53 protein-coding genes, 6 pseudogenes and 1 riboswitch (2 of these 60 cut by a window edge) are annotated in these 55364 nt (G+C 70.6%); of the genes and pseudogenes, 23 read left to right on the top strand and 36 right to left on the bottom strand.

The window, feature by feature from the left end:
- A protein-coding gene (locus ACIP2X_RS19235; protein WP_401674270.1) for a major capsid protein crosses the window boundary here: on the bottom strand, positions 1-956 show its 5' portion. The gene continues 727 nt to the left of window position 1, outside the view; 956 of the gene's 1683 nt are visible here — the first part of the coding sequence; the start codon lies at positions 954-956; the stop codon falls past the left edge of the window.
- Between the two features lie 173 nt (positions 957-1129).
- Here ACIP2X_RS19235 and ACIP2X_RS19230 point away from each other — a divergent pair.
- Positions 1130-2059 (top strand): annotated as a pseudogene (locus ACIP2X_RS19230) (IS5 family transposase).
- A 67-nt stretch (positions 2060-2126) separates the two neighbouring features.
- The gene (locus ACIP2X_RS19225) at positions 2127-2585 is read left to right on the top strand and encodes a hypothetical protein (RefSeq protein ID WP_401674268.1); all 459 of its coding nucleotides are present in this window, start codon (positions 2127-2129) and stop codon (positions 2583-2585) included.
- Between the two features lie 43 nt (positions 2586-2628).
- Here the strand turns inward: ACIP2X_RS19225 and ACIP2X_RS19220 are convergent, their stop codons facing one another.
- Entirely contained in the window at positions 2629-2832 is a 204-nt protein-coding gene (locus ACIP2X_RS19220; RefSeq protein WP_401674266.1) for a hypothetical protein, read from the bottom strand.
- A gap of 233 nt (positions 2833-3065) precedes the next feature.
- On the opposite strand from ACIP2X_RS19220, the gene ACIP2X_RS19215 reads away from it, so the two are divergent.
- Positions 3066-4076, top strand: a complete 1011-nt coding sequence (locus tag ACIP2X_RS19215; protein ID WP_401674263.1) for a Ppx/GppA family phosphatase — start codon at positions 3066-3068, stop codon at positions 4074-4076.
- Positions 4077-4883: 807 nt separating this feature from the next.
- On the opposite strand, the gene ACIP2X_RS19210 is transcribed toward ACIP2X_RS19215, so the two are convergent.
- Complete coding sequence (locus tag ACIP2X_RS19210) at positions 4884-5987, bottom strand: PP2C family protein-serine/threonine phosphatase (RefSeq protein ID WP_401674260.1); 1104 nt, start codon at positions 5985-5987, stop codon at positions 4884-4886.
- A gap of 320 nt (positions 5988-6307) precedes the next feature.
- Entirely contained in the window at positions 6308-7690 is a 1383-nt protein-coding gene (locus ACIP2X_RS19205) for an acetate/propionate family kinase (protein WP_401674258.1), read from the bottom strand.
- Positions 7691-7975: 285 nt separating this feature from the next.
- On the opposite strand from ACIP2X_RS19205, the gene ACIP2X_RS19200 reads away from it, so the two are divergent.
- On the top strand, positions 7976-8509 hold the full coding sequence (locus tag ACIP2X_RS19200; RefSeq protein ID WP_401674256.1) for a phosphate-starvation-inducible PsiE family protein: 534 nt from the start codon (positions 7976-7978) through the stop codon (positions 8507-8509).
- On the opposite strand, the gene ACIP2X_RS19195 is transcribed toward ACIP2X_RS19200, so the two are convergent.
- The 3 genes from ACIP2X_RS19195 to ACIP2X_RS19185 all read right to left on the bottom strand — a co-directional run bounded on the left by ACIP2X_RS19195 (position 8486) and on the right by ACIP2X_RS19185 (position 13566).
- Positions 8486-10660 (bottom strand): FUSC family protein, encoded by a 2175-nt coding sequence (locus ACIP2X_RS19195; RefSeq protein WP_401674254.1) that lies wholly within the window; start codon positions 10658-10660, stop codon positions 8486-8488. The genes ACIP2X_RS19200 and ACIP2X_RS19195 overlap by 24 nt on opposite strands.
- Before the next feature lie 310 nt (positions 10661-10970).
- Complete coding sequence (locus ACIP2X_RS19190; RefSeq protein WP_401674251.1) at positions 10971-12146, bottom strand: glutathione-independent formaldehyde dehydrogenase; 1176 nt, start codon at positions 12144-12146, stop codon at positions 10971-10973.
- Between the two features lie 298 nt (positions 12147-12444).
- Positions 12445-13566 carry a hypothetical protein gene (locus ACIP2X_RS19185; protein WP_401674249.1) on the bottom strand — a complete coding sequence of 374 codons (1122 nt, stop codon included), beginning with the start codon at positions 13564-13566 and terminating at the stop codon, positions 12445-12447.
- A gap of 276 nt (positions 13567-13842) precedes the next feature.
- On the opposite strand from ACIP2X_RS19185, the gene uvrA reads away from it, so the two are divergent.
- From uvrA to ACIP2X_RS19165, 4 genes and pseudogenes are all read left to right on the top strand, one after another.
- The gene (uvrA, locus tag ACIP2X_RS19180) at positions 13843-16311 is read left to right on the top strand and encodes an excinuclease ABC subunit UvrA (RefSeq protein WP_401674246.1); all 2469 of its coding nucleotides are present in this window, start codon (positions 13843-13845) and stop codon (positions 16309-16311) included.
- 173 nt (positions 16312-16484) lie between these two features.
- Positions 16485-17148, top strand: a pseudogene (locus ACIP2X_RS19175) (SDR family oxidoreductase).
- Between the two features lie 123 nt (positions 17149-17271).
- Complete coding sequence (locus tag ACIP2X_RS19170; RefSeq protein WP_401674243.1) at positions 17272-17436, top strand: hypothetical protein; 165 nt, start codon at positions 17272-17274, stop codon at positions 17434-17436.
- A gap of 214 nt (positions 17437-17650) precedes the next feature.
- Complete coding sequence (locus ACIP2X_RS19165; RefSeq protein ID WP_401674241.1) at positions 17651-19435, top strand: PucR family transcriptional regulator; 1785 nt, start codon at positions 17651-17653, stop codon at positions 19433-19435.
- A gap of 261 nt (positions 19436-19696) precedes the next feature.
- Here the strand turns inward: ACIP2X_RS19165 and ACIP2X_RS19160 are convergent.
- Positions 19697-19867, bottom strand: a pseudogene (locus ACIP2X_RS19160) (aldehyde dehydrogenase family protein); the annotation flags it as partial.
- Between the two features lie 104 nt (positions 19868-19971).
- Positions 19972-20307 (bottom strand): annotated as a pseudogene (locus tag ACIP2X_RS19155) (aldehyde dehydrogenase family protein); the annotation flags it as partial.
- A 312-nt stretch (positions 20308-20619) separates the two neighbouring features.
- On the opposite strand from ACIP2X_RS19155, the gene ACIP2X_RS19150 reads away from it, so the two are divergent.
- The 11 genes from ACIP2X_RS19150 to ACIP2X_RS19100 all read left to right on the top strand — a co-directional run bounded on the left by ACIP2X_RS19150 (position 20620) and on the right by ACIP2X_RS19100 (position 31780).
- Complete coding sequence (locus ACIP2X_RS19150; protein ID WP_401674239.1) at positions 20620-21069, top strand: DUF1931 family protein; 450 nt, start codon at positions 20620-20622, stop codon at positions 21067-21069.
- Between the two features lie 303 nt (positions 21070-21372).
- On the top strand, positions 21373-21939 hold the full coding sequence (locus tag ACIP2X_RS19145; RefSeq protein WP_401674236.1) for a type 1 glutamine amidotransferase domain-containing protein: 567 nt from the start codon (positions 21373-21375) through the stop codon (positions 21937-21939).
- A gap of 221 nt (positions 21940-22160) precedes the next feature.
- Complete coding sequence (locus tag ACIP2X_RS19140; protein WP_401674234.1) at positions 22161-22688, top strand: general stress protein; 528 nt, start codon at positions 22161-22163, stop codon at positions 22686-22688.
- Between the two features lie 81 nt (positions 22689-22769).
- Complete coding sequence (dnaK, locus tag ACIP2X_RS19135; RefSeq protein ID WP_401674231.1) at positions 22770-24668, top strand: molecular chaperone DnaK; 1899 nt, start codon at positions 22770-22772, stop codon at positions 24666-24668.
- Between the two features lie 10 nt (positions 24669-24678).
- A complete protein-coding gene (locus tag ACIP2X_RS19130; RefSeq protein WP_401674228.1) occupies positions 24679-25287 on the top strand; it encodes a nucleotide exchange factor GrpE in 609 nt (202 codons plus the stop codon).
- A 6-nt stretch (positions 25288-25293) separates the two neighbouring features.
- A complete protein-coding gene (locus ACIP2X_RS19125) occupies positions 25294-26247 on the top strand; it encodes a DnaJ C-terminal domain-containing protein (RefSeq protein WP_401674226.1) in 954 nt (317 codons plus the stop codon).
- Positions 26244-26651: a chaperone modulator CbpM gene (locus ACIP2X_RS19120; protein ID WP_401674223.1), complete on the top strand. Its 408-nt coding sequence runs from the start codon at positions 26244-26246 to the stop codon at positions 26649-26651. Before ACIP2X_RS19125 ends, ACIP2X_RS19120 begins: the two co-directional genes overlap by 4 nt.
- The gene (gene clpB, locus ACIP2X_RS19115) at positions 26642-29281 is read left to right on the top strand and encodes an ATP-dependent chaperone ClpB (protein WP_401674220.1); all 2640 of its coding nucleotides are present in this window, start codon (positions 26642-26644) and stop codon (positions 29279-29281) included. Before ACIP2X_RS19120 ends, clpB begins: the two co-directional genes overlap by 10 nt.
- Complete coding sequence (trxA, locus tag ACIP2X_RS19110; protein ID WP_401674217.1) at positions 29278-29724, top strand: thioredoxin; 447 nt, start codon at positions 29278-29280, stop codon at positions 29722-29724. The genes clpB and trxA overlap by 4 nt, the downstream gene beginning before the upstream one ends.
- A 5-nt stretch (positions 29725-29729) precedes the next feature.
- On the top strand, positions 29730-29993 hold the full coding sequence (locus ACIP2X_RS19105) for a UBP-type zinc finger domain-containing protein (RefSeq protein ID WP_401674215.1): 264 nt from the start codon (positions 29730-29732) through the stop codon (positions 29991-29993).
- A complete protein-coding gene (locus tag ACIP2X_RS19100; RefSeq protein WP_401674213.1) occupies positions 29993-31780 on the top strand; it encodes an FAD-dependent oxidoreductase in 1788 nt (595 codons plus the stop codon). Before ACIP2X_RS19105 ends, ACIP2X_RS19100 begins: the two co-directional genes overlap by 1 nt.
- On the opposite strand, the pseudogene ACIP2X_RS19095 reads toward ACIP2X_RS19100, so the two are convergent.
- From ACIP2X_RS19095 to ACIP2X_RS19035, 13 genes and pseudogenes are all read right to left on the bottom strand, one after another.
- Positions 31739-32148 (bottom strand): annotated as a pseudogene (locus ACIP2X_RS19095) ((2Fe-2S) ferredoxin domain-containing protein). The gene ACIP2X_RS19100 and the pseudogene ACIP2X_RS19095 sit on opposite strands and share 42 nt — an antisense overlap.
- Before the next feature lie 59 nt (positions 32149-32207).
- A riboswitch (cobalamin riboswitch) is annotated at positions 32208-32331 on the bottom strand.
- 411 nt (positions 32332-32742) lie between these two features.
- Positions 32743-33942 (bottom strand): IS701 family transposase, encoded by a 1200-nt coding sequence (locus ACIP2X_RS19090; RefSeq protein WP_401674507.1) that lies wholly within the window; start codon positions 33940-33942, stop codon positions 32743-32745.
- A 152-nt stretch (positions 33943-34094) separates the two neighbouring features.
- Positions 34095-35025, bottom strand: a pseudogene (locus ACIP2X_RS19085) (IS5 family transposase).
- Between the two features lie 54 nt (positions 35026-35079).
- On the bottom strand, positions 35080-35640 hold the full coding sequence (locus ACIP2X_RS19080; protein ID WP_401674211.1) for a hypothetical protein: 561 nt from the start codon (positions 35638-35640) through the stop codon (positions 35080-35082).
- A gap of 160 nt (positions 35641-35800) precedes the next feature.
- A complete protein-coding gene (locus ACIP2X_RS19075; RefSeq protein WP_401674209.1) occupies positions 35801-36172 on the bottom strand; it encodes a hypothetical protein in 372 nt (123 codons plus the stop codon).
- A 2-nt stretch (positions 36173-36174) separates the two neighbouring features.
- Positions 36175-39603 carry a phage minor head protein gene (locus ACIP2X_RS19070; RefSeq protein WP_401674206.1) on the bottom strand — a complete coding sequence of 1143 codons (3429 nt, stop codon included), beginning with the start codon at positions 39601-39603 and terminating at the stop codon, positions 36175-36177.
- Positions 39596-39850: a hypothetical protein gene (locus ACIP2X_RS19065; protein ID WP_401674204.1), complete on the bottom strand. Its 255-nt coding sequence runs from the start codon at positions 39848-39850 to the stop codon at positions 39596-39598. The genes ACIP2X_RS19070 and ACIP2X_RS19065 overlap by 8 nt, the downstream gene beginning before the upstream one ends.
- The gene (locus tag ACIP2X_RS19060) at positions 39843-40100 is read right to left on the bottom strand and encodes a hypothetical protein (protein WP_401674202.1); all 258 of its coding nucleotides are present in this window, start codon (positions 40098-40100) and stop codon (positions 39843-39845) included. Before ACIP2X_RS19060 ends, ACIP2X_RS19065 begins: the two co-directional genes overlap by 8 nt.
- Entirely contained in the window at positions 40093-40476 is a 384-nt protein-coding gene (locus ACIP2X_RS19055; protein WP_401674199.1) for a hypothetical protein, read from the bottom strand. Before ACIP2X_RS19055 ends, ACIP2X_RS19060 begins: the two co-directional genes overlap by 8 nt.
- The gene (locus ACIP2X_RS19050) at positions 40469-40624 is read right to left on the bottom strand and encodes a hypothetical protein (RefSeq protein WP_401674197.1); all 156 of its coding nucleotides are present in this window, start codon (positions 40622-40624) and stop codon (positions 40469-40471) included. The genes ACIP2X_RS19055 and ACIP2X_RS19050 overlap by 8 nt, the downstream gene beginning before the upstream one ends.
- Positions 40625-40691: 67 nt before the next feature.
- Positions 40692-40904, bottom strand: a complete 213-nt coding sequence (locus ACIP2X_RS19045) for a hypothetical protein (protein ID WP_401674194.1) — start codon at positions 40902-40904, stop codon at positions 40692-40694.
- The gene (locus ACIP2X_RS19040; protein ID WP_401674191.1) at positions 40901-42679 is read right to left on the bottom strand and encodes a hypothetical protein; all 1779 of its coding nucleotides are present in this window, start codon (positions 42677-42679) and stop codon (positions 40901-40903) included. The genes ACIP2X_RS19045 and ACIP2X_RS19040 overlap by 4 nt, the downstream gene beginning before the upstream one ends.
- The gene (locus tag ACIP2X_RS19035; RefSeq protein WP_401674189.1) at positions 42676-43017 is read right to left on the bottom strand and encodes a DUF1360 domain-containing protein; all 342 of its coding nucleotides are present in this window, start codon (positions 43015-43017) and stop codon (positions 42676-42678) included. Before ACIP2X_RS19035 ends, ACIP2X_RS19040 begins: the two co-directional genes overlap by 4 nt.
- A 323-nt stretch (positions 43018-43340) precedes the next feature.
- Between ACIP2X_RS19035 and ACIP2X_RS19030 the strand changes: the two genes are divergently transcribed.
- The 3 genes from ACIP2X_RS19030 (at position 43341) to ACIP2X_RS19020 (ending at position 44754) form a co-directional block, all read left to right on the top strand.
- Complete coding sequence (locus ACIP2X_RS19030) at positions 43341-43985, top strand: hypothetical protein (RefSeq protein WP_401674187.1); 645 nt, start codon at positions 43341-43343, stop codon at positions 43983-43985.
- The gene (locus ACIP2X_RS19025) at positions 43982-44446 is read left to right on the top strand and encodes a hypothetical protein (protein ID WP_401674185.1); all 465 of its coding nucleotides are present in this window, start codon (positions 43982-43984) and stop codon (positions 44444-44446) included. Before ACIP2X_RS19030 ends, ACIP2X_RS19025 begins: the two co-directional genes overlap by 4 nt.
- Positions 44447-44550: 104 nt before the next feature.
- Positions 44551-44754, top strand: coding sequence for a hypothetical protein (locus ACIP2X_RS19020; protein ID WP_401674180.1), 204 nt, complete (start codon positions 44551-44553; stop codon positions 44752-44754).
- A 189-nt stretch (positions 44755-44943) separates the two neighbouring features.
- Here ACIP2X_RS19020 and ACIP2X_RS19015 read toward each other — a convergent pair whose 3' ends face one another.
- From ACIP2X_RS19015 to ACIP2X_RS18960, 12 genes are read right to left on the bottom strand one after another with little or no spacing between them, the layout of a single operon-like run.
- Positions 44944-45201, bottom strand: a complete 258-nt coding sequence (locus ACIP2X_RS19015) for a hypothetical protein (RefSeq protein WP_401674177.1) — start codon at positions 45199-45201, stop codon at positions 44944-44946.
- A gap of 16 nt (positions 45202-45217) precedes the next feature.
- On the bottom strand, positions 45218-46864 hold the full coding sequence (locus ACIP2X_RS19010; protein ID WP_401674175.1) for a hypothetical protein: 1647 nt from the start codon (positions 46862-46864) through the stop codon (positions 45218-45220).
- Complete coding sequence (locus ACIP2X_RS19005) at positions 46851-47300, bottom strand: hypothetical protein (RefSeq protein ID WP_401674172.1); 450 nt, start codon at positions 47298-47300, stop codon at positions 46851-46853. Before ACIP2X_RS19005 ends, ACIP2X_RS19010 begins: the two co-directional genes overlap by 14 nt.
- 47 nt (positions 47301-47347) lie before the next feature.
- Entirely contained in the window at positions 47348-48028 is a 681-nt protein-coding gene (folE, locus tag ACIP2X_RS19000; RefSeq protein WP_401674169.1) for a GTP cyclohydrolase I, read from the bottom strand.
- A gap of 2 nt (positions 48029-48030) precedes the next feature.
- Positions 48031-48249: a hypothetical protein gene (locus ACIP2X_RS18995; protein WP_401674166.1), complete on the bottom strand. Its 219-nt coding sequence runs from the start codon at positions 48247-48249 to the stop codon at positions 48031-48033.
- A 2-nt stretch (positions 48250-48251) separates the two neighbouring features.
- Positions 48252-48983, bottom strand: coding sequence for a 7-carboxy-7-deazaguanine synthase QueE (locus ACIP2X_RS18990; RefSeq protein ID WP_401674164.1), 732 nt, complete (start codon positions 48981-48983; stop codon positions 48252-48254).
- Entirely contained in the window at positions 48980-49429 is a 450-nt protein-coding gene (locus tag ACIP2X_RS18985; RefSeq protein WP_401674161.1) for a 6-pyruvoyl trahydropterin synthase family protein, read from the bottom strand. Before ACIP2X_RS18985 ends, ACIP2X_RS18990 begins: the two co-directional genes overlap by 4 nt.
- Positions 49426-49935: a hypothetical protein gene (locus ACIP2X_RS18980; protein ID WP_401674159.1), complete on the bottom strand. Its 510-nt coding sequence runs from the start codon at positions 49933-49935 to the stop codon at positions 49426-49428. Before ACIP2X_RS18980 ends, ACIP2X_RS18985 begins: the two co-directional genes overlap by 4 nt.
- Positions 49932-50849, bottom strand: a complete 918-nt coding sequence (locus tag ACIP2X_RS18975) for a hypothetical protein (RefSeq protein WP_401674157.1) — start codon at positions 50847-50849, stop codon at positions 49932-49934. Before ACIP2X_RS18975 ends, ACIP2X_RS18980 begins: the two co-directional genes overlap by 4 nt.
- Positions 50846-51751, bottom strand: a complete 906-nt coding sequence (locus tag ACIP2X_RS18970) for a hypothetical protein (protein WP_401674154.1) — start codon at positions 51749-51751, stop codon at positions 50846-50848. Before ACIP2X_RS18970 ends, ACIP2X_RS18975 begins: the two co-directional genes overlap by 4 nt.
- On the bottom strand, positions 51748-52464 hold the full coding sequence (locus tag ACIP2X_RS18965; RefSeq protein WP_401674151.1) for a ParB N-terminal domain-containing protein: 717 nt from the start codon (positions 52462-52464) through the stop codon (positions 51748-51750). The genes ACIP2X_RS18970 and ACIP2X_RS18965 overlap by 4 nt, the downstream gene beginning before the upstream one ends.
- On the bottom strand, positions 52461-53222 hold the full coding sequence (locus ACIP2X_RS18960) for a hypothetical protein (RefSeq protein ID WP_401674149.1): 762 nt from the start codon (positions 53220-53222) through the stop codon (positions 52461-52463). Before ACIP2X_RS18960 ends, ACIP2X_RS18965 begins: the two co-directional genes overlap by 4 nt.
- A 97-nt stretch (positions 53223-53319) precedes the next feature.
- Here ACIP2X_RS18960 and ACIP2X_RS18955 point away from each other — a divergent pair, with 97 nt between their 5' ends.
- A complete protein-coding gene (locus ACIP2X_RS18955; protein WP_401674147.1) occupies positions 53320-53865 on the top strand; it encodes a hypothetical protein in 546 nt (181 codons plus the stop codon).
- Between the two features lie 72 nt (positions 53866-53937).
- Here the strand turns inward: ACIP2X_RS18955 and ACIP2X_RS18950 are convergent, their stop codons facing one another.
- Together ACIP2X_RS18950 and ACIP2X_RS18945 are read right to left on the bottom strand one after the other, a co-directional pair.
- Positions 53938-54738: a hypothetical protein gene (locus ACIP2X_RS18950; RefSeq protein WP_401674144.1), complete on the bottom strand. Its 801-nt coding sequence runs from the start codon at positions 54736-54738 to the stop codon at positions 53938-53940.
- A protein-coding gene (locus tag ACIP2X_RS18945; protein WP_401674141.1) for a hypothetical protein crosses the window boundary here: on the bottom strand, positions 54735-55364 show its 3' portion. It continues 225 nt past the right edge of the window; only the last 630 of its 855 coding nucleotides appear in the window; the start codon falls outside the window, past its right edge; the stop codon is at positions 54735-54737. Before ACIP2X_RS18945 ends, ACIP2X_RS18950 begins: the two co-directional genes overlap by 4 nt.

Genomic DNA, 55364 nt, shown 5'->3' with positions numbered 1-55364 from the left:
GGGATCTTGAAGCAGGGCTTGGTGTTGCCCGCGATATCGTCCGCCTCGGTGTGCACCCAGGTCATGGCGGCGACGTCCAATGACAGCGGCATGTAGTAGCGCAGGCCGCCGCGCGCGAGCTGGATCTCAGGCGCGTCCCACAGCATGTCGGGGCAGCTGGTGTCCGTCAGCTCGTAGAGCGTCTCGGACGGGGCGCACCAGCCGCCGGACGCGATCAGATCGCCCTTGGGGAGGCGAGACTGGCCGGACGCGGTCATGGCCACCGTAGTGCCTTCGGGCGCCGACGAGGAGTCCGTGACGATCGTGTCGTCCGGGTAGGGATGGTGGTAGCTGATGACCTGGCCGACGCCGCCGCCGGCGGTCTTGAGGGCGGTCGCGCGGGTGTTGATGCCCTTGACCACGTCGTCGAAGTTGAGGGTGGCACCCGGGGTGTAGCCGGGGACGTCCACGGCCGCGGTGATGGTGGTGCCCGGCGGCGGGGCCTCGGGCAGGACGCGGGGCTGCGCCCGGCGTACGGCGCTCAGGTTGAGCGCGGGGCGGGGCGGGGCGACAACGCCTCCGGCGGATGCGGTGGCGGCCTCTGCAGGGGCGGGGGCGGCGGGCTGCTCGGGCGCGGCCGGGGCGGCCGGGGCGGCGGGCTCGCTGGCGGAGGCGACCGGCTCGGCCGGCTCCTGGCCCTCGCTGGCGGCAGGCGCGGTGGTGGCCTGCTCGCCGCGGACCTGGGCGGCGAGTGTCTCGATCTCGGCGGCGGCCTGGGTGGCGGCCTCCACGCGGCCGGTCTGCTCGGTGCGGATGTCCTCGACGCAGGCGGCCAGGGCGCGCATGCGGGTCATGGCGTCGCCGTCGATGACGTCCTGACCGGAGAGGGCGGCGAACGCGGCGCGGGCCCCGTCCAGGGCCTGGGCCAGGGCCTCGTCATCCAGGGCAGTGACGTCCTGGGGGATTTCGAAGTCCATGCGGGATCTCCAGCGAAGTGCGCGTGAAGATCCGGCCCTGAACCAGCGATCAAACGGAATAGTAGCTTCCGGACGGCGCTGGTGTCTCTGAGCAGGCGCTGAGGCGCCTCATGGACTAGGCGCTGTTTCTCGGATCTCCTTCCGTGAGTGCTGTGTTGGGGCAGGGTGGCTGCATGGGACGTGGTGATCTGACGAATGCGGAGTGGGAGCGACTGGAGTCGTTCTTACCTCGCGGTGGTGCGCGTGGGGGCCGGTGGAGCGATCATCGACGGGTGATCAACGGAGTGCTCTACCGGGTTCGCACGGGGGTGCAGTGGCGGGATCTTCCGGAGCGGTTCGGGCCGTGGGAGACGGTCTATAAGCGCCATCGTCGCTGGTCGGCGGACGGGACCTGGCAGATGCTGCTGTCGCAGGTGCAGGCCGCCGAGGACGCCGCCGGCCGGATCGACTGGGACGTGTCGGTGGACTCCACGGCGGTGCGTGTCCACCAGCACGCCGCCGGCGCACGGAAGTCACCGCCCGCCGTCGCTTCTCAAAGGGGGGTCCGCCCGCGGACGAACCAGGTCGATCCGGTGCTTCGGAAACTGGCCGTCCGACTGGAGGAGGTGCTCAGATCGGCGAGTGTCTGGGACGCTCCCGCGGCGGCTTCACCACCAAGATCCACCTCGCAGCCGACGGACAATGTCGTCCCCTCGCCCTCCTCCTGACCCCCGGACACTACGGCGACGGCCCCAACTCCGCCCCGTCCTGGAGCAGCTGTCCGTGCCCCGTATTGGAGTCGGCCGGCCCCGCAGCCGACCCGACCATGTCCTGGCCGACAAGGCCTACACGTCCGCGAAAACCGCCGCTACCTGCGACGGCGCGGAATACCGCACACCATCCCCGAACGGCTCGACCAGCGCAGACACCGGCAGAACCGCGGTTCCCGGGGTGGCCGGCCCACCGGGTTCGACCGCGAGCGCTACAAGAAGCGCAACACCGTCGAACGTGCCATCCACCGCCTGAAAGGCTTCCGTGCCGTCGCCACTCGCTATGAGAAACGGGCCTACACCTACCTCGGCACCGTTACCCTCGCCGCACTCATCATCTGGCTCCGCACATGATCCGAGAAACAGCGCCTAGTTCAGGTGCTGGCGGGACAGCCAGGCAGACATACAGGGGAGGACCGCAGTGATCAGGTGGTACGGGTGGGGCATCCTCGCGCTCCCCGTAATGATCCTCTGCTTGCTCGGCTGTGCTTTCGGGGGGACCGTCCTGCTGTGGGACATTGCCGCGCAAGGAGACAATGGCATCGACCACGGGGGAGTACCGCTCGGCAGTATGGCCGTGGGTCTCGTTGTCGGAGGCCTGCTCAACCATGCGCTCGGGCTGGCACTCAACAGTCGCCGTATGCCGGATGGCACCCGGGTACGCACCAACCAGCACGGTCTCGGCCACGACATCGCCCTGGAGCGCTTCGGCCGGGGCCAGGCTGTCCTGGGAATCCTGGCGCTGCCGTTGAGCACCGTCCAGTTCGTTTCCGCGCCGATCGTCTGGACGCTGATCATCGCCTGGGCCGTCATCGTCGTTACCGTGCTGGTGGTCATGGCGCGCCGCAGAAGCAACAGCGGGGCGATGCAACGTCCGTGATCCTCGTTCAACCTCACACTTCAGCGTGAGGTTGAACGAGGAGTCAGACGCGGGCTTCGGCGGCGGTCCGGCGATGATCATCGGCGATCTGTGCTGCCTGGGATTCCGGCACAACGCCGCTGTCGAGGCCGCAGGTGCACCGCACCACGGCACATCCGGTCGGCTCGTACTCGACCCACCCTCCCCGGTGGGTCTTGTTCCGGGTGATGCCGTGCAGGACAGTCGCGTGTTCCACCATGGCGCCCATGCTCATCGCCCAGGTAGGGGCTGCCAACGCCCCGCCCGCCGAATGGCCGGATCACAATCCGTAGCAGAATGCTCACGGACAGCTCGTGAGAGCAGCCTTGCGGCAAGAGGAAGCGGGCGCGGCGGGCGATCCTGCTGGCGCTTGCGGTACACCGCGTACAGCGTGTGTCCCGGCCGGCTGCCTGCGGGGGCGCGGTCTCAGAGGGAGGGGTTGTGGCGGGTACTCGTCAGAGCATGCGGATCAGTGTGGTGGATGTCGGATCGAGAACGGTCCGGCTCGTGGTGGCGGACACGGAGGGCGGCGTCCCGCTGCCGGTCCACACCGCGAAGTGGCGGCTACGGCTGTGCGAGCACGTGGAACCCGGGGCTGCAGTCCCCGCGGAGGCCGTGGACCTGCTGGTCGACGCGGTCGAACAGGCGGCCCGGACGTCGGCGCGCTGGGGCGCGGCTGTTCCGCTGGCTTTCGCGACGGCGGTGGTGCGCAACGCCCCGAACCGGCTGGAGGTACTGAGTGCCGTCCGGGCCCGGACCGGAGTGGAGCTGTGCACGCTGCCTGGTGAGACGGAAGCGGAGCTGACCTTCCTCGGCGCGCGGCGCTGGATGGGGTGGCGGTCGGGGCCCATGGCGCTGCTGGACATCGGCGCCGGCACGCTGGAAGTGGCCTTCGGCCGTGGACTGATGCCCGACTTCGTGGCATCGCTGCCGCTTGGAACGGGACGGCTGACCCACGACTTCCTGCTGGACGAGGAGCCGCCCTCGGCAGAGCAGATGCGGGCGCTGCGCCGTAGGATCCGCCACCAGCTGCGGGATGCCGGCTCTCGGATCCGCTGGGAGGGGCCGCGGACCGCGGTCGTCACCTCGCGTACCTTCCAGCAGCTGGGCCGGCTGTGTGGTGCCGCGCCGGGACGGCAGGGGCCGTTCACCGAACGGCAGGTGCGGCGAGCCGACGTCAAGACGGCCGTGGAACGGCTGGCCGCGCTGCCCGCAGCGGAGCGGGCCCTGCTGCCCGGCATTTCCGCGCCGCGGGCCGCGCAGAGCCTGGCCGGCGCGGTGATCGCACACACCGCGATGAAAATGACCGGGTTGAAGACGGCCACCGTCTGCCCGTGGGCAATCCGCGAGGGCGTCCTGCTGCGCCACATTGAGGACGGCCCCTCCTGGTGGGCCGAAGTCTGCCGCCTCAGCCTGGACGCCACACCGTCGCCTGGCCCGGTGCCCCTACAGCTCGCCGCTGCCACGCCCTGACCACCGCCCGAGCCGGGCAACAAACCACCGGGAGCCGCGCTGCCGAGCAGCACGCCGAGACAACGTGAGGAGGTGCTGCGCGAGATACGGCACGCCAAGCACCGCCCCGAGGACGCCTCTGGAGAGCGCCGCCACCGCGGTGAGGCCACCGACGCGATGACACCCACCACGGACGCGCAGGAGAAGTCCGGCCCTGACGTGCCGTCATCCGCCACCCCCAGCCTCACCTGGTGTAGGTGAACACCGCCTATGGCCAGATCACCAGCACGTCACCGGTGGCGCCGTCGGTCAGGGTGAGGTGGGCGCCGGGCATGTTGCCGTATTTGCCGACCCACGCCGGAACTTGTCATGCGAGGTCACCTCACTCCCCCACCAGCCGACCACAGACAGTGAGCAGCAGGTGGTAGCGGTGGGGACCACGGCATGGACATCGGACGGTTCCTCGCGAAACAGCGCCAACCGGCTGTTTGGGCCCGGTTGATGGACGGGCAGCGCACCCTCCTGGAAGCCCTTGGGATCGCGCCGCTACCGCCGGAGCAGACAGTACCCGCCGAGGCCCCCTCAGGGCGCCGTGAGCGCCTTCAAGCGGGGCGTCGCGGCTCGCACATCGCACAGCACAAGAACCGCACAGACTCCCTGACTGTCTCCAGAGGCCACGTAGAGACGATCGTGGTCGACGGCCAGGAGCACGCGGTGAAGCTCGGGGTTCCTATCGAACAGCCTGACCCGACGGGCCAAACTCACCGCGGACAAGCTCGCCGCACTCGCCGACCTCGGACTCGACTGGGCGACCGCTGGGTTTGCTGATCAGTGAGCCGTCCCCCGCTTGTCGGGGCGGTTGCCAACTGTGAGTCGGTCGATGAGGATCATGGCCACGTCGTCTGTCAGACGGTCGCGGGTGTGGCGGATGAGTTCCTGGTGCAGTTGTTCCAGGAAATCCGGTGGGGTCGTGTTGGCGCGTATCCGTTCCAGGGCCCTCGGCAGGTCGAAAAAGTCGTTGTCGCGGTTGCGGGCTTCGATCACGCCGTCGGTGTAGAGCAGCAGGCGGTCGCCTGGCAGGAACGGGTAGCTCTCGGGCTTGGCGGGAGGCCCGAGGGTGAGGTCTTCCAGGCCGAGGGGCGGCAGCGGGCAGGCGGGCATCAGTGTTCGTGCCCGCCCTTGGTGCAGCAGCAGTGGGGGTGGGTGGCCGCGGTTGACGAGGTGCACGACGGGTTGTTCCGTCGGTACCTGGGCGATGAGAGCGGTAGTGAAGCCCTCCAGCAGTGTTTCCTGGTCGAACGCGTCCGGCACGGCGCACTCTCGGTTCAGCGCGTCCGCGCAGCGGTCCATGACCACGGCCAGCTCGTCTTCGTGGTGTGCGGCCTCGCGGAAGGCGCCCAGGGCCACCGCGACTGCGCGTACGGCTTTGAGCCCTTTTCCTCTGACGTCCCCGACGATCAGGCGGACGCCGTAGGGCGTCTGGACGGCCTCGTACAGATCACCGCCGATCTGTGCTTCTGCCTCGGCGGCGAGGCTCAGGCTGGCCGCCCGCACCGGGCCCAGTTGTGCAGGGACCGGGCGCAGGATGACGTCCTGTGCTGCTACGGCGACGCGGCGTACCTGGTCGAGCTTGCTCTGCCTGCGCGCACGCACCGCATTACTCAACGCGATACTGGCAAGAGAGACCAAGCACAGCCCCAAAAAATTGCCGTAGACCTGCTCAGTGCCCCACTCCTGGTTGTAGGTGGCCGTGATCGTATTGATGGCGAGGGCGGCGGCTGAGGCGGCGAGGGTGCCTTTCGGGCCCATGGTCAGGGCGGCCAGCGCCGGCGTCGCGGTCAGGACAGGTCCGGTGACCATGACGTGGGCGGGCGAGAGCTCGATGGCCAGCACGCTCGCTGCGAGCACGAACGGCGCCCAGTGCGCGAGCATCAAGAGGCCACCGCTACGCCAGGAGGGTCTGCACCACGGAGGCGAACGAAGGGACCACCGCATAGAGTCAGCCTGCCGCGCCGTATCTCCATGTGCATCCGATAATCCAGTGGCTCAATTTGGGAATGCCATCGCAAGCACGGCGCTCAGACCTGCCAACTCAAGCGCTCTGTACCACACCGGGAATGCTTTCCCCTGATTTCAGCATGCCTGCCGTGGCGCGCTCCGAGTCGCTCGGGTCGCTGGCGAGCAGTTTGTCGGCGGCGAAGCGACGTCAACGGCTGGGGTGACCAGGCGTGACAACAAACGACTGGTGATAACTACCGGGTCTCGCCAGCAATGCCGAGCACCCGTCGGGTCTCGGCGGCGATCTGCTGTATCTCGCCGGTTGCGACCACGAGGACCGGGACACTTCTCACCGCCTGATCGATGCGTCGGAGGCCTTCCCGCATCAAATCCTCCAGTTCAGGGACGAGCAGCCCGCCTCGTACACCGAGAACAGTCAGGGCCGAGCAGATCTCCTCGCGTACCTCGGGTTGGTCCTCGCCGATCTCGCCCGTGAAGACCAGCGCGTCCAGCCGGTCCAGCGAGGCGGCCATCGAAGCGATGCCCCTGCGGCAGCTGAGTGTGAATGTCGCCAGCGCCAACGCGGCCGCGGCATCACCCTCCGCGCGGGCGCGCACCAGGTCCCGGGTGTCTCCTGAGGTACCGGAAAGACCGAGCAGACCGGAATGCCGGTGGAGTGTGTCATCCAATTCGGCCGTTCTCAGACCGTGCCGCCGCTGCAGCCACAGCAGCGCGCCGGGGTCGAGGCTGCCGCTGCGCCGGCTCATCACCAGGCCTTCCAGCGGAGTGAGGCCCATGGTGGTGTCCACGCTGTGTCCGTTCCGGACGGCGCAGGCCGAGCAGCCGCCGCCCATGTGCACGAGCACGACCTGGAGGTTGTCGACGGGTCGGCCCAGGGCCTGCGCCGTCCTTTGCAGTGCCCACGAGTAGGACAGCCCGTGGAAGCCGTACCGGCGAAGCCCGTATTCGGCTCGCCATCGCTCCGGCACGGCGTACGTGCGCGCCTCTGCCGGCAGATCCTTGTGAAAGACGGTGTCGAAGCAGGCGACATGAGGCACGTCGGGCAGGAGTTCTCGTGCGGCGTCGACCACGTGCAGGGCAGGGGCCACGTGCAGCGGCGCGAGATCGGCGACGTCCGCCAGCAGAGCCCGTACGCGTGCGTCGATCAGCGTATGTCCAGTCAGGTGCGGACCGCTGTGGACGATGCGGTGACCAACCGCCGCAGGAGCAGGCACCTCGCTGAGGAAGTTCCGCAGTTCCCCCGCCGCAGCAGGGCCCGGGGGCTCCGAGACATCGCGATCCACCACTCGTTCACCGTCCGCCGCGAATAGAGCGATGTGAAGGCTCGAAGAGCCGGCATCGAGGACCAGAACGTGACCAACACAGCTCTCGTGGGAGCGATCAGCACTCACACACACCTCCAGTGCACCTGCGCCCTCCGGCAAGGTGCGCCCGCCAATGGGGCCGAACCTGTGCTCAGGGTCGGCCTCGGTGCGGACCGGGTTGTTCTCCGCCCGGCTCGGCAGGTCGGTGAGGAGGACGCCGGTGTCCCAATCGCCGTCCTCCAGACGGGAGCCGACGTTTCGGACGCGTCGGACACGTCGACCTTCGCCGCCCGGGGCGCCGTCGGTGTCCATCCGCCAGCAGATGTCGCCGGCGGTGGGCGGCGTGGTTCCTCTCGCAGGCCGGAGGCGAGGTTCCGGGCTGAATCGGAGGGCAGACCCGGGGGCGGCGTCAGGACGGGCCGCAGGTTCCCGCCGTTCGTGTCCGCGTCGGGCTGCCTCATAACCCTTGTCCTGTCGCCTGGTAGGCCTCGGTGATGTCGCGCCCCGCCGCTTCCCCCAGGCTGCCACCACAGGGAGGCATCCGCGCGTCCACCCGTTCGGCAGCACGCCGCGCCCGCGAGCCGGGGCACCCCTAGCATGCTGAATGTGCGACCCATTCTCCCGAAGATCGAGGGCGGCCGGATACAGGGCCTCCTACAGTTCATCGAGGACGGCATCCACCTCGTCGTCGCGGCGCTCCTCGTACTGCTCGCGGGGATCCTGACCGTCGGAGTCGTCCATGACGTCATCAGGTCGATCCAGGGGCCGTACCGCGAGGAGACGGTCGTTCTCTCCGCCCTGGACAGCAGCCTGGTGCTGTTCATCGTGGCCGAGCTGCTCCACACCGTTCGCCTCACCATCAGGAACCGGACCCTCGACGCGGAGCCGTTCCTCGTCGTCGGCCTGATTGCCGGCATCCGCAAAGTGCTCATCGTGACGGCCGAGGCGGAGAAGTCCTTCCGGTGGAACGTCGAGGGGATCGAACTGCTCATCCTGGCGGGGCTGATTCTCGTGATGGCGACAGCGGTGTACGTGTGGCGGCGCTCGACACGGCCGGGAGACTACTTCCCGCTCCAGGAGGCGCGGCGCTCACAATCGCCGGAGCCGTCACCCGCCCCGGTGCGCGGGTGATGATCCGTCACCTTCCCCAGCCACGGCCGCCCGCACCCGTTGCTCCTCGCGAGCAGAGCCGACGTCCCGTTCCAGGGGTGAGCGGCTCACTGCTGCCGCGAGGTCCTCCAGGGCCCGCTTCTGCAGCTCTGCCCCGCGCCGTAGCACCGGGCTCCGGTCCCCGGCGGCGCCCTCCCACGCGTGGAGTGCCTCCTCCACGCGCCCCCAGTCCGGATTCCTGTGCTCACGCACATCGACTGCCGCCCGCGCGGTGTCTGCCTCCAGGGCCTCGGCGAACCGCTCGGCTTCGGGGGCGACACGACTGCCGGCCCGCGGGACGTGGCTCTCCATGAGCATCGCCGCCCGGTCGAGTCCCTGGAGCGCCTCCTGCGCCTCTTCCGCCTCGCGCGATGTCAGACCTCTGGGGCCGACCGGTTCCTGCCTTGCCTGGTCGTAGGCCGCCTGCCAGGCGGCACGTGCCTCCCTGCTCTCCAGCAAGGCCCTGCGCATGTCGGCGCGATGCTCCCGGGTCGGTTCGGCGTAGCTGCGGAGCACTGCGGCCGCGTAGCGGCCGTCGGCGGCGAGCCAGTCCGCAAGCCGGCCCGGCAGCCGGGGAGTCTCCCATGCGGGGAACACCACGTAGGCCAGCATTGCCAGGGCCCCGCCGAGCAGGGTGAGCACCACCCGCTCCGGGACCGTCTGCTCCCATGCCTGGCCGCCCATGCCGAGCAGGAAGACGACGTACGCGGCAGTGAAGCACTGGGAGTAGGCGTAGCCGGTACGGAGCAGCGTGTACGACAGGGCCGCCGAGACCACCGCCAATGCGCCGAACACAGGGGCGTCCGGGCCCAGGGCCTGCACCATCCCGGTGGCGAGCGCGACCCCCGCCAGGGTCCCGGCGAGCCGGCCCACGGCACGTGCATACGTCCGGTGGAAGTCCGGCCGCATCACCATCACCGAGGCGATGGGCGCCCAGTAGCCGTGCTCCAGGGGCAGCTGGGAAGCGATCAGATAGCCGAGCGTGGCCACTGCCGCCAGGCGGACGGCGTGCCGGAACACGGGCGAGTCCCGGCGGAGCTCCCGGCGAACCGCCCGGACGACGACCGGGAGCAGCCGGAACATGGTCGGGCGCACCAAGAACTGGGCGCTCCCGGGCCGGGGCGGCGCAGGCGCATCGTCGCGCGCCCCGCCGCTCCCGGCGATCTCCAACGCCTCGGCGAGCAGTTCCACGAGCCGTTCGGCGGCCTGCCGGGCAGGCCCCTCCAGCACCTCGCCCTCCTCGTCGACGCGCAGGACCTCCGCGCTCCCGGGCGGCACCTCGGCGGGAGTGCCGCGGCGGATCGAGCGGGCGGCCGCATCCAGGACGTCGGCGGCCGCATCGAGCAACTCCCGTGCGCGGTCCCGCCCGGATCCCTCCGCCGGGGCGCCCACGTCCGGGTCGGCGAGCGCGGCGACGACCGGCAGAATGCGCTCGGCGAGGCCCCGCGGGCCGTGGAGGACGGGGGGCCGGGTGCGGGCCTGTGACGGCGTCACAGCGGCCGCGTCCCGGGCCGTCATCAGCGGCTCCGGGTCGAACGGTGCGGTCGGGTCGTGCCGCAGCCGGCGGGCGTAGTCGGCCACGGCGGCCAAAGCGTCGGCCAGCGCGTCACGATGCGCCCCCCAGCGGCGAATCGGGAACAGCAGGATCAGCACGGCCTGCGCCACGCCGCCGAGCGCGATGACCCCGGCATGTTCCAGGGCACGCCCGACGCTGGTGGGCAGGGTGATGGTCACCAGCATGCTGCCGACCGTCGTCGCCGCGACGATCCCAGCAGTCGATCCGAGAGCCCACGCCATCCCCGCGACAAAGGCCCATACGGCCAGCAGCGGAAGGAACGTCACGAGTCGCCCCGCCGCCAGGTAGCCCACCAAGGTGCTGAGCGCCAGACCCGCGCCCGCGCCGAGCGCGATCACCTTGCGCGGACGCCAGGTGCGCTGGAAGGTGGCCGCACCCGCGGAGTAGGCACCGAGGGCGGCGGACGCGGCGTACGCAGGGGAGACCAGCCACAGCGCCGGCCCGATGACGATCGCCACCCCAGCAGCCGTACGCAGCGCGAGCAGGGGCTCCAGCCGCGCCTCCTCGATCGTGAGCCCAGATCGCACGACCTCCCCGAAGGCCCGCAGCCACCTCACGGTGTGAGCCTAGCCGGAACGCCCTGCCAGGTCGCGTCGGCCTGGTTGAGGTGCGGTGCGGCAGCCGTCGGGCAAGGAAGCCTCCCACATGGCCCGCTGGCTGGCGGCCGCAGCCGCTGGGCGGGGCGCCACTGCGGACACTGCTGAGCATCCGCCGTCCGTCCTCCGGGCCGGCGCGTGGGTAGTCGTTGCTGGTTCAGGGCCGGCCGGTCGCGGCGATTGCCCCCAGCCCCGTCCGGCGGACGGGCTGATCGCCACCCGTTCCCCGGGCCGGTGCGGAGGAACAGGTGGCACGGCCGCCCCGAGTCTTCTACCGCTTGCGGCCGTTCCCGTGTCCGTTGGGATGCAGGACCACCTTGGTCCAGCCCTCGTCACGGGCGTCGAAGTGCTCGTAGGCGGTGGGGGCCTCGTCCAGGCTGAGCTCGTGGGAGACGACGAAACTCGGTTTGGCCTTCCCGCCGGCGATCAGGTCCCGCAGCGCCCGGTTGTACTTCTTCACCGGCGCCTGCCCGGTCCCCATGCGCTGGCCCTTGAACCACATCATGCCGAAGTCGATCGGGACCTTGCCCTGAGCTTCCAGCTCCCCCTGGGCCTCCGCTCCCCCGGGGTCCTGGGGCAGGAACACGCCCACCACGCCGATGTCGCCCGTGAACCTGACCGAGTCGATCAGACCGTTGAGCGTGAGACTGGCGTCCTCGTGTCCCTGGGGGTCGTGTGCCTGGTAGCCGACGCATTCGCAGCCGTTGTCGGCGCCCAGACCGAGGGTGGCCTCCTTGACGACCTCCGCCGGGTTCTGCTCGGCGGTGTTGATCGGTATGGCCCCGATCTCCTCTGCCTTGCGCAGCCGGTCGGGCTGGTGGTCGGCTGTCCAGACGCGCCCGGCGCCCTTGAGGAGGGCGGAGTAGGTCGCCATCAGCCCGACCGGACCGGCCCCGAAGACGATGGTCTGGTCACCCGGTTTGACATGGGCCATCTCTGTGGCGTGATAGCCGGTCGGGAAGATGTCGGCGAGCATCACGTAGTCGGTCTGCCGCTCGGCGGCGTCCTCACCCAGACGCAGCGCGTTGAAGTCGCCGTAGGGCACGCGCAGCAGCTCCGCCTGGCCGCCCTGGTAGGGGCCCATGTCGGCGAATCCGTAGGCAGCTCCGGCGAGGGCCGGTTCCGGCTGCATGGTCAGGCAGTAGTTGGTCAGACCCTGCTCGCACTGCTTGCAGAAGCCACAGGCGATGTTGAAGGGCAGGACCACGTACTCGCCGACCTGGACCTTGCGGACGGCCGAGCCGACCTCCACGACCTGGCCCATGTTCTCGTGTCCCAGGGTGCGGCCGGACTCGAACGAGGTACGGCCCTCGTACATGTGCAGGTCCGAACCGCAGATGTTGGTGGTGGTGATCTTGACGATGATGTCGCAGGGGTGTTCGATCTTCGCGTCCGGTACGTCCTTCACTGTGACCGTTCGCGGGCCTTCGTATACCGCTGCTTTCATGATGGCTTCCCTGATGTCGCGGTACGGCGGTGATGGGAAGGCGCAGAGAGCCTGACTCTCGGAAGTGCTGCGACGGAGTCCGGGGCTCCGGCACGCCCCTGGGGGCCGTTCACCTGGATCAGATGAAACGGTCGTTCTTGCCGTCGGTCCCGCCAGGCGGAGCTTCGGCGCTCCGGCGGCGTGGCGTCCGGGTCCCCGTCCGCCCCCGAGGCGAAACAACCACGCACCGACCGATCAGCTGAATCTCCGGACCCGGACGACCACCAACCGACGGCACATGTGCGACTGAGTTCACCAGCTAGTCACCGTGGTCGTCCTGCAGCATGCTGCGACGCTCCTGTTCGCGCTTGGAGTAGGCGGCTGCCCGGATAGCCTCGTCGCTTTCCAGGCCCGATCCCAGCGCGCCGCCCACCGTGGCTACGGAGGCGACGAACCAAGACAGCGTCCAGTACTCCGTGGCGTGCAGCGGGGTTCGTGTCGTGGAAGCGAACACCTGGTCGTTGAGGATGAACAGCGCCCACACCAGGTTGATGACCATCAAACCCGCGTAGCAGACGAGCACCCCGATACCCACGGTCATGATTGTCGAGGCGTTGTAGAGGGCCGCCCTCTTCCTCGCCTCCGGCGAAACCTCGTCCGTTCGATGCCACAGGTTCGCGTCCACGATCAGCCAGCCGATCATGAGGGCAACAGATCCGACCGTGGCGATCACCAGGCGTGGCGTGCTCAGGGAGGTGGCCAGGTTCCAGATGGTGGAGTTCACGGTGGCGACTGCTCCCGTGGCGAGCGCGGCCGCCAGGGCTTTTGACAATCCCGGCACCAATCGCCACGGCCGGTTGGCGCGGACCATGCCGAGGAGCACTCTCAGGTAACCGCGCGGCCCACTGACGACGTACCGCAGGTCGGCCATCTCCTCCTCACCGACCTGGCCCGGACGGATGGGCGCGAGACGCCTGGTGAAGGGCCCCCGAAGCGGCTGACTTCCCGAAAACCCCTCAGGCCCAGTGGCCTGCGGGCCCGCCAAGCTGAGCACGGCTTCTTCCACGGCCTGCCGGGCCGCGGTCTGCAGCCGGAAGCCCCCCAGCGTGGGAAGAGACAGTAGCGCCAAGCCGTGTTCGTGACTCAGATCCACCACGAGCTTGCGCCCATGTGAGTGCAGCGGAAGGTCGGTGAGGGCCACGACGATGTCCCAGTCTCCCTCGCTTCTGCGGTCCATGATCCGGCGCGTCAATGTGGACAGGTCCTCGGTCCCTGCGGTGAAGGGCTCACTGACCACCTCGACGTCGAACCGTCGTCCCTGGCCTGACCTGTCGGCGAGCCGATCAGAGAGCACCGGGGCCATGCGCTGCGCGATCTCCGTGGGCGCGTCCGGGTCCACCAGGAGAGCCACGACCGTAACGCCCTGAGACGGCACCCGCATGACTCCCCCTCGTCGGCTCCCCCGCGATTGCGAGTGCCCACAGGATGCCCCCCGAGGTGACGCCGACGCCGCGTGACACGCAGGCCCCCTGCCAGCAGGTGCAGGGTGTATGGTCAGATCTCCTCGTCCTCCCCGCGCAGGGCCTGCCACGGGGACACGGTTCCCGTCAGGCCCACGTACGGATCAATGGTGAAGCGCTCTCGGATGATCCCTGGGAGCGGCGCCGGTGACGGCTCCTGTCGCGCGGTTCCCGGCGCGATCAGGTAATCAGGAACGGTGAACAAGGACGCAACCGACCCCTTCGTGCATGTCCGGGGCGCCGGTGAGAACAACCTGCGGAACATCGATGTCGACGTTCCGCGGGACGCGATGGTCGCCTTCACCGGCGTCTCCGGTTCGGGCAAGTCCTCGCTCGCGTTCGGCACGCTCTACGCGGAGGCCCAGCGGCGCTACTTCGAGTCCGTAGCGCCGTACGCCCGAAGGCTGTTGCAACAGGTCGGCGCACCGCACGTGCAGGAAATCACCGGACTGCCGCCGGCCGTGGCCCTGCAGCAGCGACGCGGATCGCCCAGCTCGCGCTCTACGGTCGGCACCCTCACCACCCTGTCCAATCTGCTGCGCATGCTGTATTCCCGCGCCGGCACCTATCCGCCCGGCGCCGCACGGCTGGAAGCCGAGTCGTTCTCACCCAACACCGCGGCCGGCGCCTGCCCGGTGTGCCACGGACTGGGCGTCGTGCACGACGTCGCCGAGGACCTGCTCGTCCCGGACCCTTCGCTGAGCATCCGCGAGGGGGCGATCGCCGCCTGGCCGGGCGCCTGGCAGGGCGCCAACCTGCGCAGTGTCGTGAGCGGCCTGGGGATCGACATCGACCGACCGTGGCGCAGGCTCAGGAAGAAGGACCGGGACTGGCTGCTGTACACGGACGAGCAGCCCTTGGTGTACATCGAGCCGGAGGAGGACCGCGTCGACTACGGCTACCAGGGCAAGTTCTGGAGCGCCCGCAAGCACGTCATGCACGTCCTCGCCGATTCCAAGAGCGAGAAGATGCGCGAACGGGCGCTGCGGTTCGTCAGGAGTGTCCCCTGTCCCGAGTGCCACGGCAGCGGACTGCGGGCCGAGGCGCTCGCCGTGACCTTCGCCGGACGTTCCATCGCCGAGATCAACGCGATGCCGCTCACCGAGGTCGTGGCGCTGCTGCGGCCCGTCGCGGGGCGGTCCGAGGCCGACGCCACCACGTCGACCGCCCGGTCCGGGGAGACGACCGAGGTCGCCGTCCGGATCTGCGGCGACCTGGTCGCGCGGATCGACGTACTGCTCGACCTGGGCCTCGGATATCTCAGCCTCGGACGCCGCTCGACGACCCTGTCACCCGGCGAGGCGCAGCGCCTGCGGATCGCCACCCAACTGCGCTCGGGGCTGTTCGGCGTCGTCTACGTCCTCGACGAACCCTCCGCGGGCCTGCACCCGGCTGACGCAAAGCCGCTGCTGGAGGTGCTGGACCGCCTCAAGGCGGCGGGCAACTCGCTGTTCGTCGTGGAGCACGACATGGACGTCGTACGGCGGGCGGACTGGGTGGTCGACATCGGGCCCGGTGCGGGCGAGGGCGGCGGACGCGTGCTGTACAGCGGCCCGGTCGCCGGTCTCGAGCGGGTCGAGGAGTCGGCCACGAGCCAGTACCTGTTCGGGCGCGCCCAGCCGCTCGAACACCGCCCGCGCACACCGCACGGCTGGCTGCACCTGCGCGGCGTCTCCCGCCACAATCTGCACGACGTGTCCGTCGACGTACCGCTCTGCGTGCTGACGGCGGTAACGGGCGTGTCCGGTTCCGGAAAGTCGACGCTGGTGACGCAGGTGCTCGCCGAGGTCGTCCGCGGCCACCTCGGACTCGCACCCGAGGAACCCGACGAGGCGCAGCTGGAGGTCGACGTCCAGGACGCGTCGGGGGTCGAGTCCTTCGACCGGCTGGTCCGCGTCGACCAACGGCCCATCGGCCGAACTCCCCGGTCCAACCTGGCCACGTACACCGGGCTGTTCGACGCGGTGCGCAAGCTGTACGCGGCGACGGACGAAGCCAGGCAGCGCGGCTACTCGGCCGGGCGGTTCTCCTTCAACGTGGCTGAGGGGCGGTGCGAGACCTGCCAGGGTGAAGGGTTCGTCGCGGTGGAACTGCTGTTCCTGCCGGGCACCTACGCGCCGTGCCCGACCTGCGAGGGCGCCCGGTACAACGCCGAAACGATGGAAGTCACCTACCGCGGCAAGAACATCGCGGAAGTACTGGGGCTGTCTGTCGACGCCGCCGCGAAGTTCCTGTCCACCGTCCCGGCGGCCTCCCGCAGTCTGGAGACGTTGCGCGAGGTGGGACTGGGGTACCTGCGTCTGGGCCAGCCCGCGACGGAACTCAGCGGAGGTGAGGCGCAACGCATCAAACTGGCCACCGAACTGCAGCGAGCCCGCCGCGGGCACGCGCTCTACCTGCTCGACGAGCCGACGGCGGGACTGCACCCCTCGGACATCGCGCTGTTGCTGCGACAGCTGCACCGGCTCGTCGACGCAGGCAACACGGTCGTCCTCGTCGAGCACGACCTGGACACGATCGCCACCGCCGACTGGGTCATCGACCTCGGTCCGGGCGGCGGCGACGCGGGCGGGCGGGTGGTCGCGACGGGCCCGCCGGCCAAAGTGGCGAGGACCCGCCGAAGCGCCACCGCGCCCTATCTCGCGGCCCGGCTCGCGCGCTCCTGACGACAGAACGGCGCTCGCGAATCCCCGGGCACGTGCGGCGCGACCCGGTGGCCGGGTGGTCTCGCGCACCAGCGCGGTGCGCGAGTACGCCGGCTTTGCGGCAACCGGGACCCGACTTGCCGCAGCAGTCCCGCAGCCCGGCGTGAGTGGTCGCGTGTGGCAAGAATGATTCCATGCACATGGTGATCGCGGGTGGACACGGAAAGATCGCGCGCCGGCTGACCCGGCTGCTCTCGGCGCGCGGCGACAACGTCACAGGGTTGATCCGCAACCCGGACCACGCCGACGACCTGCGCGCGGACGGCGCGGAACCGGGTGGTGTGCGATCTGGAGCACGCCTCGGTTGACGAGGTGGCCGGCCACCTCGGCGGCGCCGACGCGGCACTGTTCGCCGCGGGCGCCGGACCGGGCAGCGGCGCGGCCCGCAAGCAGACGGTGGATCGGAACGCGGCCATCCTCCTCGCCGACGCGGCCGAGCGCGCCGGGATGCGCCGCTTCCTGGCGATCTCCGCGATGGGCGTGGACAGCCCGCCGCCGCCCGGCACCGACCCGGTGTTCGCCGCCTACCTGAAGGCCAAGGGGGAGGCGGACGCCGAGATCACCTCCCGTCCGGGACTGGACTGGACGATTCTGCGCCCGGGGATGCTGACCGACGACCCCGGTAGGGGTCGTGTCACGCTCGCCGAGCACACCGACCGCGGCCAGGTGCCGCGCGATGACGTGGCTGCGGTGCTGGCCGCCCTGCTCCACGAGCCCAGGACCGCCGGGCGCATCCTCGAGCTGATCAGCGGGTCCGCTCCGGTCGAGCAGGCGGTGCGCGCCGTGGCCGGCGGCTGACGCCGCACTCCCGCCCTCGCCCGGGTGTGGGACTCACATCCGGGCGCTTCAAAAGGCGCTGCGAGGCCGACACGGTGTTCCGCAAGCTGGGAGGATGGACGTGAGCGACGAAGGAGGCCCTTCATGAAGTCCGGAGCCCCTGATCACGACGCCTGGTACTCGCGCACACCCTCGCAGGCCGAGGGCGAGCGGGACGAGACGGGCGACCGTACCTCAACGGAACAGCACCCGGACGTCCCCCGGAGCGAGCCATCCCAGGCGGAGGGCGAGCGGGACGACGACGCTTAGTACTCCAGTCAGAAATCGTTGCCCGAGCTTGTGACCTCGTGGCCCACGCCGGTTTCCACCGGTGCACACGGAGCCTGTGTCTGGCGAGTGAGCAATGCACAGGTCCGGTCGCCCCACGAGTACGAGAGAATGGATCCACACATCTCGGGCAGCCCCCGAGGGGGTACGTGACATGCCGCTCGGTTCTCAGAGACTTCGAGGGACGGGTGCTCCCATGGCCGGCAGTGGGGCGCACAGCCTTTACCACCGCTACTCGCGCCGGAAGGGGAGCCTTCCGCAGGGCAGCGCCGGGCAGCCCCCCGCGGCCGTGCGCCGAGGGCCCCGCCCGCCCGCTCGCACCCCAGCCGACGCTGCCCTCCACGAACTCGTCTCTCTCTCACGCGCCCTGTTCGGCGCTCCGGACGAAGTCGAGATGCTCCGCCTGGCCATGGACCACATAACCGCCGCGGGGCCATACAGTGCCGAGGCCGGATACCTCAATGTGGCCGGCGACCTGGTCCCCACTCAAAGGGACGGGCAGACGCCTGCCTTGGCCGTGAGCCGGAGGGTGCGGGAGCTGGCCGGGCAGGACGGCACCGTGACCGTAGCCGGCAGGCCCTGGGGCCGGGCCCTGGGGCTACGCGGACCTCCTGGGGGACTTCACGGCTACCTCGTGGTGACGTCCCGCTCCCGGCCCACCAAGGCCGAGCGATCTCTGCTCGCCATGCTCGTCCGGCACACCTCTGCTGCACTGTCAGTCGCCTTCGCAGACCGCCGCCGACGCGAGGACGCGCTGGAGCTGCGCCGGCTGAGGGAGGAACGCACAGCCCTCCAGCGGCAGCTGATCACCGTGGTGGCTGAGGTGGGCTACGAGCGAGCCGTTCACGCTCTCATGACCGACGTCGCTGCCTCGGGTGGCGGCGAGGAAGCTGTCACCCGCGCACTGCACAGGCTCACTGGACTGCCCGCGCTGGTCGAGGACCGCTTCGGCCGGCTGAAGTCCTGGACCGGCCCCGGCCGCCCCGACCCCTATCCCGAACCGGACCCCGTCCGCCAGGACGAAATGCTGCACACCGTCGCCAAAGAGGCCGGGCCGGTGCGGATAAAGGACCGGCTGCTCACTCTCGTCCGCCCGCACGGCGAGATCCTGGGCGTGCTCGCGCTGGTCGATACCCGGGACGAGGCCGACGAGCACACCGTGCTCGCGCTCGGACACGCCGCCACGTCGCTCGCCCTGGAGCTGGCGCACCTGCGAAATCTGGCCGAAGTGGAGTTGAGGCTGCACCGCGAGTTGGCCGACGACCTCCTGGAGGGGACGGACGGGGCGAGCGCCTACGCCCGGTCCGAGGCAGTCGGACACGACCTGCACGGCAGCCACTACGTCGTCGTGGTGCAGTGGTTGAACCGGACTGCCGACGATTCCTTCGCGCAGACCGTGCGTCGGGCGGTCTCTGCGCTGGGCATGCGCTCGCTGCAGACCCGCCGCTCCGACCATGTCGTCCTCATCGCCGGCGGCAGGCCGCATGCCCGCGCGTTGTACGAGGCGCTCGCCCGGGAGACCGGAATACGGTCCGGGACGATCGGAGTGAGCGCCCCTTGCGACTCCGTGGACGACATCCCCCACCACTACCAGGAGGCGCAGCGCGCCCTGGAAGTGCGCCGCCACTCCCGTCAGCCCTACGGCACGTCGTTCTTCGACGAGCTCGGTCTCTATCGCATCCTGGGGCCCGGCAGCGGTCACCGGGAATTGGAGACGTTCGTCCAGGAGTGGCTCGGGCACCTCCTCGACTACGACTCCCGGCACCACGCGTCCATGGTGGAGACCCTGTCCCGGTACTTCGACTGCGGCGGCAACTACGACGAGACCGCAGAGTCCCTCGGGATCCACCGCAGTACGCTGCGCTATCGGCTCCAGCGCATCCGCGACATCAGCGGCAACGACCTCGTGAACGTCGAGGACCGGCTGAACCTGCAGGTGGCGACCCGAGTGTGGAAGATCGTGCTGGGCGGGCCCGGCTGACCTCGGCGCAGGGCGGCCCGATCGCTGGAATTTCAGGGGGGACGCTGAGCCGGAGGTCCCGGAGCGCTCCCCCTTCGGGCCCCGGCCACACTCGGTGCGCGGGCCGCTGCTGCGGCGTTTCGGGTCCTGCTGCAGCTTCTCGGGGGCGCCCCGGTTGGCGTTTTGGTCGGAGATCCCCGACCGCTCCGCCTCCTTGCGAGCCCTCGCGCGCTCGCGCCCGTAGCCGGAGCGCTTGATGCCGCCGAAGGGCAGCTCCGGTCGGGGCGGGGTCGGGTGGTTGATCCACATCATGCCCGCCTCCAGCCGGTCCGCGACTCCGCGAGCACGTTCCGGGTCGGCGGGGAAGACCGCGCATCCCAGGCCGTAGGGAGAGGTGTCGGCCAGTGCCACGGCCGCGGCCTCGTCCTCGTCCTCGTCCTCGTCGGCGACCACGTAGACCGGGGCGACACGGCCGAAGAGCTCTTCCCGGTAGGCCCATCTCCGGTGACGTCGGTGAGAAGAGTCGGCTCGACGAAGGCGCCCGGCAGGTCGGGCCGCCCGCCGCCCAGCACCACCTTGGCTCCCTTGTCCACAGCGCCACGAACCTGCTCCATCTGGAGTTCGGCCGCGGCCTCGGAGGACAGCGGGCCGAGCGTGGTGGCGGGGTCGACCGGATCTCCCGGTCGCACCTCGCTCATCCGGTTACGCAGCCCGGTGACGAAGGCGTCGTATACGTCGGCAAGGGCGATGAAGCGCTTGGCCGCCACGCAGCGCTGCCCGGTGTTGCCCATCCGGCCGAGGAACGCGGAGTACACGGTGCGCTCAAGGTTGTGATCGTCCAGCACGACGAAGGGATCACTGCCACTCAGCTCGAGGACGGGACTTCTTGACATTGCGGCCGGCGATCAAAGGCGACACGGGCGCCGGTCCGCCGGATGTGCATCAAAGCGGCGTACCTGTGGGCGCGGCGCGGGTCCCACTCGCACCCAGGAGATGAGGTCGCTCGTCGGTGCGTCCGGTCAGCCGCTCTCGTCCGAGGCGCTGCAACATGCTGCTCTGCCAGGGCAGGAGGGCGTGTTCTTTTTCGGCCTGGGGTGCGGAGGCGCTCAGCAGGCGGGCTCTGCGAATCTCGACCGGTAACGGCCGATGGCGGCGTCGGCGGGAGCGAACGACGCCGTCCGGTTCCTGGTGAGGAGGCGAGAGGCATGACCGTGATGGGTGTGTCGAAGTTCGAGAGGTTCTTCCGCGCCGCCGCAGGCCTCGACGTGGACAAGAACGACCTGAAGCGGTACGGCGATTTCGTCGAGGCCAAGCTCTACGACCTCCTGGTCGTCGGCCAGGCCTCGGCCAAGGCCAACGGCCGGGATACCGTCGAACCGTGGGACCTACCGATCACCAAGGGCCTCCAGGAGAGCATCCACCGGTTCCGGCGGCTCGACGAGGAGGTCGAGCTGAAGCCGATCCTGGTCCTGCTCGCCGCGCATCCTCCCCTCGACAGGACACCCACCCAGGAGACCGAAGAGCGCTACCCCGAGATCATCGGCGGTCTCAGCGTCGCCCTCTCCGAGACGTTCAAAAGCATGTATCCGGATGTCAAGAACCCGCAGACCAGCCACTGGGACGGCGTGACCGCGGTGTTCGACCGGCTGCTGTAGCAGTCGCGCCCGGTGTGCGTAACCGATCTGGAGACGGGAGTCGAGGCCGGTCGCGCCGCAGACGCTCCAGGATTCGCGATTGCCTCCTCAGCGCGGCTGGTCATCTGGACCAGGAAAATCGCGCCCTGATTTTCTCCCACGCAACGGCCTGCGACTGGGAATGCCGTTTCGGGCAGCCGTGACGACGGCTGAACCGAAGTCGTCCTAAACCTGGTCGCGCGCACATACACGCTCGGGGACTCTCGGCCGCGCCTTGCAGTCACCCGGTCCGTACAGCCAGCGACTCGTGAAGGGAGCCGTACCATGACACAGGAACTGCAGGGGATGCGGGTGGCGATTCTGGCCACCGACGGCGTCGAGCGCGTGGAACTCGACCAGCCGCGCGGTGCGTTGCAGGGCGCAGGGGCCAAGACCGAGATCCTCTCGCTCCATCACGGCGAGATCCAGGCCCGCCAGTTCGACCTCAACCCGGCGGGAACGTTCCCCGTGGACCGGCTGGTCGCCGACGCCTCCGTCGAGGACTATCACGCCTTGCTCCTGCCCGGCGGCACCATGAACCCCGACCAACTGCGCATGGACCGCGACGCGGTGCGGTTCGTCAGGGACTTCATGGCCAGCGGAAAACCGGTCGCATCGATCTGCCACGGCCCGTGGACGCTGGCGGAAGCCGACGCCGTGCGCGGCCGCCGCCTGACGTCCTGGCCAAGCATCCGCACCGACCTGCGCAACGCCGGCGCCGAGGTCGTCGCCGACCAGGAGGTGGTCGTCGACGGGCAACTGGTCACCAGCCGCGGCCCGGCCGACCTGCCCGCCTTCTGCGCAACCGTCGTGGAGCAGTTCGCCCAGGCGCACCATCCCATGTCCGGCTGAACCAGAGACTGGCAGCCGCAGCCGTCCGCCCCACACGTGCCGAACCGGACCCCGAGGGCCCGTCACGAGCCGCCGACCGGAATCGCGCCCCGCTCCCTGCCCTCGTGGACCGAGCGCCGGTGCCGCATTTCGACCCGCTGGGCGCAGGCGGGGCACCGGACGAAAAGCCACCCTGGGGATCGCCGGGACCGCTCGGCGGTCCTCAGGCGAAAGGAGCGGCCATGACCGAGCCGGCCCACAGGACCGTTGCCTCGTACGCGACGTACCAAGAAGCCGAACGTGCCGTCGACCACCTCGCCGACCAGGGATTTCCCGTCCAGAAGGTGGCGATCATCGGTCAGGACGTACGCCTGATCGAACAGGTGATCGGTCGCATGGGGTACGGCCAGGCAGCCCTCCACGGTGCGGCCAACGGAGCGCTGCCCGGCGTACTCGTCGGCTGGATCTTCGGGCTGCTGAACTGGCTGAATCCGGTCGTCTCCGGTCTGCTCCTCGCCCTGTACGGGCTGATCTTCGGAGCGTTCGTCGGCGCGCTGGTCGCCCTGCTGCTGCACGCGGCCCAAGGTGGCCGCCGGGACTTCGCCTCGGTCCGCTCGATGGTGCCCAGCCGGTATGACGTCGTGGCGGACGAGGACGTCACCGATGAGGCCGTCCGGCTGGTCGCCGGGCTGGACAGCAGGGCTGGCGCGAACACGGAGAGCGCCTCCTCCAGGGGCCGACGCCCGCGCAGCGACTCCGCCCCCAGCTGAACGAGTTTCGAAGCCGGGCGGACATGGCCCGGAGGATGAACGGTCGTCGACGGACGTCGACCGCCGCGGAAGGAGTTCCTCATGGCCAAGGCAGTGGGTATCGACCTGGGCACCACCAACTCGGTGATCGCCGTGTGGGAGGGCGGCGAGCCGTCCGTCGTGCCCAACAGCGAGGGCAACCGTACGACACCGTCCGTGGTGGCCTTCACGGACACCGGGGAACGTCTTGTGGGCCAGCTGGCCCGGCGCCAGGCGATCCTCAATCCCAAGGGGACCATCTACTCCGCCAAGCGGTTCATCGGCCGGCACTTCGACGAGATTTCCGACGAGGCCAGGGCGGTGGCGTACGACGTCGTCGAGGGCGACGGCGGGGCGGCCCGCTTCAAGGTGCGCGACAAGCTGTACGCACCCGAGGAGATCAGCGCGCAGGTGCTGCGCAAACTCGCAGACGACGCGTCCAAGCAGCTCGGGGAACGGGTCACGGAGGCGGTCATCACGGTGCCCGCCTACTTCAACGACGCTCAGCGCACCGCCACCAAGGACGCCGGACGGATCGCGGGTCTGGATGTGCTGCGGATCATCAACGAGCCGACGGCGGCCGCCCTGGCGTACGGCATGGACAAGAAGGAGCACGAGACCGTGCTCGTCTTCGACCTGGGCGGTGGCACATTCGACGTGAGCATCCTCGACGTCGGCGACGGCGTGGTGGAGGTGCGCTCCACCGCCGGTGACAGCCACCTGGGCGGCGACGACTTCGACCGGCGTCTGGTGGACTACCTCGCGGACGACTTCCAGAAGGAGAACGGCATCGACCTGCGCAAGGACCCGCAGGCGCTGCAACGCCTGTTCGAGGCGGCGGAGAAGGCCAAGACCGAGCTCAGTTCGGTGACGCAGACGCAGGTCAGCCTGCCGTTCATCACCGCTGACGCCTCGGGCCCCAAGCACCTCACCGACTCGGTCATGCGATCGACGTTCGAGCAGATCACCGGCGACCTGGTGGAGCGTTGCCTGGGACCGGTCCAGCAGGCCATGGCCGACGCCAAGGTCGGCGAGAGCGACATCGACGAGGTCATCCTGGTCGGCGGTTCCACCCGCATCCCCGCCGTCCAGGCTCTGGTACGCCGGCTGACCGGCGGCAAGGAACCCAACATGAGCGTCAACCCCGACGAGGTCGTGGCCCTGGGCGCCGCGATCCAGGCCGGGGTGCTCAAGGGCGAGGTCAAGGACGTCCTGCTGCTCGACGTCACACCCTTGTCGCTGGGCGTGGAAACGCGCGGCGGAGTGATGACGAAGATCATTGAGCGGAACACCACCATTCCCGTGCGCCGCAGCGAGACCTTCTCCACCGCCGAGGACAACCAGCCGGCCGTCGATGTGGTGGTCCTCCAGGGCGAGCGCGAGCGGGCAGCCGACAACCGGGTGCTGGGCCGGTTCCAGCTCACCGACATCCGGCCGGCGCCGCGCGGCGAACCGCAGATCGAGGTCATCTTCGACGTCGACGCCAACGGCATTCTCAACGTCACCGCGCGGGACAAGGACACCGGCAAGGAGCAGGGCATCACCATCAGCGAGAGCTCCAACCTGGACCGCAGTGAGGTCGAACGCATGGTCCAGGAGGCCGAGCGCAACCGGGGCGAGGACCAGGCGCTGCGCGAGGCCGTCGATGCCCGCAACGAGCTCGATGCCGTCGCGTACCAGGTCGAGAGGCGCCTCGCCGAGCTGGGTGACGCAGCGCCCGCGCACGAGAAGGCACGCGCCGAGATGCTGGTGTCGGATGCCCGGGCGGCGGTCAAGGAAGAGGCGGGCGTGGAGCGCGTGCGGCCTCTGACCTCCGAACTCCAGCAGGTGCTCGCCGGGCTGGCGGCCCATGAGGGCGCCGCCGCCACGGGCGGTCCCGGCCAGGACGCCGCCACCGGCGGTCCCACGAGTGGCGGTGGCGGTGGCGATGATGTCATCGACGCCGAGTTCGACAAGAGCTGAGGCGCGCGCCATGCCCACTCACCCCCAGGAACCCGACCAGGCCGCGTCGGATCCGGGCGCACGGGTCCGGGAAGACGCCGGACCTGCTCCTCGCGGGGATCTGCCCCAACCGGGGCCGCCCCGGCCCGAAGCGGCGAACGGCGAACCGGGGCCCGATGCCGCCGGCCCCGCGCCTGCCGAGGACGAGTACACGACCGCGATCCAGGAACTGGAGGACCGCTGGCGGCGCGCGCTCGCCGACCTCGACAACCTTCGCAAGCGTCACGCCAGGGAGCTGGAGCGCGAACGGGCGGTCGAGCGGTCCCGCACGGCGGCCGCCTTCCTGCCCGTCCTCGACAACCTCGAACTCGCCCTGACCCATGCCGGCGCCGATCCGGGCGCGATCGTGGAGGGCATCCGGGCCGTACGCGACCAGGCGGTGAACGTCCTCGAACTGCTCGGCTACCCGCGGCATGCGGAGAGCGGCGTCGCCTTCGACCCGGCCCGGCACGAGGTGGTCGGCGTCGTCCAGGAACCCGACGCCCCACCGGGCACCGTCGTCGAGGTGCTGCGCCCCGGCTACGGGGACGGCGAGCGGCAGCTCAGGCCGGCCGCCGTGACCGTCACCAGGCGGGAGTGACCGGCGATGGCACGCGACTTCTACGAGGTGCTGGGTGTGTCGCGGACCGCGAGCCAGGACGAGATCCAGCAGGCATATCGCAAACTCGCCCGCAGGTACCACCCCGACGTCAACAAGGACCCCGGGGCGGAGGAACGCTTCAAGGACCTCAACGAGGCATACAGCGTCCTGTCCGACCCCAAGACCCGGGACCGTTACGACCGCTTCGGCGAGGACTTCCGCAAGATCCCCGAGGACTTCGACGAACGGGTCGCGGCCGGAGCAGGCGGCGGCTTCCGAGGTCGGAGGACCGCAGGCGCCGGCGGCCCTCGCGTCCGGTACACCACCGGCTTCGGCGACGATTTCGGAGCAGAGGGCATCGACATCGAGGACCTGCTCGGCTCCATGTTCGGAGCCGGCGCCGCCCGAGGCGGCGTCCCCGGAGCGGACCAGGAGGCCGAACTGCCGCTCACCGTCGAGGAGGCGTACCGGGGCGGCCGTCGCGCCGTCACACTCGCCGGCCCCACCGGGCAGCCGCGGCGGTACGAGGTCGACGTGCCGCCGGGCGTCACCGACGGGCAGCGCATCCGGCTGGCGGGTGAGGGTGGCCAGGGCAGTGGTGACGCCGCCGCGGGCGACCTGTACCTGCGGGTGCGTATCCAGCCCCACCCCCGGTTCCGGCTGGACGGCCGTGACGTGCACGTCCAGGTCCCCGTCACCCCGTGGGAGGCGGCCCTGGGCGCGACCGTGCCGGTGCCCACGCCCGGCGGCGGCACGGCGAAGGTCACGGTGCCCGCGGGCTCGTCCAGCGGCCGGCGGCTGCGGCTGCGCGGCGAGGGCATGCCGAACCCGCGGGGCGCGAACGGCGACCTGTACGCCGAACTCCGCGTCATGGTGCCTCCCGCCCTCGGCGACCGGGAGCGCGAACTGTTCGAGGAGCTCGCCGCCACTTCCTCGTTCGACCCCAGGAGGACGCGATGAACGACCGACCCGCGGGAGCGGGAGGCATAGGCCGGGCCGGCGTGGGCGCCCGTCCGGTACGAACGGACGCCGACATCACCGCCTCGACGGCTGTGCGGTACGCGCTCGTGCCCGCCCCCAGGCTCTCCCTGGCCGCCGTGGCCCTTCGCTCGGGCCTCCACCCCGATCTGATCCGCCGGTTCGTCGCCCTCGGCCTGGTCGACGCCGAACGCGACTCCGCGGGGCGACTGGTGTTCGACCCCACGGCCCCGGCGGTTCTCGCCCGTATCCAGCGGCTGCGCACCGGACTCTGCCTCAACTACGCATCCATCGGCCTGGTGCTCGACCTGCTCGACCGCATCAGCCTGCTCGAAGCCGCCCTGCGCGGCCGCGGCACGAGGAGTGAAACACCCCCATGGACATGAACCGTCTCACCCAGAAGTCCCAGGAAGCCCTCCAGGACGCCCAGAGCGCGGCCGTCGGCATGGGGCAGACCGAGGTCGACGGGGAACACCTGCTGCTCGCGCTTGTCGATCAGGAGGACGGTCTGATCCCACGGTTGCTGCAACAGGCCGGCGCCGAGCCGAAGGAGCTGCGCGCGGCCGTGCGCGAGGAACTCTCGCGCCGCCCGAAGGTCACTGGTCCCGGCGCGGCACCCGGCCAGGTCTTCGTCACCCAGCGTCTGTCCCGCCTGCTCGATGCCGCCGAGCGGGAGGCCATGCGCCTCAAGGACGAGTACGTGTCCGTGGAGCACCTCCTGCTCGCCCTGGCCGAGGAGGGCTCGGCGACCGCCGCCGGACGGCTGCTCAAGGAGTACGGCGTGACCCGGGATTCGTTCCTGAGCGCGCTCACCCAGATCCGCGGCAACCAGCGCGTCACCTCCGCCAACCCTGAAGTGGCCTATGAGGCTCTGGAGAAGTACGGCCGCGACCTGGTCGTCGAGGCTCGGTCCGGGCGGCTGGATCCGGTTATCGGCCGTGATGCGGAGATCCGTCGCGTCACCCAGATCCTCAGCCGCAAGACCAAGAACAACCCGGTCCTCATCGGCGATCCCGGCGTCGGCAAGACCGCCATCGTCGAGGGCCTGGCCCAGCGCATCGTTCGCGGCGACGTCCCCGAGGGCCTGCGCGACAAGACGGTGTTCGCTCTCGACATGGGCTCCCTGGTCGCCGGCGCCAAGTACCGCGGCGAGTTCGAGGAACGCCTCAAGGCCGTGCTGTCCGAGGTGAAGGCCGCCCAGGGGCGCATCCTGCTCTTCGTCGACGAACTGCACACCGTCGTCGGCGCGGGCGCCGCCGAAGGGGCCATGGACGCGGGCAACATGCTCAAGCCGATGCTCGCCCGCGGTGAACTCCACATGATCGGCGCCACCACCCTCGACGAGTACCGCAAGCACATCGAGAAGGACGCCGCCCTCGAACGCCGCTTCCAACAGGTCTTGGTCGACGAGCCGAGCGTGGAGGACACCATCTCCATCCTGCGCGGACTGCGCGAACGTCTGGAGGTCTTCCACGGCGTGAAGATCCAGGACACCGCGCTGGTCTCCGCGGCCACCCTCAGCCACCGCTACATCACCGACCGGTTCCTGCCCGACAAGGCCATCGACCTCGTCGACGAGGCGTGCGCCCGGCTGCGTACCGAGATCGACTCGATGCCCGCCGAACTCGATGAGATCACCCGTCGCGTCACCCGCCTGGAGATCGAGGAGGCGGCCCTGTCCAAGGAGACCGACCCCGCCAGCAGAACCCGCCTGGAGGAACTGCGCAAGGAACTGGCCGACCTGCGCGGCGAGGCCGACGCCAAACATGCCCAGTGGGAGGCCGAACGGCAGGCCATCCGCCGCGTGCAGGAACTACGCCAGGAACTGGAGCAGGTCCGCCACGAGGCGGAGGAGGCCGAACGCGCCTACGACCTCAACCGCGCCGCCGAACTCCGCTACGGCCGCCTCCAGGACCTGGAGCGCCGGCTGCAGGCCGAGGAGGAGCAACTGGCCGCCAAACAGGGGCAGAACCGGCTGCTGCGCGAGGTCGTCACCGAGGAGGAGATCGCCGAGATCGTCGCGGCCTGGACCGGCATCCCCGTCGCCCGTCTCCAGGAGGGCGAACGCGAGAAGCTGCTGCGCCTCGACGAGATCCTGCGCGAGCGCGTCATCGGCCAGGACGAGGCCGTCAAACTCGTCGCCGACGCCATCATCCGCGCCCGCTCCGGCATCCGCGACCCGCGCCGCCCCATCGGCTCGTTCATCTTCCTCGGCCCCACCGGAGTCGGGAAAACCGAGCTGGCCAAGACTCTCGCGGCGGCCCTGTTCGACTCCGAGGAGAACATGGTCCGCCTCGACATGAGTGAGTACCAGGAGCGGCACACCGTCAGCCGGCTCATGGGCGCACCACCCGGATACGTCGGCTACGAGGAAGGCGGCCAGCTCACCGAGGCCGTACGCCGCAAGCCGTACTCGGTGGTGCTGTTCGACGAGATCGAGAAGGCGCACACCGACGTCTTCAACACCCTGCTGCAGGTCCTCGACGACGGCCGCATCACCGACTCCCAGGGCCGCACCGTCGACTTCCGCAACACCGTGATCATCATGACCTCCAACATCGGCTCCGAGCACCTCCTCGACGGCGCCACCGCCGAGGGCGAGATCAAGCCCGACGCCCGCGCCCTGGTGATGGGCGAGCTGCGCGGGCACTTCCGCCCGGAGTTCCTCAACCGCGTCGACGACATCGTTCTGTTCAAGCCGCTCGGTGAGCGGCAGATCGAGCGGATCGTGGAGCTGCAGTTCGACGAACTGCGCCGCCGCCTCGCCGAACGCCGCATCACCGTCGAACTAACCGAAGTGGCCCGGGAGTTGATTGCCCACCAGGGCTACGACCCGGTGTACGGGGCCCGGCCGCTGCGGCGTTACATCTCCCACGAGGTCGAGACGATGGTCGGGCGCGCCCTGCTGCGCGGTGACGTCCAGGACGGTGCGACGGTCCGCGTCGACGCCGAGCATGGAGAGCTGGTGGTCACCTACGACCAGCCCGAGGACGTGAAGGGAGCGCGGGCGGCATGAGCACGATGCAGGCGACGACCGTCAGTTGCCCCCACTGCGGGCGCACCAACCGGGTGCCCGTGGCCGCGGAGGGCCGCCCCAAGTGCGGCCACTGCAAGCGGCCCCTACCGTGGATGGTGGACGCGGGCGACGACGACTTCACCGAGGTCGCCGAGCGGGCCGACGTCCCCGTCGTGGTCGATCTGTGGGCCACCTGGTGCGGCCCCTGCCGCATGGTCAGCCCCGCACTGGAGAAGGTCGCCACCGATCTCGCCGGCCGAATCAAACTCGTCAAGGTCGACGTCGACAAGAACCCGCGACTGTCGCAGCGTTTCGAGGTCCAGGCCGTACCGACACTGGTGATCCTCGACCGGGGCGAGATGGTCGCCCGGCAGGCGGGGGCGGCGCCCGCCCCCGCTCTGCGCCAATGGGTGGAACAGTCGATCAGCGCCCGGAAAGGGTGATCCGGATGACCCTGCACGCAGACCCCCACCTCGCGCTCGTCCGGCCGGTCCAGCCGCTGACCCCAGAAGGGTGTCAGGAGTGTCTGATGCTCGGCGCCCCGTGGGTCCACCTGAGGCTCTGCCTGACCTGCGGGCACGTCGGCTGCTGCGACTCCTCGCCGAACAAGCACGCGCGCAAGCACGCAGCTGCCGACGCCCATCCGATCGTGCAGTCGTTCCAGCCCGGCGAGGAATGGCGCTGGTGCTACGTTCACGAGGCGTTCGTCTGATGTCCGGCGACCAGTCGCTGCCGGGCGAAGAACCGGTGCCGGAGAAAGCGGACGAGGCCGCCTTCTGGGAGACCCCGGACATCTACGGCGCGTATCCGCGCCTCACGGAGGACCAGACAGCACGTCTGGCGGAGCACGGGCAACGCCGGACCATGGCTCCGAACGACGTGTTGATCCGGGAGGGGGAGCGCTGCGAGACGTTCTTCGTCGTCCTCAGCGGTACCGTCGCCGTCGTCGAGGACTACGGCACTCCGGAGGAGCACGTGCTGCGCGTGCACGGCCCCGGTCGCTTCATCGGCGAACTCGGCCTGCTGCACGGACAAGTGGCTTTCTACACCGCTGTCGCCAGGGAGCCGGGCGAGGTCCTCGTCGTCTCCGTGGACCGGTTGCGCCACCTGGTGACCCAGGACGCCACCGTCGGGGACATCGTGCTGCGCGCCTGTCTGTGCCGTCGCGCGCTGCTTGTCGGACAGGGCGCCGGCTTCCGCATCATCGGCTCGCGTTACTCGCCCGACACCAGACGGCTGCGCGAATTCGCCGTCCGCAACCGGCTGCCGCACCGCTGGATCGACCTGGAGACCGACGAGGAGGCCGAGGAGCTGCTGCGCCGCTTCGGCGTCGGCCCGGCGGAGATCCCACTCGTCATCTGGCGGGACACCACCCTGTTGCGCAACCCCAGCAACGCGGAACTGGCCCGGCTCATCGGCCTGCCGTCACTACCCGCCGGAAACCGTCACGGCGACGTCCTCATCGTAGGCTCCGGACCAGCCGGCCTCGCCGCCGCGGTCTATGCCGCCTCCGAGGGCCTAAGAACCACGGTGGTGGAGACGATGGCCACCGGCGGCCAGGCCGGCACGTCGTCCCGCATCGAGAATCTGCTGGGCTTCCCATCCGGCATCTCCGGCGCCGAACTCACCGAACGCGCCGTGCTCCAGGCCGACAAGTTCGGCGCCAGGATCAGCCTTCCGCTGGAGGCGACCGGTCTCCATCCCAAGGACGAGGACCACTACGTAGTGGCGTTCGCCGACGGCAGTGAGATCGCCGCCCGCGCCGTCGTCCTGGCCATGGGTGCCCGCTACCGCCGGCTCCAGGTGCCCGGCATCGAACGCCTGGAGGGAACGGGCGTGCACTACTCGGCGACCGTCTACGAGGCCCAGCAGTGCCGCACCGACCCGGTGGCCGTCGTCGGCGGAGGCAACTCGGCGGGCCAGGCGGTGCTGTTCCTCGCCGAGTACGCGCCGAAGGTGCACCTGCTGGTCCGAGGAGCCAGCCTTGATGCCAACATGTCCCGCTACCTGGTCGACCAGGTCGAACGCCATCCGCGGGTGGAGGTCATGCTGCACACCGAGGTCACCGAGGCCATCGGCCACGACGTGCTGGAGGAACTCGACGTGGTCGACAACCGCACGGGCGGGCACCGCCGGCTCGCGGTACGGAGCCTGTTCATCTTCACCGGCGCTGAACCTCACACCGAGTGGCTCGCCGGCATCATCGCCCTCGACTCCCGCGGCTTCGTCCTCACCGGGCCGCAGGCTCAGGAGGCCTGCGCCCACCCCGAGGTGTGGCACGGCAGAGGGCGCTCGTGCATGACCCTGGAGACCAGCCTGCCCGGGGTCTTCGCGGTAGGGGACGTCCGTAGCGGCTCGGTGAAACGGGTGGCCTCCGCGGTCGGCGAAGGCGCGATGAGCATCCACTTCGTGCACCGCTACCTGGGCCGCACGGCCGCGCCGGGCGGCACCGACAGCTCACCGCACACCCGTCCGAAGGAGTCCGCTTGGCTCGCATGACGCCCAGGAGGTGAAGGCATACAGGTCGAGGATGTCCGGCAACGGAGTGACTCCCGGGCCGCCGGCGCGTACCCAGGCGACGAGTCCTCCGTCGCGTCCGTGTCGTTGACGAGCCCCAGCCAGACCGGCCGGGCACCGGCGGCACTGCGGACGGCTGTACAGCGAATACGTTGGCCTGCCACACGTCACGGCAGTCGGAGATGCGCACCGGCACATCCGCCCGCAGTCTCGGTCTGTGCGGCGTGATCGATTCCGGTCCCCTTGGGGCTGCCACAGCAGCAATCGCGGCATACGACTACTAGGCACGGCACCGGACCGTTCGCCTCCACAGTCTCGCCTGAAGCCTCTTCCGTCGGCCTCCCGGGCATCACACCACTCCCCCGCCCGGGGAGATCCGCCCCGGCGTTGCTCGAGGAGACGACCGCGTGAGTCTCCTGGCTCCCGGGTCGCCGCTCGCCCCGCCTTGCCACCCGGTCCTGGGGCGGCGGCCTGCGGGAACTCGCTCACCGGTCACAGTGGCGGGACCGCGCCGGATTCACACCGGCTTCCTCGGACCGCCGTCGCCGTATGTCGCCGGCCATCATCCCGTCACTGCGGCGACACCGTCACCTGCCCACCGCGCGGAAGGGCTCCCGTGAGCGGCGTGCCCGCGGGAGTCCTTTCGTACGCGCCTGCCGTGAGGAGTGACACGACAATTATGAGCAGGACATCGGGGCGGCTACGTCGTCGGGGCGGCAGCAGGCTGTCGCCGCGCTCCCCAGCGGCCCCTAGTACTCCAGTTGCAGTTCGCTATTCCTGCTGGTCAGCGGCGTGTTCGTGAGTGTACTGGGCTGATGTTCCGTCAGGCGGCGGGAGTTCGTGACTTCGGGTGCGGCGGCGGTAGTGACAGCGCATGGCGATCGCCTGGTGACGGCGGCGCCAGCGGGACCAATTCAGTGCGTGGCGTGTGCGCCGGACATGCGTCAGCGTGGGGCGGCCAACTGCCAGGAGTCGCCGGATTTCCGCCACCGTGAGCGGGACGAGATCGCCGGAACCGATTCTGCGGCCCCCCTTTCCGTCCCCGCGGCGGCGGCCATGGCAGCGAGGAAGGCGTGGGCGAGCATGGCCAGAGTGATGTGCCGATACCAGCCCGGATACCGGCGAACTTCGTACTGATCCAGGCCGCACTCGTTCTTCGCGGCCTGGAAAGCCTCCTCGATCGCCCAGCGCGTCCCGGCGATCCGTACCAGTTCGGTGATGCCGGTGCCGGCTGGTGCATAGGCGAGGTAGTAGGCGATCTCGTCCGGGCGGGCCAGGCTGCGGCGGGCCAGCACCCACCGGTCGTGGGTGGGCGCATCGCCGTCGAAGTCATCGATCGCGGGCAGCCTCGCCGCCGCCCAGTCGTAGACGCGCGGCCCTTTCGCGCCCGCCCCACAGGAGTGGCGTTCCCAGGCGTCCTCGGGTGCCTGGGAGATGGCGAAGTCGATGCGGCCGATGGCGTGCACGTGCTGGGACTTCGGCACGGCCAGGACATAGCCGACGCCGGCCTCCTCCAGCAGGCGGCGCAGCCGCCACTCCTGGCCGTAGGCCGAGTCTGCGGTCACCCAGGCGATCGGCAGCGGCGAGGCCAGGGCCCGCATGATGATGGCCTTCGCGAGATCGCCTTGGGTGGCGAACGTGCGCTCGTCGGGAATCTTCGCCTCTGTGCAGCGGGCCGGATCAGAGGTCCAGGACTTCGGCAAGTACAGCTCTCGGTCCACCAGCGCGCGGCCCTTGGAGGAGGCATAGGCGGCGAACACGCCGATCTGGCAGTTCTCGGTGCGGCCGGCGGTGCCGGAGTACTGCCGTTGCACCCCGGCTGAGACGGTGCCCTTCTTGATGAACCCGGTGTCGTCGATGATCAGCACCCCGGCCGTGTCCCCGAGCTTCTCAGCGACGTATTCCTGCAGGGCATCACGGATTTCGTCGGGATCCCAGCAGGCTCGGCTCAGCAAGTGCTGCAACCCTGCGGGAGTGTGGTGACCGGCATGCTCGGCCAGCTGCCAGCTGTTCTTCCGGCCCACTGGTCCGAGCAGGCCGTGCACATAGGCCCGCATCCGCCGCCGAAGATCCACCCGCCCGAAGCGGTGACCGATCCGCACCAGCAGTTCTTCCAGCTCCGCCGACCAGACATCGGGCCGCACATCATCTTGCACGACAAGCACAACGGCCCACCGCACCCGAAGTCACGAACTCCCGCCGCCTGACGGAACATCAGCCCAGTACACCCACGAACACGCCACTGACCAGCAGGAATAGCGAACTGCAACTGGAGTACTAGGCGCTGTTTCTCGGATCATGTGCGGAGCCAGATGATGAGTGCGGCGAGGGTTACGGTGCCGAGGTAGGTGTAGGCCCGTTTCTCGTAGCGTGTGGCGACGGCGCGGAAGCCTTTCAGGCGGTTGATGGCACGCTCGACGGTGTTGCGCTTCGTGTAGCGCTCGCGGTCGAACCCGGTGGGCCGGTCACCCCGGGAACCGCGGTTCTGCCGGTGCCTGCGCTGGTCGAGCCGTTCGGGGATGGTGTGCGGTATTCCGCGCCGTCGCAGGTAGCGGCGGTTTTCGCGGGACGTGTAGGCCTTGTCGGCCAGGACATGGTCGGGTCGGCTGCGGGGCCGGCCGACTCCAATACGGGGCACGGACAGCTGCTCCAGGACGGGGCGGAGTTGGGGCCGTCGCCGTAGTGTCCGGGGGTCAGGAGGAGGGCGAGGGGCCGACGTCGTCCGTCGGCTGCGAGGTGGATCTTGGTGGTGAAGCCGCCGCGGGAGCGTCCCAGACACTCGCCGATCTGAGCACCTCCTCCAATCGGACGGCCAGTTTCCGAAGCACCGGATCGACCTGGTTCGTCCGCGGACGGACCCCTCTTTGAGAAGCGACGGCGGGCGGTGACTTCCGTGCGCCGGCGGCGTGCTGGTGGACACGCACCGCCGTGGAGTCCACCGACACGTCCCAGTCGATCCGGCCGGCGGCGTCCTCGGCGGCCTGCACCTGCGACAGCAGCATCTGCCAGGTCCCGTCCGCCGACCAGCGACGATGGCGCTTATAGACCGTCTCCCACGGCCCGAACCGCTCCGGAAGATCCCGCCACTGCACCCCCGTGCGAACCCGGTAGAGCACTCCGTTGATCACCCGTCGATGATCGCTCCACCGGCCCCCACGCGCACCACCGCGAGGTAAGAACGACTCCAGTCGCTCCCACTCCGCATTCGTCAGATCACCACGTCCCATGCAGCCACCCTGCCCCAACACAGCACTCACGGAAGGAGATCCGAGAAACAGCGCCTAGGAGAGTTCGTCGAAGCTGAGCTGCTCCCCCATCCCGATGCAGTTCGAGCAGTGGCAGGGGCCCTCGAATGAGACCTTGAACCGTCGACTCCAAGCGAGTCGACCGTTGAACAACTCGAGGCGGATCATGCCCTTGTGAAAGGGCAACTCCTGGAAGGGGCGCAGGCAGGTATCGAGAGTCCAGGCCACGCTTCTAGTGCCGAATGCTTCCAGCACCAGGGGGCCGCTCTCGTTCAGTCGGTGGAGCTGCCAAATGTCGGACAGTGAGTCATGTGTGCGCTGGCCTTCCACCCTCTCCCGTCGGCGCTCGGTGAGGTACAAGTACGCCTCCGTAACCGTCACAGGGACCTCGCTCCGGTTACGCACCAACGCGGTGAAAGACAGTTGTAGTACCGGGCCGCTGGAGTGATCCACATACCGCCTGTTGATGCGGGCCCTCCTCATCACGACGGCGGGCCGCTTCTGGCGCCATGCCGCATACGACACCGACATGTTGAGGGCGGTGAACAGGGCGGACCCAGCTGCGATCAAGCGTGCGACGTTGTCAGGTTCTGCCATGGCCGGCCCGCCCTCCAGTCACCTGCCATCCCGACGGAATGGCTGTGAAGCAAGGATTGCCGACCGCAGCGCTATCCATCCCGGTTCTGAGGCGAATCTGAGCCTTGAGGCACGGAGTGCCCCGGTACGCCAATGGCGGCCCGGGGCATAGAGCCTGGCGCTACGCGGGCGCCTCGGCCGTCTCCTCCACGTCCTTGGTGAGGCTGGCGGCCGGGACGGGCTGGACGAGTTCGCCGGTCTCCCGCTCGCGGACGACGGCGCCGGCGAGGGTGCCCGCGTGCGCCAGGGCTTGGTCCACGTCGGAGTGAGCGAAGACCACCGGGCCCTTACCGCCGTCCTTGGCCACCTCGTACTGCTCGGTGTGGTGCACGAGTTCGTCGCTGCCCTTGATGCGGACGGCGCTGCCGGTGTACCGCTGGGCCACGGTGGTGGCGGTCGGCCGGCTGCCGCTGGTGAAGGCGACGCGGCCTCGGCCGGCGTCCATGGCCACCTCGAACTGCTGCTTGCCGCGCTGGTTGCAGGCGCATCCCATGGCTACTGGTCTCCCTTGGGGTCGGTGGTGGTGGGTGCGAGGACGGCGGCGGCCATGGCCTCCACTTCCTCGCGCCGCTTGGTGTCCCGGCGGACCAGGGCGGCCTGGAGGCTGTCCAGGAACTCCGGGTTGTCGAGCAGGGCGGCCACGTTGTCCGGGGCGTGTCCGCCGTGGGTGTCCGGACGCTGTCCGGGCAGGTCAAGGCCGTCCGCAAGGGTGCGCCGGACAGCGTCCGGGGACGGGGGCGTTCCGTGTCCGGACGTGCCCGCCGGGTTGTCCAGGACGGCGGCGGCGCTGGCGGCCAGGGCGAGGTTGCCGCGCTCCACTGCGGCGGCGAGCAGCGGGGAGGAGTGGCCGGGCACGGGTACGGACAGGACGGCCCGCAGCTGCCACTTGCCGGTGTCGCCCTTCTTCATGTGGTAGCTGGGCTGGCACCCCATGAACACGGTGCGGTCCCAGTCCGAGAGCCACGGCGCAGCGGCGCCGGCGAACCACATGCCGCGGGCGTTCATGCCCACGGTGACGATGCCGGCGACGGTCCTGGAGTCATCGAACTGGCAGCTCGCGCTGTCGCATTCCGCCCCGTCGCGGGTGTGGGGCGCGTTCATGGTGAAGGCGCCGGCCTTGACGTACTCGCCGCTGTCGAGGAGGAACCGGGCGCGCAGGAAGTGCGTGGTGTCGATGTCGCCCAGGCTGTCGATGGTCAGGCGGCGGTTGGCGAACCCGGCGTGCGGCTCCCCGGCCTGGGCCACCCACCCGTAGATGCGGCCGTTGCTGTAGTGGACGCCACCGGAGCCGGGGGGCAGCTCCTCGTCGGTGGGCTCCGCGAACCAGGCGGCGGGCATCGGGGGAAGGTCACGCATGGCCGTCCAGGCGGACGCCACAAGCTCGCTCAGGGCAGGGTCGTCCCCGTCTGCCGCCGCGCTGGCGGTGGCCGCCGGGCCCTCCGGCATGGAGGACGCGATGACGTACAGGCCCGCGGCGAGGCGCACCAGTTGGCCCTCCCTGGTGGCGGCCCGCAGGTGCTTGCGTGCGGTCTCCACGGCCAGGCCCAGGGCCTTGGCCACCTCGCTGGCGCCCACGGGGCCGGGGCAGGCGCGCACGTAGCTGATGACGCGCCGGCGGGTCTCCCCCGGCGCGGCGGCGGCAGTCAGGGCGGCAGCCGTGGCGGCGGCCTGCTCCTCGTCCGGCTCCTCCGGGGGGTCCAGCACGATGCGCGCCTGGTTGAAGGCGGGCATGGCCACGAGGGTGGCGCCTCGGACGCGGGCCTTGGTGATGCGGACGACGAAGTCACCGGCCTGCTCGGAGTGCAGGACCACGCCCTCGTCGCTGTCGCTGTCCCCGGCCGCCGCCGTCACCCGGCGCAGGGGCAGGCTGGAGCCGTCCAGCGCTGCCAGGGCCCTGGCGGGGAGCCGGCCGTCCGGGCCGGTGATGAGCTGCGCCATCTGCTGGCGGCGGGTCAGTGCGGCTCCGGACGCGGTGGCCTCCACGGCGGTGGCCACGTTGATGATCCAGCCGCCGTCTTCCAGGCGCATCACGCTGGCGTACGGGAGGGACGCGGCGAGCACCAGGAAGCCGTCCTCGTCCTCCTCCAGGGTGCGGTCCACGAACTCCACGTCCACGCTGTCCAGGTCCACGCTCACGCCGAGGGGCGCGGGCGGGTCCTGCTCCAGCAGGCTCATGGCCTCGTATCCGGCTCGCTGGGTGAGGTAGAGGGGGCCGCGGCCGGTGATGCGGTTGCCGTCGCGGCCGTACTCCTCGATGGCGCCCGCGAGTTCGGCGCCCTCGTGGCCCATTCCCATCTCGTCCGCGTACTGGAGGGGCCAGGGGCCGGCCTCCCAGTACAGGGCGCCGGCGGCGAAGATACGGCCGTCGCCGGTCTCGGTGTCCTCGAATGCCAGGGCGGTGTCCCCGGGCGTGCTCCAGGTACGCACGGGCAGCGACGCTGTCAGCGCCTCGTCTTCGGTGGGGTTGTCCATGGGGGGCTCCTCCTCGGGGCCGAGTGGGAAGTCCGTGGCCTCGCCGCCGAACGCGACGCGGATACGGTCGAAGGTGAGCGGGCCCAGGCGGTCGGCCATGGCCTCAAGGGGCCACGTGTCGGTGGTGTAGGCGCCGGTGGTGTGCGCGACCCAGGGGGTGTGCTGGCGGGGCAGGTCTGGGTTGTTGTGGCCGTCCTCCAGGGCGTCCTGGGCGACGGCGCGCGCCTCGTGCAGGGTCGGGGCGTCCTCGTCGGCGTCGGGGTTGTCGCCGATGGCCCACACCCAGGCGGGGTCTGGGGAGGCGGGGTTCCAGTGGTTGACGCCGAACGCCGCGGCGTGGACGGGCCCGGCGAGGTTGGCGGCGCGGGCGCGGACGCCGTCGATCAGCTCGCGGCGCTGGTCTTCGCCCCAGTCCGCGGCCTTGCCGAGGAACCACAGCGTGCAGTGCAGTTCCTCCGCCGGCTCGCCGTCCTCCAGGGCCAGGCGCTCCACGTCCTCCTGGCTGGGCACGAGGGCGATCATGGCGCCGGTGTGCTCGGTCGCCGCAGCGGTGGCCGAGGGTACGGCGAGGTGATCGGCGAGGGATTCCATGCCCAGGGCGCGAGCGACGTCCGCGGGGCCGGGGGCAGGCAGGATGCCGTGCTCGTACAGGCGGCGTGCTTGAGCGGAGGCGCTGCGATCCGGGGCGTGCTGGAGACGCAGGATGCACCGGCAGTTACACACCAGCGCGGGCGGGGCGCTCGGGTCCCCGGGGTGCTGCATGTCGACGCCGTCCACCTCGAACGCGTCGTCCAGCAGGCGCACGAAGCCGTCCACGTCGTGGTGGGCGTCCCGTACCCGGGTGTCCCGGCGGGTCTGCCACTGCTTGACGATGGGCCGGTCCGGGCCGGTGAGGGCCTGGGCGGCGGCCAGGGTGGCCGTGTTCCAGGCGCGCGCGGCCTCGGTGGTGGCGATCAGGGATTCCCGGCCGGGGCCGAGCTGCGCGCCCTCGCGGGCGAACACGGCGAGGAGGCGGGCCCGCAGGGCTTCCAGGTCCTCCCCCGCGTCCACGCCAGCGGCTAACTCCCGTACGGCGACGTCGGCCAGGCGGTCGCCGACGGCGCGCAGCAGGTGCTCGGTGCTCTCCACGTACTGGCCGATGCCCTCGGGCAGTTCATCGCCGCGGTCGTGGCGGCCGGGCAGGTCGTCCCAGCCGTCCGGCAACTGGTCGTCAACCTGGTCGGCCGCGGCCTGGGCGGCCTGCTCGGTGACGCCGAGGAGCCTTCGCACGAGGCGCGGCACCCGCTGGCGGAACATGCCGGCGATACGGGAGACGGAGAACCGGGCGGCCACCAGCTCTGTGGCGTGGTCCAGCTCGGTGGCGAACTCCTCGGCCACCTCTTCCAGGACGGCGCGTACCTCGGCGGCTACGTCCTCCTCGGCGGCGGCCAGGGCCTCCTCCAGCTCATCCATGGCGCTCCACCTCCCGGGACGGCGCGGGGGCGCGGTCGGTGGCCGGGGCGTCCGTCATGCCGGCGCGCTCGCGGTTGCGCCAGGCGAACAGCTCCTCCCACAGCTCGATGCCGGGGCACTTGGCGCACCAGCCGTGGACGTGGTGGGCGACGATGCTGTGCCCGGACGGGGCCTTGACCTCCAGCGGGCGCCCGTTGGGTGCCCCCTCGGGCGGCGTGTCGGCTCGGGCGTGCTCGGTCTCAGGCATGGAGGGCCTCCGGTGCAGCGCCGGACAGGGTGACGGTGCCGGACGCGTCGCGGAGGAACAGCCACATGCCGAGGGTGACCACGCCGTAGCCCGTGCCGCTGGTGAGGGTCACGTACGCGGAGGCTTCCTGACCTGGGGGGAGTTGCTCGAAGTGAGCGACGGCCAGGGCGGCGGCCTCCTGGATCAGGTCAACGATGGGGGCGGCACTGGCTGGTGAGGCCGGCCCGGAGACGAACGAGGGATCAGCCACGGTCGGTGTCCTCCAGCGTGGGGTGGGGTGTTGCGTCGCAGGCGGTGCAGTGGGCCCACCCGCCTGCCTTGCGCTGCTCGCCCTGGATGGGCCACAGCCGCACGGTGACGACGGTCAGGGCCTCCTGGCCGCACTCGGGGCACAGGTGGTCGTGGGTGGCTTGCAGGTCCACGGTGCTGCGGGGCGCCTCGGGCGCGGCCGTGGCGGCCTGGGTGGCCTCGTGGCGCCGGTTCTCGCGGACGCGCCAGGCCACCGCTTCCTGGGCGGCGTCGCGGCCGGGGCAGTCCGCGCACCAGCCGAGGACGCGGTGCGCGGCGCTGCTGTGGCCCCACAGGGCGGGGTCCGTGGCGGCCGTGTTCTCAGGGGGGTTACACATCGCCAGGCGCTCCGTCCTCGTCGCGGGTCGTGCCGTTCGGGCAGGGCTCCACCGGGGCGATGTACACCACGGCCGGAGCGCCGGAGCCGAGGAGTTCCCCACCGGGGCCCCAGAGCTTGACGTCGGTCACGCCAGGCATGCGCGTCATGTGCGTGACGGTGAGGCCCTGGCACTGCGGGCACAGGTCCAGGCGCTCCACGTGGTCTGGGCACTGGTCAGCCCTCATGGGACGCCTCCGGGGGCTCGCAGGTCTCGCACCACGCCCAGTAGCCGACGCGGGCCACGCCGTCCTGGGTGAGCAGCACGATCTCTCCGGCGAGCAGGGTCCAGGCCTTGCAGGTGGAGCACCATTCCGCGGTGACGTTGGCCGCGGAGGCGGTGACCTCCACCTCGGCGGGGCGCGGCTCGACCGGCCTGCGGGGGGTCATGCCGCCAGCCCCAGGCAGGAGTTCCGCAGCAGGCGCACGGTCTCCTCGAAGGAGTGCTTCATGCGGGCGGCGATCAGGGCGCGGGCGTAGTGGTCCAGGGTGTCGATCAGGCACTCCGCCTCGAACCCGTAGCGGGTGGCCATCTCCGGGACGCGGTCCCAGGCGCCGACCAGGAGGTGCCACTGGTCGACCTGCTCGTCCGAGACGGGGAACACGGTGTGCAGCTCCCCGGGCGGGATCTGCCGGGACCGGCCCCGCTCGCTGCGGGGGCAGGCGGGTTTGACGCGGATCTTCTCCCCCACCATGCACATGGCGTTGTGGATCACGCCGTCGATGGCGGCCAGGATCGTCTGCGCCTGCAGCGCGGCGACGTCCACCGTCGCCGCGGCGGCCAGGGCGACGTCCTCGCCGTCCTCGGCCGGGTCGCCGGTGGGCTGCTCGGGCTCGGCGTTGCTCTCGTCCACGGGCAGCTCCGAGTCCGGGCCGTCGGCCGGCTGCTTGCTGCGGCGGGCGCGTTCCTCGTCGGTGGGGGCGTCCGCGTCGCTGAACCCGGTCTCGCGGCGCAGGGCCGCGTCCGAGATGGCGCCGGCCTCGTGGACCTTGAGGGCGGTCTCGGCGCGGTTGGTACGGACACGCAGGGGGCTGGTGTCATGCCAGACCAGGCACTCCAGGGCGTCCTCGACGTTCTCGGCCTCCAGCAGCGGCTGGAGGTACTGGGAGGTGAGAGCGTCAGCGACGGTGCCCAGCTTGGGCTCCACACCCAGCGTGATGGCCTCGTCCTTGAGGGCCCACTGGCCCCAGTGGTTGATGTCGCCCTGCCCCAGCAGGATCTCGGCCGGGACTTCCAGGCCGTTGGCGAAGCGGGTGATGGCCTCCTCGCGCAACTGGATGGCGAGGGAGTCGAAGTCGGACTCGAACGTCAGCCGCTTGATGTTGGGGATCTGGTCGGCCGGGACTTCCAGGATGATCGGGACGGTGGCGGCGGCGCTGTCGGGTTCCTTGTAGGCGGTCTCGGCGACCGTCATCAGGACCTCGATCAGGTCGTCCTCCTCGTTCTCCTGCCCTGGGGTGGTGGGGAACTTGGTGCCCTGGGGCACGAGGACGATGCCCCGGCCCGTCAGCCGGGACCGCGCGATGGCGGCCACCGCGGCGTTGAGGAGCTTCAGTTCCTCCAGCAGGCCGAGGCTGGACCGGACGGCGCTGTCCGCTTCCATCTGGCGGCGGGGGTGGGACTCCCACACGCGGATGGCCACGGGGTCATTGCTGTCCAGGGGCGCGTTCTCGTCCTCCGCGCCTGGGATCGCGACTTCCTCGCCGTCGATCTCGGCCACCAGCTTGTTGCCCTGCTGCTTGACCTCCTGGGTGGACAGGACGCGCCAGTCCGCGCCGACCTCGTTGCCGTTGCCGTCCTGCTTGGGGCGGACGATGATCCATCCCTCGCCGGCCACGGTGAGGTGGGGGCCGAAGTTCCGCAGGAGCTGCGCCTGGCCGTTGGCGCCGCCGGCGATCTCGGCGACGAGCTGGGAGGCGCGGTGCGTGGACGGGAGGGGAACGACGTTGCCCTCTTCGTCCCGGCGGCCGGCGATCAGGCGGGCCCGGGACATGGCGTTGGAGTACCAGCGGGCGGCGAAGCGGACCTCGGGGGTCTCGTCGTAGAACAGCCACGCGCGTTCCTGCCAGCTCCCGTCTACGGGCTTGGTACGGAGCTTGCGGGCGGTGTAGCGGGCGGCGGAAGCGGTGAGCTCCCCACGGCGCGGCCGGGTGGGCGCGGTCATCCGTGCACCCGGCTGAGCACGTCGTCGAGCCGGTTGAGCAGGACGGCCAGGCCAGCGACGGCGAACCACTCCACGCCATGCGTGAGGAGCGGCGCCTGGTCGAAGGTGCCCGAGACGAGCAGGTACGTGGCGAGGAGGGCGCCGGACACCCACCAGCCCATGCAGTACACGCAGGAGATGAGCGTGACGACGGCGGAGCGGACGGCGGAGGTCTGGCGGCGTTCGTGCCAGGCGATGACCCGGTCCCGCACGGGGTCCAGGACGGTGTCGTGGACGGCGAGCTGGGTGCCTCGGTAGCCGGCCAGCCCGAGCAGGGCGAGGGTTGTCAGGTCGATCAAGGTCGCCCCCAGGCGGAACATGTGCTTCCGGTTTCGGTCGGCGGAGCATGATAGGCCACCGGGCGAAGTGGTCCTGTGGGCGCGAACTCGCAGGTCAAGGCCTAAAGTTCGATCACGTCCGGCTGGTACGGTGACCGCGTTCCGAGAGCGGGGACAGGCGGGCGCCGGCGGAAAGGCCGATGCAGTGCCCGGGCGGCGCAGGGGCACACGCCCTGCCCGCCGGCGCCCTTCCCCGGACAAGTTCCGTCTTACCTCCGCCGCTCGCCTGCCAGATCGATACAGTGAGGTTCTGGCACGCGGCGCCATCCGGGGGGAGGCGAACTGTGAGACGACTCAAGGAACTGTTGCGTCGCCTACGGGGCTCACCATCCGTAGGACTAGACGATCTCTCCGTCAAGGAGCTGTTCCGTCGCGTTGAAGTAGCTACCCACTCGCTTGAGGAGTTGCAGGTCCGCTCCGCAGAGAATGACCTGCAACGCGCTCATACCAAGCGCGACAATCAGGCCCAGATCGACTCGGATTACGCGTATCACCTGAAACAAACCCGAGACGAATTGGCCGAGCTAACGGCCGAGGTGAAACGCCGGCGCCGACCTGGCGACCCGTCGCCCATTAGAAAAAACCGGCGGGTCCGCACGTGGCGTGCGCGGCTCGGCGGCAGCTCCTCCACTGTCGACGAACAAGCCGAGATGTTCGAGCGGGAGGAGCTGCCGACGTCGCCATGGCGCATCGCCGACCCCAGGCACGGTGACGGAGGCGACTTCGGGCAGACCTTTGAGTGGACCTCACACGACGCCCACCTGACTGACGGGCTGCCGGTCGAGCAGCGTCAGCAACTGGCGGCGGAAGCAGCGTCCACGATCAACCACACCTTGGCCCGGCTCCTCGTACAGCTTGGCCCACCCCCCGAAGGCGCAGGCGGGGGCCTTAATCCAGTATCGAGTGGCGGCGGAGGAGCACAGCAGTGACGCGGGAGGATCAACTGCCCGTCGGCCCCAGGCCAGATGATGACCCGATGCTCTCCGTCGGCAAGCTCATCGCTGCCCAGTGGAGTGAGCTGGGCCCGGAGCACTTGGCGGCGGCTTTGCAGGCCATGGAGCCAGAGCTTCGCCGAGGGCACCGCGAACGCATGGCGCGAATGCAGCTCCAGCACGATGCCGACGCGCGGGTGCATGAGGAACGTCAGCAGGCGCGGCAGCACCGGCGCCGTATGGCAGAACTCGCGGTCGGGGCAGTAGTAGCCCTTGCCATGCTGGGCGGGGGCGTCTATGTGCAGTCCTGGTGGCTGTCCCCGCTGCTGTGTGGACCGAGTCTGCTCGCCCTCGCCAAGGTCATCATCCTGCGCAAGAGCGATCCGGACGACATGAGGTTTCTGGCCAGATCGGCTCGCACATCAACGAACGCGGGCACGCCCCCTCCCCCGGTTTGACGGGCGCAGGCGTGCGCGTCCTGCGCGCCCGCGCTCCTGCTCCGCCCCGTATCGCCTCCACAATCCGGTGACGGCCCCGTGGGGGCGCTTCTACCGTGGGACGTATGTCCGGTTACGGAGAGGTAGACCGAGACGTCCTGAATGGCCGTCTGGAGGCCCTGGAGGGGCCTGCGCTGCTCCTGGTGGAGCGGCCCGCCGAGGACGGCGGCCTGGACCTGCTGATCTACGACGAGGACGGCACCCTGGTAGATGTGTCGTACGTGCCGGCCGAGCTGGTGGACGCGCCGACCCTCGTTGAGGCGAGCTGAGACGGCGGGGCGCCCTGAGCCCTCCCGCGCCAACGGGACTGCATCGGGCTCGGGGCGCCCGGCCTCGGTTGGAGCCGGCCCCAAGCAGGAGGGGGCGGCAGCGTCAACGGACCAGAAGCGGTGAGGCTATGACCTGGACGGTAGCGGCCCACCAGGGCGCAGCACCAGCGGGGTTGGGACGGCCGTGCATCAACGCTGGCGGGGGCGGCGGGGTGGATATGCCTCCGGGTTGCGCGCGGCCAGGCGCTGGTCCTGGCGGTGCATGCCCCAGGCCGCGGCGGTGAACACCAGAGCGGCGAAGCCTGCACCCAGGACGCCGTTGAACGCGGCCTGGTTACCGGCGAGGTTGCAGGCGATGCCGCCCAGGCACAGCAGCCAGAAGACGCCGGCGAACACGGTGGTGGTCCAGGTGACGTTTTCAAGGCGGTCACGGACGCGTCGGGGCATGGCGGTGGCTCCTCGGTCAGCGGGTGTTGGTGGCGCCTGTCTTGGTGGCGGGCAGGCCTTGCGTGGTGGGGCGGGCGTAGCGGGAGGCGGCGCGGGAGGGGCGGGCGTCGCGCTGGCCGCCGGGGGCGTGCAGCTTGGTGGCGGCCAGGTGGTCCGCGAACAGGCTCATGGCGACCGCGTCGCCCCTGTCCGGTGAGCGGCCGAGGCGGGCGGTCACGTCGTCCTTGGGCTCCACTTTGATCTTGGGTGGGACGCCGGTGGTGATGTCCCACGTGGGGGTGGTCAGGTCGGCCACCAGCAGGTCGTCCGGGGGCAGCGCGAGCTCGGCGCCGAACGCCGGATCCAGCAGCTCGCGCAGCTTCCAGTACGCGGCGGAGCGGGTGTTGAAGAACCCCCATTCCCGATCTCGGGTGCGGAGCTTGCTCTTGGCCGCCCCGGTGTACGCCAGGACGGGCGCGCTCAGCTCGCGGAGGCGGTCCACGACGCCGCCGCCCACGCCGATGCTGTCGACCACCGCGGCGGCGCCTTCCTCCTCGCCCAGGGCGGCCTGGACGCGCGCGGTGGTCTGCATGGTGTCTTCGCGGTCGTGGGTCTCCAGCCGGGCGACGACCAGGCCGCGGCGGTGGCACAACACGGTGGAGTCCCCGCCTGTGCGGGCGACGTCCACGCCGAGGACGCGCCGGCCGGGCACGTCTGGGCGGCCGGCCTGGTCCCAGACGTGCCAGCGCTCGATGGCGGCCTCCACCCAGGCGAGGGGGATGACGCTGTCCTCGTCGCTGGCGTGGAACTCCCCCAGGACGCGGTTGGCGTACAGGGCGGAGTCCGCGCCCCACTGGCGGGCGCGCTGCTCGGCCCAGTCCGGGGAGATACGGCCGGCGGCCACGGCCTCCTCCAGGGTGACGTGGCGAGTGTGCCAGTCCTCCAGGCCGGGGGCGTGCTTGTGGATCTCGTAGAACCGGCCGGCGGGCGGTCCGGGCGTGGAGATGGCCAGGGCGAACGCCTCGGGGAGGCCGTCCATGCGTCCACCGGAGAACGCGCCCTCAATCGCGTCCCACGTGCCGTCCGGGACGACCTTGGCCTCATCGATCAGGTAGAACAGGCTGTCCGCGTGGGCGCCCTCGATCAGCTCCGCCTTGTTGGACGCCACCGGGGAGGCGGCGCCGTGCACCAGCTTGAGGTTGAGGCCCAGCAGCTCCGTCAACTCGCTGAAGGGTTCCCGGCCCAGGACGTCCCAGCGGATCCGCCTCGCCCACTTGTGGATCTCTGGCCACAGATAGACGGTGAGGTGCCTCCACGCGGATGCGGTGGTGAGGACCTTCCAGTCGTAGCCGGCGGCCTCCCGGGTGGTGGCGAACCAGAGCACCCCCAGGGAGGCAACGCCCGTCTTGCCCAGGCCGTGAGGGCCTCGTGCCGCGACGCGGCGGTGGCGGGCGAGGGCGCCCAGGATGTCGTCCTGGTAGAACGTCAGGCCGCCGTCCTCGCCCCAGTCGATGACTTCCCGCGCCCAGGCGGCCGGACGGTACAGGTACCGCTCCGCCGCCTGCATGCGGCGCTCCAGCCGCGCCAGGTGCGGGCGCCAGGCGGGTGGGGCCTTCCGGGCGAGTTCCAGGCGCTGCGCCCGGCTCATCCGCCGGTAGGCCGCCTCCGCTTCAGGCGTCAGCACCGAGCGCCCCCAGCTCCGCGTCGTCGCCCTCGGGGGTCGCGCGGACGATGGCCAGCAGGTCCTCCGCCGTGATCTGCCCGGTGACGTCCAGGTCCAGCTTGTCCGGCTCCGCCAGGCCCCACAGCTTCACGACACGGTCCACCAGGCGGGCCGCCGTCTCGACTGCCTTCAAGTCGCCCTTGAGGGCCTTGGGCCACACGGCGGCCAGCAGCCGCTGGTAGCGCATGGCCTGGACCTCTCGGAGTTGCTGCGCCTTGTCCTTGAGGTTGGTGAGGTTGGCGGACAGGGCCCGGTCCACGTCGGTGTGGGCGGCGCCCCTGCTCGCGTAGCCGAGACGCTCCGCGATCGTGTCGTAGTCGACCCCGGCCAGGACCATGGCGATGGCCTTGGTGCGGCGCTCCGCGACCTGGGCGCGCTTGGCCTTGCTCGCGCTCATCGGGGGCCCTCCGTTCGCATGTGCCTATTGGTTCGCATATCGAGGGGTCAGCCGGACATGAGGCGGTGCAGCTCGGTGCGCGCCTGGTGGCTGTCCAGGAAGACGCCCGTGTAGGAGGCGGTGACCATGACGGCGCCGGGCTTGCGGGCGCCTCGGTGGGCGAGGCAGCCGTGTTCGGAGCGGATGACGCAGGCGGCGCCGTCCGGGTCCAGGTGCTTGTCCAGGGCGTCCGTCACCTGGCGGGTGAGGTCTTCCTGGGTCTGGAGGCGGCCGGCGTACACGTCCAGCACGCGCGGCAGCTTCGAGAGGCCGGCGACTGGCTGGCCCTTGCCGGGCAGGTAGGCGATGTCGGCGTGGCCGTGGAACGGCAGCAGGTGGTGGGCGCACAGGCTGGTGAAGGGGACGCCGGTGACGACGATGGGGGTGCCGGCGTGCTGGGCGGGGAACGTCCGGGCGAGGTGGACGGCGGGGTCCTCGTCGTAGCCGGCGGTGAACTCGTTGAGCGCGGACAGGACGCGCTGGGGGGTGTCGGTGAGGTCGGGGGCGTCCGGGTCCAGGCCGCGGGCCTCCAGCCATGCCCGTACGCCGGCCTTGAAGGCGACGGCTCCCGGGAGCGGGTCGCCGGGGTAGGCGGGGGCCGGGACGGAGACGGTACGCCCGGGCGCCTTGGGGGTGAGGGCGCCGGGGGCGATGCGCATGCCCTTCGGCTCGTCGGCGGTGGTGGTCATGGCTAGCGGCCTTTCGGGTCAAGGGCGGTGATCACGGCTGTGGCCATGGCGGCGCAGTGTTCCTCTGGGCTGGCCACGGTCTGGTTCTCGATGCGCTGGTGCCACTCGGCGAGGAGGGCCCGTGTGATCAGGGCGTGGCGGGGGTCCTCGTCGGCGAAGCCGGGGCACTGGACGGGGAGGCTGTGGTCCGGGATCGGCGGGCCCGGGGGCGGGAGGTTCACGACTACCGGCCTTTCTCGTCGCCCCAGATGGCGACGTGCAGGCGGTGGGACAGGTTGAACCCGGCGGTGATGGCGGGGTCGGCGATCTCGCCCCAGCGGGCGGTCAGGGTGGCGGTGTCGGTGCCCTCGGGCATGACCCACACCAGGTGGGGCGGGATGCCGTGGGCGGCGGTGTACGCCTGTACCTCGCGGACGTCGGCCAGGTCGCGGACAACGAACTTGAAGCAGGCTTTGCGGGTGTCCAGCAGGGCGTGGAGGGCGCCGGGGCGGATGCGCTTGTCTGCGGGGTCGCCTGCGTGGGCGAGCTTGGGCGACACGTTGAAGCGGGTCACCCAGCGGGCGGTGTGGACGGTGGGCTCCTGGGTGCCGTTGGTCTCTACCTCGATCTCGACTCCGGCGAGGATGAGGCCGCCAAGGAGGGAGCGCCAGCCGTCGTGGTGCTGGTGGAGCAGGGGTTCCCCGCCGGTAATCACGACCATGGCGGGGTCGCCGTCCAGGGCGCGGGTAAGGATGTCGGCGACGGAGCGGCGGGTGAGGGTCTGGCGCAGGTCGAAGCGGGTGGCGTCCCAGGTCTCGGGGGTGTCGCACCACTGGCACTTGAGGTTGCAGCCGCCCAGGCGGATGAACGAGCAGCGGCGGCCGGTGCTCGGTCCCTCGCCTTGGATGGTCGGGCCGAAGACCTCTCGGGCGACGAGGGTGTCGGTGGTGTCCACGGTGACGTCGTCGGTGATCATGCGGAGGCCTCGGCGGGGGTCTGCTCCCAGGTGGCGCCGTTGACGTGGGTCTCGGTGACGTGGACGCGGGAGACGTGGGCGTACTGGGCGCGTGGGAGGTCGAACAGGATGTCGCCGGCGACTTGGGCGAGGAGTTCGGCGGTGGCCTCCACGGTGGGCCAGGTGGCCACTTCGTAGACCTTGGAGCCGTGGGCGCGCAGGACGGGCAGGAGGGGGTCCTGGGCGCCGAGCATGGCGCCGTGGTCCAGGTGCTCGTCGACCCAGGCGCGGAACTCCTTCTTGAGCCGGCCGAACTCCACGACCAGGCCGCCAGGGGGCAGCTCAGGGGCGGCGATGGTGACGTCGGCCCACCAGGAGTGGCCGTGCAGGGACGTGCACTTGCCGGGCAGGTGGGGCAGCCGGTGCGCGGTCTCGAAGTTGTGCCGGACGGTGACGAGGTGGGTCATGGCTGGATCTCCGTGTGGTGGGGGCGGGCGACGGTGTAGCGGGTGGTGCCGGTGTCGTGGCCGATCTGGTCGCGGACGCCGATGACGTCCAGGTGGACGGCGCGGAGCCGGTAGTGGCCGCCCCAGGGCTCCCACTCGGGCGCCACGTAGCCGTCGAGGTGGGCGAACAGGCGGTCTGCGATGTCCTCGTTGGTGGCGTCCTTGAACACGGCCCGGGTCAGCTCGTGGATGCGGTGTTCCAGGGCGGTGTTGGTGTCGGCGAACGAGGGGTAGCCGTGGCGGCCGATCGTGTCGTAGACGACGGTGACGGAGCCGGTGTGGGAGTGGGCGCGCAGGTTCATGGCGCGGTTGACGTTGGTGAAGAACACGGCGATGGGGCCGACCGTGACGGTGCGGTCCAGTCGTTCGGCCGGCTCCTGGCGTGCGGCCAGGCGGCGTTGCTCGCACACCGCCTCTTCTTGGCTGGTCTCGTGGGGGATCTCGCAGGGCGGTGGGGTGTCGGTCATGCTCGTGCTTCCTGCTGGAGGGTGTGGACGCCGGTGACTGCTCGGCGCAGGTTGGTGGTGGTGGACTCCGCCAGGTACAGGTGGAGGCCGGGCGGGGCGGGGGCGCCGTTGCGGGTGACGGGGTTGTGCGGGCCGGCCGGGATGTGGATGGGGCCGTGGCGGGCGCGGATGTACGCCTCGTAGCGGCGCCAGGCGACGGCGGCGGTGACGGCGGCCGCGGTGTTGTCCTGGGTGGCCTTGGATGCGAACGCCAGGGGGTCGGCGTGGTGGGCGCGGACCAGGTCCCGGTGCTGGAGGAGGGCCTGGCGGTCGCGTTGCTGGACGCTCGTCCAGCGGCCGGTGCGGTCGTCGAACAGCTTGACGATGCCGAAGCGGAACCCGGAGCCCCAGGTAGAGGAGTCCACCGAGTAGAACGGGAACTCCCGCAGGGCCCGGTCCACGGTGAGGCCGAAGCCGTGGAAGACGGCGCGGCCGTCGGCGATGCGGAACACCTTGTCCAGCCAGGCCATGACGTCCGGCAGGGGGTTGCCGAGGAGCTTGCCGAGGGCGATGTACGTGTATCCCTCGGCGATGTAGCGCTCCAGGAAGTGCCAGGGCTCCCCGGTGTGGAAGACGGGGATCGGTTCCAGGCCGCGGGCTTCCAGCTCCTTCTGGTTGCGCCAGGTGGCCTCGGGGGCGCCGATGACGTCCAGGTTGGCGTACAGGGTCAGGCGGGCGTCGTGCTCGTGGCACCAGGCGGCGTAGTCCGGGATGGTGAGGGTGATGCCGAGGGTGCGCGCGGAGTGCGCCCCGGAGTCCCCGAAGACCTGGGCGGGGCCCACGTGCAGCTCCTCCAGGAAGCTGGCGAAGATCGGGGTGCGGAAGTACGCGTAGGAGGTCAGGGCCTTGAAGGGCTGTGGGCGGGTGGTCGTCATGCCTGCCCCCTCACGCCGTTGACGGCGCGTGTGAACACCGTTTGGTTGGCGCCGGCCAGGTAGATGTGGAGGCCCGGGGTGCTGGGCGTGCCGTGGCGGGTGATCGGGTTGCGGGGGCTGTCGGGCAGGGTGACCAGGCCGTGGCGGGTGCGTAGGTCGGCCTCGGCGCGGCGGTAGGACTGCGCGACGGCCGCGGTGAACTCGTGTCGTCGGGCGGTGAAGATGGCCCGGTTGGCGAGGAGGCGCGGGTCCATGCCGTAGGAGCGGATGAGGTCCAGGTGTTGCAGCACGGCGGCTTTGTCGCGCAGGAGGAACCGGACCCAGCTGCCCGTGCGGTCGTCGTAGAGGGTCGCGACGCCGAAGCGTTCGCCCTCCAGCCACTTGGAGGAGTCCACGGAGTAGAACGGCAGGCGGCGCAGCACTTCCCAGGTGGTCATGCCGAACCCGTGGAAGACGGCCCGGCCTTGGGCGAGGCGGAACGCCGTGTCCAGCCAGGGCAGCAGCTCCGCCAGAGGGTTGCCGAGGAGCTTGCCCAGGGCGATGTAGGTGTGGCCCTCGTCCAGGTAGCGCTCCAGGAAGTGCCAGGGCTCCCCGGTGTGGAAGACGGGGATGGGTGTGAGGCCGCGTTCCTGGAGGGCCTGCTGGTTGCGCCAGGTGGCCTCGGGGGCGCCGATGACGTCCAGGTTGGCGTACAGGGTCAGGCGGCGGTCGTGCTCGTGGCACCAGGCGGCATAGCCGTCCAGGGTCAGGGCGAGGCCCAGGGTGCGGGCGGAGTGCGCCCCGGAGTCCCCGAACACCATGACGGGCCCGGCGTGCAGGGTGTCCAGCAGGTCCGTGAACGCCGGCTTGCCGAAGTAGGCGTATGAGGTGAGGGCCTTGAAGGGCTCGGCGGGGGCGTTCATGCTGCCGCCCCGGTCCTGCCCGCTTCCACCTCGCCGAGCAGCCCCAGGAGCTTCGCGCTGTCGTCCTGGCCGGGGTGGGCGTCCAGCGCGGTGCGCCACCTGTCGAACACGTCGTGCGGCACGCGCAGGTTGATGACCGGGTTGAACACGTCCGGGTTGCCGGTGTCCAGGTCCTCGCCGTCCAGGCCGCCGCCGTCGCGGGCGGCCTGGCGGGCCGTGTGGCTGTCGGCCTTGGGTTCCTCGTCCGGCAGGGAGACCAGGGCGGTGATGTCCTGGACGTCCTGGTCGCTGTAGCCGGTGCCGTCGACGTCGCCGAGCGAGCCGAGGAGCTCGGCCAGCCCGGCGTAGTCGTACGTGCCGAGGTCGGAGGTGCGGTTGTCCGCGAGGTTGACCCGCAGCGCGGTCTTGTCGTCGCACTGGACGACGTCGCAGCGGGCGGCCGGGATCCAGTCCGTGCTGTTGTGGCAGACGCCGCAGCCCTTGACGCCGCAGTCACCCGGGCCGTGGTCGGCGAGGGCCTGGCGGGTGTGGTTCCCGGCGAGGACGACGAGGGCGCCGTCCGGCTGCTCGCGGACGACCAGGCCACGGTACTGCCCGTTCTTGCGGAGGCTGGCCAGGATGGCGCCGACATCGCCACGCTTGGCGTTGCCCGGGTAGGGGGTCAGTTCCGTGACCGGGATGGTGTCGGTGCGCAGGTAAGAGGCGGAGGTCATTGGGGGGAGTCCTCTCGTCGTGGGCGGGTGAGTTCCAGGAGCCAGGCGAGGCGGGCGCCGTCGTCGGCGGAGCGGGGGCAGGAGGCGGTGGCGGCGTAGAACTCGTCCCGGACTGCGGGCGGGATGCGCAGGCGCAGCACGGGCCACAGGCCGCTCCCCTGCTCGGCGTCGCCGACAACGGCGTCGGTGGTCTCGGCCGTGGCGGTCGCCCGGGCGGGGGGTTCGTCGCCGTAGTCCTCGCGGGGGGCGTAGGTGTCGGCCAGTTCCTCGAGGGAGGGGGGCGGGGCGAGGAGGCGTTCGACGTCCGCGTCGGTGTAGCCGGTGCCGTCCAGGTCGGGCAGGTAGGAGAGGAGTTCCACCAGGCCGTCCAGGTCCCAGTCGCCTTTCTCGGCGGCGCGGTTGTCCACAAGGTTGATGCGGCGGGCGGTCTCCTCGTCGCAGTCCACGACCTCCACGCGGGCCGCCGGTTCCCAGCGGGTGCCGTTGCACAGGGCGCAGTCGGCGTCCGGCCGGGCGAAGGTGGGGATGGAGGCGGTGCAGGGGCCGCGGCCGTGGAGCGCGAGGGCCTGGAGGGTGTGGTTGCCGGCGAGGACGACCAGGCCGTCCGGGAGCTGTCGGGCGATCAGGGAGCGGTACTGCCCGCTGGTGCGCAGGCTCTCCAGGATCAGGCGCACGTCGCCGCGGCGGGCGTTGCCGGGGAACGGGGTCAGCTCCCCCAGCGGCACCTCCTCGGTGCGCACGTACGTCGCTTGTGACATGGGCCTATCCCCTGCTCGGTGTCCTGGGCGACGGAGAAGGATAAGCGGACGCGCAAGTTCCGCCCTGGGGGTTGGCGGGGGGCGGCAGGATGACGCCATGGACCCCACCGTCACCGGCGCTGTCATAGCCGTACCGACTGCGGTGCTCGCTGCTGTAGCGGCGTACGCCGGCGCTCGGGCACAGGCTCGGAGCGCTCACCGCGGACCGGTTGACGCGGTACGCCGTCAGCATCAGCGGGACGCGTACGCCGCGTTCTTCGCCGCTCTCCTCGCGTATGAGGCAGCGACAAGGTGGGACGAGTGCCGGGATCGCGTCACGACTGCCGCTATCGCTGCTGGCGCGGTGCCTGGCCCGACCCTCTCGGCTGAGGTCAACGAGCGCACTCGCCAACTCATTGAGGCCGTCCCACTGGACGAGGTGATGCGGACAGGTGCTGCCGTCGACCTGGAAGGCCCCGACCATGTCGCCGCAGCCGCCATGATCACTATCGGGCTGGCGCGCACGATCCGGAGCACGACCAGCCGGCCCTACGCAGCCGTCCCCGTCAGCGTCCGCGTACCCAGCGCACACGATCGGTTCGGGGACGCGCTCAAGGAGTTCGTGAAGATTGCTCGCGCTCATCTCAACGGCATTGACGGGTGACTTCGACCGAGGCGGCGCCGCGGGGCGGGCGAGGTCGACGGCCGCGCTGCGCCGCGCCCCCCGCTACGTCGATCACGACGCGGGCTCCGGGCCTCCGGACGGAGAAGCCGACTGAGCCGGTCGCCGACGAGTGGTGCGGCGAGCGTCCTGCTCGGCCTGCCACGCTCGGAACGTGCGGCCGGCCATCCGCCGGCGGAAGGCGGGGATGTTGTTGGCGGGGATGCCGACGGGGGCGGGGCCGAGGACGGCCAGGAGGTCGCTGGAGTCCTGGGAGTGCCAGCCGTCCGCGCGGATGGCGGCCTCGTCCGGGTACACGTCGGCGACGCGGTCCCTGCTCGGGTCCAGGAGGTGGTCCTCCCGGCCGCCGTAGCTGTACACCCAGCGGAAGTTGCGCGGCGGGTTGGGTTCCACCATGCGTTTTGTCCGGCTGACCTCCTTGGTGTACGCGTAGAAGTTCACGCCGGGCCGGAAGATCATGATGCGGAGCCAGGCGGCCATGTAGTGGTCGCTGAAGAAGTCGCCGGCGTCATGCACGCGGACCCATCCGCCCTGGTGGCGGGGGTGGGCGAGTTCGGCGGCCATCTGGCGTTGCCAGCCGGGCAGGTCGTCCAGGACGTACTGGAGGTTTCGCTGGTGGCGGTCGACGACGCCGGGGAACATGTAGGTCCCCTGGCGCGCGTAACAGGCCAGGGCGCAGACCCCGGCAGCCGGACAGGTTTTGGCGGTCCGTCCGTCGTGCAGGCGGGTGGCCAGGGCTGGCAGGGTCCAGTTCCAGATGCCCTCGTCACGCAGCTCGCTGTTCTGGGTCAGCAGCCGTTCAGGGCGGCGCAGGCGGCGCCGCACGGGCGGGGCCAGGTCGACGGGCGTGCTCATGCTTCGGGGGCGCCTGCGGCGCGCAGCAGGGCTTGCACGGTGACCACGCCGTCGTGGGCGTGGCGGGTGTCCAGGACAGCGACGAGGGTGCGCAGTGCGCGGAGCACGACGACGGCGGCGTCCTCCGCGCCGAACACCTCGCGGGCAGCGGCGACCAGGCGGGCCGCCTCGTCGCGGTCGGCGGCCGGATAGGTGAGGAGCATGGACCGCATGCCGTCCGGCATGGGCGGGGCGACGGTGCCCGGGGCGGGGCCCTCCGGGATGGTGTCGCCGCTGGCCGGCGGGGCGCTCGAGGTGGCCGGCTCCGCCGGTGCCGTGTTCCCGGCCGGGGCGGCTGGCTGCTCGGGCTCCTCGTCCTCGTAGGCCTCCTCGATGGCGGCGACGAGGTTGTCCAGGTCGGCGTCTGTGTAGCCGGTGCCGTCCAGGTCACCGTCCAGACCGGCGATCAGTGCGGCCAGTGCTTCCTGGTCCCACCCGCCCAGCTCCGCCGACCGGTTGTCCACGAGGTTGATGCGGGTGGCGGTGGCGTCGTCGCAGGTGACGATCTCGCAGCGTGCGGCGGGCTCCCACTCTCGGGCGCTGCACAGGGCGCAGGGCAGTTCCTCGCCGTCCACGGTGGTGGTGAG

It is taken from the genome of Streptomyces sp. NPDC089424, assembly GCF_044749345.1.
Classification (GTDB): domain Bacteria; phylum Actinomycetota; class Actinomycetes; order Streptomycetales; family Streptomycetaceae; genus Streptomyces.
The sequence above is the reverse complement of the archived record's forward strand: the minus strand, read 5'-3'. Positions and strand labels throughout refer to the sequence as shown.

Bases quoted from the DNA above. Each gene is read 5' to 3' on its own strand.
- ACIP2X_RS19220 (WP_401674266.1), bottom strand. From the start codon at position 2,832: ATGGGCGCCATGGTGGAACACGCGACTGTCCTGCACGGCATCACCCGG.
- ACIP2X_RS19215 (WP_401674263.1), top strand. From the start codon at position 3,066: ATGCGGATCAGTGTGGTGGATGTCGGATCGAGAACGGTCCGGCTCGTG.
- ACIP2X_RS19210 (WP_401674260.1), bottom strand. From the start codon at position 5,987: ATGCTCGCGCACTGGGCGCCGTTCGTGCTCGCAGCGAGCGTGCTGGCC.
- ACIP2X_RS19205 (WP_401674258.1), bottom strand. From the start codon at position 7,690: ATGGACACCGACGGCGCCCCGGGCGGCGAAGGTCGACGTGTCCGACGC.
- ACIP2X_RS19200 (WP_401674256.1), top strand. From the start codon at position 7,976: ATGCTGAATGTGCGACCCATTCTCCCGAAGATCGAGGGCGGCCGGATA.
- ACIP2X_RS19190 (WP_401674251.1), bottom strand. From the start codon at position 12,146: ATGAAAGCAGCGGTATACGAAGGCCCGCGAACGGTCACAGTGAAGGAC.
- ACIP2X_RS19185 (WP_401674249.1), bottom strand. From the start codon at position 13,566: ATGCGGGTGCCGTCTCAGGGCGTTACGGTCGTGGCTCTCCTGGTGGAC.
- ACIP2X_RS19170 (WP_401674243.1), top strand. From the start codon at position 17,272: ATGAAGTCCGGAGCCCCTGATCACGACGCCTGGTACTCGCGCACACCC.
- ACIP2X_RS19165 (WP_401674241.1), top strand. From the start codon at position 17,651: ATGGCCGGCAGTGGGGCGCACAGCCTTTACCACCGCTACTCGCGCCGG.
- ACIP2X_RS19150 (WP_401674239.1), top strand. From the start codon at position 20,620: ATGACCGTGATGGGTGTGTCGAAGTTCGAGAGGTTCTTCCGCGCCGCC.
- ACIP2X_RS19145 (WP_401674236.1), top strand. From the start codon at position 21,373: ATGACACAGGAACTGCAGGGGATGCGGGTGGCGATTCTGGCCACCGAC.
- ACIP2X_RS19140 (WP_401674234.1), top strand. From the start codon at position 22,161: ATGACCGAGCCGGCCCACAGGACCGTTGCCTCGTACGCGACGTACCAA.
- dnaK (WP_401674231.1), top strand. From the start codon at position 22,770: ATGGCCAAGGCAGTGGGTATCGACCTGGGCACCACCAACTCGGTGATC.
- ACIP2X_RS19130 (WP_401674228.1), top strand. From the start codon at position 24,679: ATGCCCACTCACCCCCAGGAACCCGACCAGGCCGCGTCGGATCCGGGC.
- ACIP2X_RS19125 (WP_401674226.1), top strand. From the start codon at position 25,294: ATGGCACGCGACTTCTACGAGGTGCTGGGTGTGTCGCGGACCGCGAGC.
- ACIP2X_RS19120 (WP_401674223.1), top strand. From the start codon at position 26,244: ATGAACGACCGACCCGCGGGAGCGGGAGGCATAGGCCGGGCCGGCGTG.
- clpB (WP_401674220.1), top strand. From the start codon at position 26,642: ATGGACATGAACCGTCTCACCCAGAAGTCCCAGGAAGCCCTCCAGGAC.
- trxA (WP_401674217.1), top strand. From the start codon at position 29,278: ATGAGCACGATGCAGGCGACGACCGTCAGTTGCCCCCACTGCGGGCGC.
- ACIP2X_RS19105 (WP_401674215.1), top strand. From the start codon at position 29,730: ATGACCCTGCACGCAGACCCCCACCTCGCGCTCGTCCGGCCGGTCCAG.
- ACIP2X_RS19100 (WP_401674213.1), top strand. From the start codon at position 29,993: ATGTCCGGCGACCAGTCGCTGCCGGGCGAAGAACCGGTGCCGGAGAAA.
- ACIP2X_RS19080 (WP_401674211.1), bottom strand. From the start codon at position 35,640: ATGGCAGAACCTGACAACGTCGCACGCTTGATCGCAGCTGGGTCCGCC.
- ACIP2X_RS19075 (WP_401674209.1), bottom strand. From the start codon at position 36,172: ATGGGATGCGCCTGCAACCAGCGCGGCAAGCAGCAGTTCGAGGTGGCC.
- ACIP2X_RS19070 (WP_401674206.1), bottom strand. From the start codon at position 39,603: ATGGATGAGCTGGAGGAGGCCCTGGCCGCCGCCGAGGAGGACGTAGCC.
- ACIP2X_RS19065 (WP_401674204.1), bottom strand. From the start codon at position 39,850: ATGCCTGAGACCGAGCACGCCCGAGCCGACACGCCGCCCGAGGGGGCA.
- ACIP2X_RS19055 (WP_401674199.1), bottom strand. From the start codon at position 40,476: ATGTGTAACCCCCCTGAGAACACGGCCGCCACGGACCCCGCCCTGTGG.
- ACIP2X_RS19050 (WP_401674197.1), bottom strand. From the start codon at position 40,624: ATGACGCGCATGCCTGGCGTGACCGACGTCAAGCTCTGGGGCCCCGGT.
- ACIP2X_RS19045 (WP_401674194.1), bottom strand. From the start codon at position 40,904: ATGACCCCCCGCAGGCCGGTCGAGCCGCGCCCCGCCGAGGTGGAGGTC.
- ACIP2X_RS19040 (WP_401674191.1), bottom strand. From the start codon at position 42,679: ATGACCGCGCCCACCCGGCCGCGCCGTGGGGAGCTCACCGCTTCCGCC.
- ACIP2X_RS19020 (WP_401674180.1), top strand. From the start codon at position 44,551: ATGTCCGGTTACGGAGAGGTAGACCGAGACGTCCTGAATGGCCGTCTG.
- ACIP2X_RS19015 (WP_401674177.1), bottom strand. From the start codon at position 45,201: ATGCCCCGACGCGTCCGTGACCGCCTTGAAAACGTCACCTGGACCACC.
- ACIP2X_RS19005 (WP_401674172.1), bottom strand. From the start codon at position 47,300: ATGAGCGCGAGCAAGGCCAAGCGCGCCCAGGTCGCGGAGCGCCGCACC.
- folE (WP_401674169.1), bottom strand. From the start codon at position 48,028: ATGACCACCACCGCCGACGAGCCGAAGGGCATGCGCATCGCCCCCGGC.
- ACIP2X_RS18990 (WP_401674164.1), bottom strand. From the start codon at position 48,983: ATGATCACCGACGACGTCACCGTGGACACCACCGACACCCTCGTCGCC.
- ACIP2X_RS18985 (WP_401674161.1), bottom strand. From the start codon at position 49,429: ATGACCCACCTCGTCACCGTCCGGCACAACTTCGAGACCGCGCACCGG.
- ACIP2X_RS18980 (WP_401674159.1), bottom strand. From the start codon at position 49,935: ATGACCGACACCCCACCGCCCTGCGAGATCCCCCACGAGACCAGCCAA.
- ACIP2X_RS18975 (WP_401674157.1), bottom strand. From the start codon at position 50,849: ATGACGACCACCCGCCCACAGCCCTTCAAGGCCCTGACCTCCTACGCG.
- ACIP2X_RS18970 (WP_401674154.1), bottom strand. From the start codon at position 51,751: ATGAACGCCCCCGCCGAGCCCTTCAAGGCCCTCACCTCATACGCCTAC.
- ACIP2X_RS18965 (WP_401674151.1), bottom strand. From the start codon at position 52,464: ATGACCTCCGCCTCTTACCTGCGCACCGACACCATCCCGGTCACGGAA.
- ACIP2X_RS18960 (WP_401674149.1), bottom strand. From the start codon at position 53,222: ATGTCACAAGCGACGTACGTGCGCACCGAGGAGGTGCCGCTGGGGGAG.
- ACIP2X_RS18955 (WP_401674147.1), top strand. From the start codon at position 53,320: ATGGACCCCACCGTCACCGGCGCTGTCATAGCCGTACCGACTGCGGTG.
- ACIP2X_RS18950 (WP_401674144.1), bottom strand. From the start codon at position 54,738: ATGAGCACGCCCGTCGACCTGGCCCCGCCCGTGCGGCGCCGCCTGCGC.